General features: G+C 64.0%; 57 protein-coding genes and 2 pseudogenes (2 of these 59 cut by a window edge). 27 read left to right on the forward strand and 32 right to left on the reverse strand.

Translation table 11 applies throughout. The annotated features are described in order from the left end of the window. Nucleotides 1-185 carry the beginning of a hypothetical protein gene (locus ACSFC5_RS17395; RefSeq protein ID WP_440766509.1) on the reverse strand. Its footprint begins 496 nt before the window's first position, so only the first 185 of its 681 coding nucleotides appear in the window; the start codon lies at nt 183-185; its stop codon lies off the left edge, out of view. A gap of 222 nt (nt 186-407) precedes the next feature. Between ACSFC5_RS17395 and alaS the strand changes: the two genes are divergently transcribed. Further along, nucleotides 408-3,185: an alanine--tRNA ligase gene (gene alaS, locus ACSFC5_RS17400; RefSeq protein ID WP_440766510.1), complete on the forward strand. Its 2,778-nt coding sequence runs from the start codon at nt 408-410 to the stop codon at nt 3,183-3,185. 85 nt (nt 3,186-3,270) lie between these two features. Here alaS and ACSFC5_RS17405 read toward each other — a convergent pair whose 3' ends face one another. Further along, complete coding sequence (locus ACSFC5_RS17405) at nt 3,271-4,575, reverse strand: ArgE/DapE family deacylase (RefSeq protein WP_440766511.1); 1,305 nt, start codon at nt 4,573-4,575, stop codon at nt 3,271-3,273. A 104-nt stretch (nt 4,576-4,679) separates the two neighbouring features. Here ACSFC5_RS17405 and ACSFC5_RS17410 point away from each other — a divergent pair, with 104 nt between their 5' ends. The 8 genes from ACSFC5_RS17410 (at nt 4,680) to ACSFC5_RS17445 (ending at nt 11,956) form a co-directional block, all read left to right on the forward strand. Next, on the forward strand, nt 4,680-5,462 hold the full coding sequence (locus tag ACSFC5_RS17410; RefSeq protein WP_440766512.1) for an alpha/beta fold hydrolase: 783 nt from the start codon (nt 4,680-4,682) through the stop codon (nt 5,460-5,462). A 141-nt stretch (nt 5,463-5,603) separates the two neighbouring features. Further along, entirely contained in the window at nt 5,604-6,269 is a 666-nt protein-coding gene (locus ACSFC5_RS17415; RefSeq protein WP_440766513.1) for an SdpI family protein, read from the forward strand. 387 nt (nt 6,270-6,656) lie between these two features. Next, on the forward strand, nt 6,657-7,685 hold the full coding sequence (locus ACSFC5_RS17420; protein ID WP_440766514.1) for an ABC transporter substrate-binding protein: 1,029 nt from the start codon (nt 6,657-6,659) through the stop codon (nt 7,683-7,685). Nucleotide 7,686: 1 nt separating this feature from the next. Beyond that, the gene (locus ACSFC5_RS17425) at nt 7,687-8,538 is read left to right on the forward strand and encodes an ABC transporter permease (RefSeq protein WP_440766515.1); all 852 of its coding nucleotides are present in this window, start codon (nt 7,687-7,689) and stop codon (nt 8,536-8,538) included. Next, entirely contained in the window at nt 8,535-9,311 is a 777-nt protein-coding gene (locus tag ACSFC5_RS17430; RefSeq protein ID WP_440766516.1) for an ABC transporter ATP-binding protein, read from the forward strand. The genes ACSFC5_RS17425 and ACSFC5_RS17430 overlap by 4 nt, the downstream gene beginning before the upstream one ends. A 235-nt stretch (nt 9,312-9,546) precedes the next feature. Beyond that, entirely contained in the window at nt 9,547-10,818 is a 1,272-nt protein-coding gene (locus ACSFC5_RS17435; protein WP_440766517.1) for a class I adenylate-forming enzyme family protein, read from the forward strand. Nucleotides 10,819-10,948: 130 nt separating this feature from the next. Further along, nucleotides 10,949-11,686 carry a type 1 glutamine amidotransferase gene (locus tag ACSFC5_RS17440; protein WP_440766518.1) on the forward strand — a complete coding sequence of 246 codons (738 nt, stop codon included), beginning with the start codon at nt 10,949-10,951 and terminating at the stop codon, nt 11,684-11,686. An 87-nt stretch (nt 11,687-11,773) separates the two neighbouring features. Further along, nucleotides 11,774-11,956: a hypothetical protein gene (locus ACSFC5_RS17445; RefSeq protein ID WP_440766519.1), complete on the forward strand. Its 183-nt coding sequence runs from the start codon at nt 11,774-11,776 to the stop codon at nt 11,954-11,956. A 115-nt stretch (nt 11,957-12,071) separates the two neighbouring features. Here the strand turns inward: ACSFC5_RS17445 and ACSFC5_RS17450 are convergent, their stop codons facing one another. After that, nucleotides 12,072-14,270, reverse strand: a complete 2,199-nt coding sequence (locus ACSFC5_RS17450; protein ID WP_440766520.1) for a heterodisulfide reductase-related iron-sulfur binding cluster — start codon at nt 14,268-14,270, stop codon at nt 12,072-12,074. Between the two features lie 180 nt (nt 14,271-14,450). On the opposite strand from ACSFC5_RS17450, the gene ACSFC5_RS17455 reads away from it, so the two are divergent. After that, the gene (locus ACSFC5_RS17455) at nt 14,451-15,041 is read left to right on the forward strand and encodes a conditioned medium-induced protein 4 (RefSeq protein ID WP_440766521.1); all 591 of its coding nucleotides are present in this window, start codon (nt 14,451-14,453) and stop codon (nt 15,039-15,041) included. Between the two features lie 516 nt (nt 15,042-15,557). Further along, nucleotides 15,558-16,241, forward strand: a complete 684-nt coding sequence (locus tag ACSFC5_RS17460; protein WP_440766522.1) for a CRISPR-associated protein Cas4 — start codon at nt 15,558-15,560, stop codon at nt 16,239-16,241. A 66-nt stretch (nt 16,242-16,307) separates the two neighbouring features. On the opposite strand, the gene ACSFC5_RS17465 is transcribed toward ACSFC5_RS17460, so the two are convergent. The 3 genes from ACSFC5_RS17465 to ACSFC5_RS17475 form a co-directional block, all read right to left on the reverse strand. Next, nucleotides 16,308-16,916: an L-threonylcarbamoyladenylate synthase gene (locus ACSFC5_RS17465; RefSeq protein ID WP_440766523.1), complete on the reverse strand. Its 609-nt coding sequence runs from the start codon at nt 16,914-16,916 to the stop codon at nt 16,308-16,310. A 90-nt stretch (nt 16,917-17,006) separates the two neighbouring features. Further along, nucleotides 17,007-17,519 carry a redoxin domain-containing protein gene (locus ACSFC5_RS17470; RefSeq protein ID WP_440766524.1) on the reverse strand — a complete coding sequence of 171 codons (513 nt, stop codon included), beginning with the start codon at nt 17,517-17,519 and terminating at the stop codon, nt 17,007-17,009. Then, on the reverse strand, nt 17,519-17,797 hold the full coding sequence (locus tag ACSFC5_RS17475) for a glutaredoxin family protein (protein WP_440766525.1): 279 nt from the start codon (nt 17,795-17,797) through the stop codon (nt 17,519-17,521). The genes ACSFC5_RS17470 and ACSFC5_RS17475 overlap by 1 nt, the downstream gene beginning before the upstream one ends. A gap of 101 nt (nt 17,798-17,898) precedes the next feature. Between ACSFC5_RS17475 and ACSFC5_RS17480 the strand changes: the two genes are divergently transcribed. Beyond that, nucleotides 17,899-19,308, forward strand: a complete 1,410-nt coding sequence (locus ACSFC5_RS17480; protein WP_440766526.1) for a hemolysin family protein — start codon at nt 17,899-17,901, stop codon at nt 19,306-19,308. 23 nt (nt 19,309-19,331) lie between these two features. Here ACSFC5_RS17480 and ACSFC5_RS17485 read toward each other — a convergent pair whose 3' ends face one another. From ACSFC5_RS17485 to ACSFC5_RS17500, 4 genes are all read right to left on the reverse strand, one after another. Next, entirely contained in the window at nt 19,332-19,775 is a 444-nt protein-coding gene (locus ACSFC5_RS17485; protein ID WP_440766527.1) for an acyl-CoA thioesterase, read from the reverse strand. A gap of 197 nt (nt 19,776-19,972) precedes the next feature. Continuing rightward, complete coding sequence (locus tag ACSFC5_RS17490; protein WP_440766528.1) at nt 19,973-20,386, reverse strand: hypothetical protein; 414 nt, start codon at nt 20,384-20,386, stop codon at nt 19,973-19,975. A gap of 155 nt (nt 20,387-20,541) precedes the next feature. Then, nucleotides 20,542-21,546, reverse strand: a complete 1,005-nt coding sequence (locus ACSFC5_RS17495) for an AAA family ATPase (protein ID WP_440766529.1) — start codon at nt 21,544-21,546, stop codon at nt 20,542-20,544. Nucleotides 21,547-21,599: 53 nt separating this feature from the next. Next, the gene (locus ACSFC5_RS17500) at nt 21,600-22,718 is read right to left on the reverse strand and encodes a DUF7282 domain-containing protein (protein ID WP_440766530.1); all 1,119 of its coding nucleotides are present in this window, start codon (nt 22,716-22,718) and stop codon (nt 21,600-21,602) included. Nucleotides 22,719-22,918: 200 nt separating this feature from the next. Here ACSFC5_RS17500 and rnz point away from each other — a divergent pair, with 200 nt between their 5' ends. Next, nucleotides 22,919-23,845 (forward strand): ribonuclease Z, encoded by a 927-nt coding sequence (gene rnz, locus ACSFC5_RS17505; protein ID WP_440766531.1) that lies wholly within the window; start codon nt 22,919-22,921, stop codon nt 23,843-23,845. A 194-nt stretch (nt 23,846-24,039) separates the two neighbouring features. Here rnz and ACSFC5_RS17510 read toward each other — a convergent pair whose 3' ends face one another. Next, a complete protein-coding gene (locus tag ACSFC5_RS17510; RefSeq protein WP_440766532.1) occupies nt 24,040-24,855 on the reverse strand; it encodes a pentapeptide repeat-containing protein in 816 nt (271 codons plus the stop codon). Between the two features lie 183 nt (nt 24,856-25,038). Here ACSFC5_RS17510 and ACSFC5_RS17515 point away from each other — a divergent pair, with 183 nt between their 5' ends. Further along, nucleotides 25,039-27,012 carry a DUF460 domain-containing protein gene (locus ACSFC5_RS17515; protein WP_440766533.1) on the forward strand — a complete coding sequence of 658 codons (1,974 nt, stop codon included), beginning with the start codon at nt 25,039-25,041 and terminating at the stop codon, nt 27,010-27,012. Nucleotides 27,013-27,042: 30 nt separating this feature from the next. Here ACSFC5_RS17515 and ACSFC5_RS17520 read toward each other — a convergent pair whose 3' ends face one another. Both ACSFC5_RS17520 and ACSFC5_RS17525 read right to left on the reverse strand, forming a co-directional pair. After that, nucleotides 27,043-27,297: a DUF8015 family protein gene (locus ACSFC5_RS17520; RefSeq protein ID WP_440766534.1), complete on the reverse strand. Its 255-nt coding sequence runs from the start codon at nt 27,295-27,297 to the stop codon at nt 27,043-27,045. Nucleotides 27,298-27,363: 66 nt separating this feature from the next. Then, complete coding sequence (locus ACSFC5_RS17525) at nt 27,364-27,543, reverse strand: DUF7470 family protein (protein WP_440766535.1); 180 nt, start codon at nt 27,541-27,543, stop codon at nt 27,364-27,366. Nucleotides 27,544-27,669: 126 nt separating this feature from the next. Between ACSFC5_RS17525 and eif1A the strand changes: the two genes are divergently transcribed. Both eif1A and ACSFC5_RS17535 read left to right on the forward strand, forming a co-directional pair. Further along, nucleotides 27,670-27,960 carry a translation initiation factor eIF-1A gene (gene eif1A / locus ACSFC5_RS17530; protein WP_440766536.1) on the forward strand — a complete coding sequence of 97 codons (291 nt, stop codon included), beginning with the start codon at nt 27,670-27,672 and terminating at the stop codon, nt 27,958-27,960. A gap of 525 nt (nt 27,961-28,485) precedes the next feature. Further along, nucleotides 28,486-29,844: a S8 family peptidase gene (locus ACSFC5_RS17535; protein WP_440766537.1), complete on the forward strand. Its 1,359-nt coding sequence runs from the start codon at nt 28,486-28,488 to the stop codon at nt 29,842-29,844. Nucleotides 29,845-29,921: 77 nt separating this feature from the next. Here the strand turns inward: ACSFC5_RS17535 and ACSFC5_RS17540 are convergent, their stop codons facing one another. The 4 genes from ACSFC5_RS17540 to ACSFC5_RS17555 all read right to left on the reverse strand — a co-directional run bounded on the left by ACSFC5_RS17540 (nt 29,922) and on the right by ACSFC5_RS17555 (nt 34,230). Continuing rightward, nucleotides 29,922-31,034 (reverse strand): pyridoxal-phosphate-dependent aminotransferase family protein, encoded by a 1,113-nt coding sequence (locus tag ACSFC5_RS17540; protein WP_440766538.1) that lies wholly within the window; start codon nt 31,032-31,034, stop codon nt 29,922-29,924. A gap of 108 nt (nt 31,035-31,142) precedes the next feature. Then, the gene (locus tag ACSFC5_RS17545; RefSeq protein ID WP_440766539.1) at nt 31,143-32,108 is read right to left on the reverse strand and encodes a plastocyanin/azurin family copper-binding protein; all 966 of its coding nucleotides are present in this window, start codon (nt 32,106-32,108) and stop codon (nt 31,143-31,145) included. A 308-nt stretch (nt 32,109-32,416) separates the two neighbouring features. After that, nucleotides 32,417-32,878 carry a plastocyanin/azurin family copper-binding protein gene (locus ACSFC5_RS17550; RefSeq protein ID WP_440766540.1) on the reverse strand — a complete coding sequence of 154 codons (462 nt, stop codon included), beginning with the start codon at nt 32,876-32,878 and terminating at the stop codon, nt 32,417-32,419. A gap of 128 nt (nt 32,879-33,006) precedes the next feature. Further along, nucleotides 33,007-34,230 carry an MFS transporter gene (locus tag ACSFC5_RS17555; RefSeq protein ID WP_440766541.1) on the reverse strand — a complete coding sequence of 408 codons (1,224 nt, stop codon included), beginning with the start codon at nt 34,228-34,230 and terminating at the stop codon, nt 33,007-33,009. A gap of 185 nt (nt 34,231-34,415) precedes the next feature. Here ACSFC5_RS17555 and ACSFC5_RS17560 point away from each other — a divergent pair, with 185 nt between their 5' ends. After that, nucleotides 34,416-35,072 carry a DUF6517 family protein gene (locus tag ACSFC5_RS17560; RefSeq protein WP_440766542.1) on the forward strand — a complete coding sequence of 219 codons (657 nt, stop codon included), beginning with the start codon at nt 34,416-34,418 and terminating at the stop codon, nt 35,070-35,072. An 18-nt stretch (nt 35,073-35,090) separates the two neighbouring features. On the opposite strand, the gene ACSFC5_RS17565 is transcribed toward ACSFC5_RS17560, so the two are convergent. The 3 genes from ACSFC5_RS17565 to ACSFC5_RS17575 all read right to left on the reverse strand — a co-directional run bounded on the left by ACSFC5_RS17565 (nt 35,091) and on the right by ACSFC5_RS17575 (nt 37,565). Further along, nucleotides 35,091-35,429, reverse strand: coding sequence for a DsrE family protein (locus ACSFC5_RS17565; RefSeq protein WP_006092750.1), 339 nt, complete (start codon nt 35,427-35,429; stop codon nt 35,091-35,093). 106 nt (nt 35,430-35,535) lie between these two features. Then, the gene (locus ACSFC5_RS17570; protein WP_440766543.1) at nt 35,536-36,816 is read right to left on the reverse strand and encodes an RNA-guided endonuclease InsQ/TnpB family protein; all 1,281 of its coding nucleotides are present in this window, start codon (nt 36,814-36,816) and stop codon (nt 35,536-35,538) included. 248 nt (nt 36,817-37,064) lie between these two features. Further along, nucleotides 37,065-37,565 carry a methyltransferase family protein gene (locus ACSFC5_RS17575; RefSeq protein ID WP_440766544.1) on the reverse strand — a complete coding sequence of 167 codons (501 nt, stop codon included), beginning with the start codon at nt 37,563-37,565 and terminating at the stop codon, nt 37,065-37,067. Nucleotides 37,566-37,765: 200 nt separating this feature from the next. Between ACSFC5_RS17575 and ACSFC5_RS17580 the strand changes: the two genes are divergently transcribed. Then, on the forward strand, nt 37,766-39,103 hold the full coding sequence (locus ACSFC5_RS17580; protein WP_440766545.1) for an O-acetylhomoserine aminocarboxypropyltransferase/cysteine synthase family protein: 1,338 nt from the start codon (nt 37,766-37,768) through the stop codon (nt 39,101-39,103). 13 nt (nt 39,104-39,116) lie between these two features. Beyond that, complete coding sequence (gene metX, locus ACSFC5_RS17585; protein WP_440766546.1) at nt 39,117-40,322, forward strand: homoserine O-acetyltransferase MetX; 1,206 nt, start codon at nt 39,117-39,119, stop codon at nt 40,320-40,322. A 97-nt stretch (nt 40,323-40,419) separates the two neighbouring features. Here the strand turns inward: metX and ACSFC5_RS17590 are convergent, their stop codons facing one another. The 3 genes from ACSFC5_RS17590 to ACSFC5_RS17600 form a co-directional block, all read right to left on the reverse strand. Then, nucleotides 40,420-41,004 carry a hypothetical protein gene (locus tag ACSFC5_RS17590; protein WP_440766547.1) on the reverse strand — a complete coding sequence of 195 codons (585 nt, stop codon included), beginning with the start codon at nt 41,002-41,004 and terminating at the stop codon, nt 40,420-40,422. A gap of 153 nt (nt 41,005-41,157) precedes the next feature. After that, complete coding sequence (locus ACSFC5_RS17595) at nt 41,158-41,529, reverse strand: hypothetical protein (protein ID WP_440766548.1); 372 nt, start codon at nt 41,527-41,529, stop codon at nt 41,158-41,160. Nucleotides 41,530-41,686: 157 nt separating this feature from the next. Beyond that, entirely contained in the window at nt 41,687-43,198 is a 1,512-nt protein-coding gene (locus ACSFC5_RS17600) for an amidohydrolase family protein (RefSeq protein ID WP_440766549.1), read from the reverse strand. Between the two features lie 159 nt (nt 43,199-43,357). On the opposite strand from ACSFC5_RS17600, the gene ACSFC5_RS17605 reads away from it, so the two are divergent. Next, nucleotides 43,358-43,738 (forward strand): hypothetical protein, encoded by a 381-nt coding sequence (locus tag ACSFC5_RS17605; protein WP_440766550.1) that lies wholly within the window; start codon nt 43,358-43,360, stop codon nt 43,736-43,738. 34 nt (nt 43,739-43,772) lie between these two features. Here ACSFC5_RS17605 and ACSFC5_RS17610 read toward each other — a convergent pair whose 3' ends face one another. Both ACSFC5_RS17610 and serB read right to left on the reverse strand, forming a co-directional pair. Next, nucleotides 43,773-44,534 (reverse strand): helix-turn-helix domain-containing protein, encoded by a 762-nt coding sequence (locus ACSFC5_RS17610; RefSeq protein WP_440766551.1) that lies wholly within the window; start codon nt 44,532-44,534, stop codon nt 43,773-43,775. A 91-nt stretch (nt 44,535-44,625) separates the two neighbouring features. Then, nucleotides 44,626-45,276: a phosphoserine phosphatase SerB gene (serB, locus tag ACSFC5_RS17615; protein ID WP_440766552.1), complete on the reverse strand. Its 651-nt coding sequence runs from the start codon at nt 45,274-45,276 to the stop codon at nt 44,626-44,628. Between the two features lie 106 nt (nt 45,277-45,382). On the opposite strand from serB, the gene ACSFC5_RS17620 reads away from it, so the two are divergent. From ACSFC5_RS17620 to serA, 4 genes are all read left to right on the forward strand, one after another. Continuing rightward, nucleotides 45,383-45,997: a DUF6498-containing protein gene (locus ACSFC5_RS17620; RefSeq protein ID WP_440766553.1), complete on the forward strand. Its 615-nt coding sequence runs from the start codon at nt 45,383-45,385 to the stop codon at nt 45,995-45,997. A gap of 251 nt (nt 45,998-46,248) precedes the next feature. Further along, a complete protein-coding gene (locus tag ACSFC5_RS17625) occupies nt 46,249-46,827 on the forward strand; it encodes a hypothetical protein (protein ID WP_440766554.1) in 579 nt (192 codons plus the stop codon). A gap of 323 nt (nt 46,828-47,150) precedes the next feature. Next, nucleotides 47,151-48,146, forward strand: coding sequence for a DUF4397 domain-containing protein (locus tag ACSFC5_RS17630; RefSeq protein WP_440766555.1), 996 nt, complete (start codon nt 47,151-47,153; stop codon nt 48,144-48,146). Between the two features lie 95 nt (nt 48,147-48,241). Continuing rightward, a complete protein-coding gene (serA, locus tag ACSFC5_RS17635; RefSeq protein WP_440766556.1) occupies nt 48,242-49,828 on the forward strand; it encodes a phosphoglycerate dehydrogenase in 1,587 nt (528 codons plus the stop codon). Between the two features lie 79 nt (nt 49,829-49,907). On the opposite strand, the gene ACSFC5_RS17640 is transcribed toward serA, so the two are convergent. From ACSFC5_RS17640 to ACSFC5_RS17660, 5 genes and pseudogenes are all read right to left on the reverse strand, one after another. After that, nucleotides 49,908-50,420 (reverse strand): hypothetical protein, encoded by a 513-nt coding sequence (locus tag ACSFC5_RS17640; RefSeq protein ID WP_440766557.1) that lies wholly within the window; start codon nt 50,418-50,420, stop codon nt 49,908-49,910. Nucleotides 50,421-50,544: 124 nt separating this feature from the next. Further along, nucleotides 50,545-51,348, reverse strand: a pseudogene (locus ACSFC5_RS17645) (TSUP family transporter). 164 nt (nt 51,349-51,512) lie between these two features. Further along, nucleotides 51,513-51,881, reverse strand: coding sequence for a hypothetical protein (locus ACSFC5_RS17650; protein ID WP_440766558.1), 369 nt, complete (start codon nt 51,879-51,881; stop codon nt 51,513-51,515). 93 nt (nt 51,882-51,974) lie between these two features. After that, the gene (locus tag ACSFC5_RS17655; RefSeq protein WP_440766559.1) at nt 51,975-52,481 is read right to left on the reverse strand and encodes a GNAT family N-acetyltransferase; all 507 of its coding nucleotides are present in this window, start codon (nt 52,479-52,481) and stop codon (nt 51,975-51,977) included. A gap of 518 nt (nt 52,482-52,999) precedes the next feature. Continuing rightward, nucleotides 53,000-53,608, reverse strand: a complete 609-nt coding sequence (locus tag ACSFC5_RS17660; protein ID WP_440766560.1) for a class I SAM-dependent methyltransferase — start codon at nt 53,606-53,608, stop codon at nt 53,000-53,002. A gap of 96 nt (nt 53,609-53,704) precedes the next feature. Here ACSFC5_RS17660 and ACSFC5_RS17665 point away from each other — a divergent pair, with 96 nt between their 5' ends. Continuing rightward, the gene (locus ACSFC5_RS17665; protein WP_440766561.1) at nt 53,705-54,481 is read left to right on the forward strand and encodes a hypothetical protein; all 777 of its coding nucleotides are present in this window, start codon (nt 53,705-53,707) and stop codon (nt 54,479-54,481) included. A 93-nt stretch (nt 54,482-54,574) separates the two neighbouring features. On the opposite strand, the gene ACSFC5_RS17670 is transcribed toward ACSFC5_RS17665, so the two are convergent. After that, nucleotides 54,575-54,895, reverse strand: coding sequence for a cupin domain-containing protein (locus ACSFC5_RS17670; protein WP_440766562.1), 321 nt, complete (start codon nt 54,893-54,895; stop codon nt 54,575-54,577). Between the two features lie 76 nt (nt 54,896-54,971). On the opposite strand from ACSFC5_RS17670, the pseudogene ACSFC5_RS17675 reads away from it, so the two are divergent. Further along, nucleotides 54,972-55,142, forward strand: a pseudogene (locus ACSFC5_RS17675) (NAD(P)-dependent oxidoreductase); the annotation flags it as partial. 239 nt (nt 55,143-55,381) lie between these two features. After that, on the forward strand, nt 55,382-55,570 hold the full coding sequence (locus tag ACSFC5_RS17680) for a hypothetical protein (protein WP_440766563.1): 189 nt from the start codon (nt 55,382-55,384) through the stop codon (nt 55,568-55,570). 5 nt (nt 55,571-55,575) lie between these two features. Here the strand turns inward: ACSFC5_RS17680 and ACSFC5_RS17685 are convergent, their stop codons facing one another. Beyond that, nucleotides 55,576-55,589, reverse strand: the 3' portion of a protein-coding gene (locus ACSFC5_RS17685) for a DUF7577 domain-containing protein (protein ID WP_440766564.1). Its footprint extends 106 nt past the window's final position; 14 of the gene's 120 nt are visible here — the last part of the coding sequence; its start codon lies beyond the right edge, outside the window — the gene reads right to left on this strand; the stop codon is at nt 55,576-55,578.

Here is a 55,589-nt window from a genome sequence, read left to right on the forward strand (position 1 = left end):
GGCGTGTCGGTCTCGTCGGTAATCGACTCGTCGGTCCAGTCGTCGACCGCGGGCGGCGTCTCGGACCCTTCGACGGTTCGATCGATCGGCGTCGCGTCGGGCGGCGACGGCAACGCGGCGACCGCGAGGAGCGTGCCGGCACCCGCCGCCGCACTCGTTCGGAGCAGTGAGCGTCTCGTTCGCATCGTCTCACTCCCGGGGCTGCGGTCGTTCGATCCGTTCCGTACCTCTCATTCGAATAGCACTTATTATCCGAATATTCCGCGTCCAACATATGTCTTCCCATTCACATTATCGGCCGGCCGAAGGCATCGTCGCTTGAGGCCACATCACGCTCCCGTCCGTCGATATCCGGAAAATGAACGTTGCGGAACTGTTTTAGGCGCTGGCTCGCGAAGAGACGTGTAATGAGCGAACTGGCGGACGCGTACCGTCTCGAGTACTTCGAGGAGGAGGGATTCGAGCGCAAGGACTGTCCCTCCTGCGGTGCGCACTTCTGGACCCGCGATCACGACCGGGAAACCTGCGGTGAGCCGCCGTGTGAGGAGTACGGCTTCATCGAGAACCCCGGCTTCGACGAGGAGTACAGTCTCGAGGAGATGCGGGAGGCCTTTCTCTCGTACTTCGAGGGCCACGACCACGAGCGGATCGAGCCCTACCCCGTCGCGGCGAACCGCTGGCGGGACGACGTCCTGTTGACACAGGCGTCGATCTACGACTTCCAGCCGCTGGTCACGAGCGGCGAGACGCCGCCGCCGGCCAACCCGCTGACGGTCTCCCAACCCTGCATTCGGATGCAGGACATCGACAACGTCGGCAAGACGGGCCGACACACGATGGCCTTCGAGATGATGGCCCACCACGCGTTCAACACGCGCGAGGACGTCGACGAGGACGAGTACGCCTACTACGGCGAGGTCTACTGGAAGGACCGGACCGTCGAACTCTGCGACGGGTTCTTCGAGTCGTTCGGCGTCGACCTGGACGAGGTCATCTACATCGAGGACCCGTGGGTCGGCGGCGGCAACGCCGGGCCCGCCATCGAGGTCATCTACCGCGGCGTCGAACTCGCCACCCTCGTCTTCATGTCGATGGAGCAAGATCCCGACGGCGAGTACGAGATGAAAGACGGGAACCGCTACAGCCCGATGGACACCTACATCGTCGACACGGGCTACGGCCTCGAGCGCTGGACCTGGGTCTCCCAGGGTACGCCGACGGTCTACGAGGCGGTCTACCCCGACATGATCGCGTTCCTCAAGGACAACGCGGGCCTCGAGCACACAGAGGAGGAGGAAGCGCTCCTCCACCGCGCCGCGAAACTCGCGGGGCACATGGACATCGACGAGGCCGAGGACATGGAGACCGCCCGCGGCGAGATCGCGGACGAACTCGGCGTCGATGTCGACGAGTTGACGGCGCTGATGGAGCCGCTCGAGTCCATCTACGCCATCGCGGACCACTGCCGAACGCTGGCGTACATGCTCGGAGACGGCATCGTCCCCTCGAACGTCGGCACGGGCTACCTGGCGCGGATGGTCCTCCGCCGAACGAAGCGGCTCTGTGACACCGTCGGCGTCGACGCGCCGCTCGACGAACTCGTCGACATGCAGGCCGAACGCCTCGAGTACGAGAACCGCGACACCATCCGCGACATCGTCCGCACCGAAGTCGAGAAGTACCGCGAGACGCTCGAGCGCGGCGGTCGACGGGTCGAAGCGATGGCCGAGGAGTACGCGGAGAAGGGCGAGCCGATCCCGGTCGACGAACTGATCGAACTCTACGACTCCCACGGGATCCAGCCCGACATGGTCGCCGAGATCGCCGACGAAGCCGGCGCAGAAGTCGACGTTCCCGACGACTTCTACAGTCTCGTCGCGAAGCGCCACGACACGCCCGAGGCCGCCGAGGCGGCCGAGGAGGACGAGGACGAACGCTTCGAGGATCTCCCGGAGACGGAGAAGCTCTACTACGACGATCAACAGCGCACCCAGTTCGAGGCCGTCGTGCTGGACGTTTTCGAGCGCGAAGAGGGGTACGATGTCGTCCTCGATCAGACGATGTTCTACCCCGAAGGCGGTGGCCAGCCCGCGGACACGGGGACGCTCTCGACCGACGACGCGACCGCCGAGGTCGAGGACGTCCAGATCGAAGACGGCGTCATCCTCCACCGAACCGACGAGAGCCTTGGCAAGGGCGAGTTCGTCAAGGGACAGCTCGACGCGACCCGCCGCCGACAGCTGATGCGCCACCACACGGCGACTCACATCGTCATCCACGCGGCCCGGCAGATACTGGGCGACCACATCCGCCAGGCCGGCGCCCAGAAGGGCGTCGACAGCTCCCGGATCGACATGCGCCACTACGCGCGCATCTCGCGCGAGGACGTCAAGCGGATCGAGTCGCTGGCCAACGAGATCGTGATGGACAACACCTCGGTCACCCAGGAGTGGCCCGATCGCCACGACGCCGAGGCCGAACACGGCTTCGACCTCTACCAGGGCGGGATCCCGCCGGGCGAGCAGATCCGGCTGATCCACGTTGACGAGGACACGCAGGCCTGCGGCGGCACCCACGTCGCTCGCACCGGCGAGATCGGTACGATCAAAGTCCTGAGCACCGAACGCGTCCAGGACGGCGTCGAGCGCATCACCTTCGCCGCGGGCGAGGCCGCACTCGAGGCCACCCAGCGCACGGAGGACGCCCTCTACGGAGCCGCCGAGATACTCGACGTCTCCCCCGAAGACGTCCCCGAGACCGCCGAGCGGTTCTTCGAGGAGTGGAAGGGCCGCGGCAAGGAGATCGAGGACCTGAAAGAACAGCTCGCCGCGGCTCGAGCCGGCGGCGGAGGCGGCGGCGAGGAGGTCGACGTGGGCGAGACGACCGCGGTCGTCGACCGCATCGACGCCGACATGGGCGAACTGCGCGCGACCGCGAACGCCTTAGTCGAGGAGGGCAAGATCGCCGTCCTCGGCAGCGGCGAGAGCGGGGCCCAGTTCGTCGTCGCCGTTCCCGACGAGTCGGGCGTCAACGCCGGCGAGGTCGTCGGCGAACTCGCCTCGAGAGTCGGCGGCGGCGGCGGCGGCCCGCCGGACTTCGCGCAGGGCGGCGGGCCGAACGTCGAGGACTTGGACGCAGCGCTCGAGGACGCGCCGGACGTGTTGCGTCAGGTTCAGGACGCCTGAATCGGCACGGTTCGAGACGCCTTCCCGTCACAATCGACCTGCGAACGAGTATTTTGCCGACCCGTAAAAATCGACTCGAGAGCGCTTATTCCGCGACGCCGCAGTAGTCGATCGCCGACGTCGCGAGCGTCTGGGCGGTCTCGAGCAGCGACGTGACCGTCGTATACTCGTCGACGCCGTGGAGGTTCGGGCCGTAGGGGCCGGCCGTGACGACTGGCACGTCGTAGTAGCGCTGGTAGAACCGCTCGTCGAGTGCGGCGTTCCCGCCGACGAAGGTGCCCTCCTCGCCGATGATGGACTCGGCGTTGCCCTTGACGATCTCGACGATGTCGGCGTCGCGCGGCACTTCGTGTGGTGCGGCGTTCCAGCCGGTCCACTCGACGGTCGGCGGGTTCTCGGCGAGCCACTCGTCCTCCGCGGCCGCGGCCTCGATCGTCCCCTCGATCGCCTCGCGAACGTCGGCCCGGCTCTCGCCCGGCGGCCAGCCGACGCGCCCTTTCATGAGCATCTCGGCGGGCACCGAGGCCGGCCAGTCGCCGCCCTCGACGACGCCGATGTTGATGTTCGTGACGTGGCCCTCGAGCGACGGATCCGCGCCGTAGGCCGGCGGGAAGTCGATGCCGGCCTGGCGCTCGTCGTTCAACTCGTTCAGCGCCGCCGCGACGTGGCTCGCCTTGTCGAATGCGCTGACGCCCTGATGGCCCCACGCGGCGTGGGCCTTCTTGCCCGGCACGGTCACGTCGAAGAACATCACGCCGGCGCTGGCGATGCCGACGTTCGGGAGGCCGAAGGGTTCCGGGATGATCGCCGCATCGGGGACGTATCCCCGCTCTAAGACCGAGAGGAGACCGCCGACGCCGCCGGCTTCCTCCTCGATCGTACTCTGGACGTAGAGGTCGCCCGCGAGGTCGACGTCCTCGTCCGCGAGGGTCTCGACGGCGAGGAGGATGGCGGCGAGTCCGCCTTTCATGTCCGAGACGCCGCGGCCGTATATCTCGTCGCCCTCGCGGCGGAGCGTCCACGGGTCGGATTCCCACGCCGACTCCGGATCGGCGGGCACGACGTCGATGTGGCCCGAGAGCGCGAGCGTCGGCCCGTCGCCCGCGCCGTCGACCGTCGCCACCGCGTTCTCGCGGCCCTCGTAGCCGTGGTCGTCGTACGAGGACGTGTGGAAGAAGCCCGGATGGTCCGACAGCGCCTCGGCGTCCGGCTCCCACGTGTCGACTGCGAGGCCGAGTCGGTCGAACTCCTCGAGCATGACGGCCTGTCCGCGCGGCTCGTGGCCGGTCACTGATTTCGCGTCGACGAGGCGCTCGAGGATCGACAGCAGGTCGTCCTCCCGGTCGGCGATTCGATCCGTGACTCGCGCCTTCGCATCTCGTTCGTTCATACCGGACTATCGCCGGTCGGTGTGATATATGTGTACACCGAGACGCGTCGCTACACGGCGCGAGGATCGAAACCGTCGCCTTGCTCCACCCCTTCGAACCGGATATGTCCACTGCCTCGAGCGGCTCCGTCTCGATCCACTACGAACGCGAGGGCGACGGCGAATCGGTCGTCTTCGTTCCCGAAGCCGGCCTCGGCGGCTGGTCGTGGGGCTGGCAACACGCCGCCCTCGCCGGCCCACACGAGGTCGTCGTCTGGGACCTCCGCGGGACGGGACGTTCCGACGCGCCGTCGGGACCGTACGACCTCGAGACGCTCGTCGCCGACCTCGAGGCTGTCCTAGCCGACTGCGGGATCCGGAACGCCCACCTCGTCGGCTGCGGCCTCGGCGGCGCGATCGCCTTGCGCGCCGCGCGGGACACGACTCGCGTCGAGACGCTGACGCTCTTTGGAACCGCGGCGCGAGGCGAGGAATTCGACCTCGAGACGCTGTTCGCCCCGCCGGACGACCGCGCGGCGTTGCGGGACTCGCTCGAGACGGGGCTCTCCGACGAGTTCTGCGAGACGCAATCCGACGTTTGCGAGGGCATCGTCGACTGGCGGGCCGACGGCGATGCGACTCGAGCGGGCTGGGAAGCACAGGTGGCGGCCCTCGAGGGCTTCGACGCGAGCGACTGGCTGGTCGAGGTCACCCAGCCGACGCGAGTGATCCACGGCGGGGCCGACGAACTGGTTGCGCCCGCGGCCGGACGGTCGCTCGCTCGAGGGCTTCCGCGCGGGGAGTTCGAGGGACTCGAGGGGGCCGGACATCTCTGCTTCGTCGAGCGCTCGCGGACGGTCAACGATCGGCTCGCGGGGTTTCTCGAAACGCAGTCGGACGGCGCGTGAGGTGTTTGGCGGGGCGACTCGAGTCTCGAATGGGTTCTGGGGTGATCATCGTAACACGCGACGGTGAGCCTGCGTTCCTCGCTTCGACTCGAGACCGCGAGAGTCGGTACACTCATCAACTCGCCTGACAGTAATCCACTCATGAACAGCGTTCATCGGTTCGGAATCGCGGTCGCTATCGTCGTCCTCTCCGGCGCGGCGAGTCTCCTTGCGACACCCTCGCTCCCCGACCAGGTCGTCTCTCACTGGAACGCTGCCGGGGAGCCCGACGGCACGATGTCGAAGACGACGGCGCTCGTCCTCATTCCGGCACTTTCCGCCGGCCTTCTCGGGGTGTTCGCCCTGCTCCCGCGAATCGATCCGAATCGGGCGAACATCGAGGCGTTCCGCCCGTCGTACGACTGGTTCGTCGTCCTGTTCACCGGGTTTCTCTTCGTCATCCACGTCGGCATTATCGCGTTTAACCTCGGCTACCAGTTCGACTTCGTTGCACTGATCGTTGCGAGCCTTGTACCCCTGTTTTACTTCGTCGGTATCGTGCTCGAGAACGCGAAACAGAACTGGTTCGTCGGCATTCGAACACCGTGGACGCTCAGCAGCGAGACGGTCTGGAACCGGACCCACGAACTCGGGAGCAGACTGTTCAAACTCACCGCTCTCGTGATGCTCGGCGGGCTGGTGTTCGACGCGTACGCCATCTACTTCCTCCTCGTTCCGCTCTTGGTGACTACCGGTCTCTCGGTCGGGTATTCGTACGTTCTCTACGCCCGTCTCGAGGAAACTGCATCGACGTCTCCGGGCCACTGAGTTCGACGACGATTCTTCTCCAGTCGACTCATCGATAGTCGTTCGTATTCGGCGAATCGGCGGCACTCTTGATTCCCTCGGCGGCACGTACAGGGGACTTACGTGCCGATCGATTCGTTTACTTATTCGACACCTGTCGAAACACCGTGCGAGATACAGCGCGTGACTTCAGCAGACTACCAGTGTTCAATGCCGGAAATCGACTGAATAACGCCTCACTTCTCTCTGCTTGTATCATCCGAAATCGCTCACGCTGGTTGGAATCGAATTATTGACGTGTAAGTCAATTCCAACGTTGCCGAACACGACAGACGGTACTCAGCACCTATTAGCAATATCAAGAGGAGGGATAAGAACTCTTATTAATTCAGTATAGTACTATGTTATATGCCCCAAACCAGACGACAGTACCTCGCCAGCGCAGGAGCAACCACGGCTGCCCTTGGGCTTTCGGGATGTCTCAGTTCCTTTGAAGGAGATGATCGTGAGGATCTGACCCTCGCGTACGTCCCGATTTATCCAAACATGCAGCACTTCGTTATGGAAGATGCCGGATACTACAATGAAATACCGATCGAGGTCACTATCGAGCGATTCAATAGTGGCCCGGCCGTCGTACAGGCATTTGCTAGTGATGAGGTTGATGCAGCCATCTTCGGGATCACTCCTTCGATGGTACTGGTCGACCAAGGAAAAGACGCCAGTGTGCTGGCAGCAAACAGTCAAAACGGGTTCAAAATAGTCGGAACTACACAGTTAGCCTCGCTGTACGACGAACACGGCGGAGATGCATTTGTGCAGTTCGAAGACGAAACGGGCCGCCAGCCACAGATCGGCGCGCCACCGGATGGGAGCGTTCCAGACGTTGTATTGCGGTTCTGGATCGAAGAACGACTCGGGTTTGATGAGTTACTGGGGCCGATCAGGAAGTCACAACTGCCGCCCGCTCGCGTTCCACAGGCGATAGAGAGTGGTGAGTTGGATGGCGCGATTATCCAGGAACCGTTCGCAACAATTATCACCGAAACCGATGGGTTCGAAGCGTTGGCGTGGTCCGGAGAAATTATGACCGATCACCCTGTTACCGTGCTGTTCGTCCACGATAGGGTGACCGACGGGGAATCCGCCGTCGCGCGAGCGCTGGTTGAACAACACGCCCGTGCCACTGAGTTGGCTAACAATCAGCCGGATGTTGCTGCCGAACACGCGGCATCGGTTATCGGTGATGGCGTCGACGTGACACTCGCGCGGGAGGCAATAGAGTCAGCAGCGAGTGACTTTATCTCCGATCCGACTGTCATCGCCGACCAGTCTGATCAGATGGCCGAGTACGTTGCAAGTCTCGGCAATACCGACGAAGTTGTTGGGGCCGACCGGCTAATCAATCGAACTGTCTACGAAAACGTCGTTGAGTGAGATGGCAGTCGACACAGACGTTGATCGGCACCGAGATCGGGTACTTGAGCGGATCGGTAAACTCTGGGACCGCCGTGAGAATCTCCTGCTTGCAGCCACCGGCTTGACGGGATTCCTGCTGTTGTGGTCGCTCGGTGCACGAACGGTCTCACCGGATTTCATGCTCCCGAGTCCGCTGGCATCGGGGCGTGCGTTCGTCGGCCTCTTCACCGAAACAATTCCGTACACGCTGCCGGTTGTAGGTCAGACGACAGTACCGGTTGGGCTTGTCAAACTGCTTCAGAGCCTCACACATTACGTGCCGGGAGTAATCGCCGGCACGATTGTCGGGATCTGTTTGGGTATCGTGACGGCATTGTTCCCCAGAGTGAAGACGTTGTTATCGCCGATCATCGGGCTGCTCCGGCCGATCCCGCCGCTGGCTTGGATGGCGTTTGCGATCATCTGGTTCGGCATCCAACACGCGGGCGCTGCATTCATCGTATTTATCGGGGCAATCTGGATCAACTTTTATGGCGCGTACAGTGGGGTCGAGGACGTTCCGGAACGGTTGCCAGAGGTTGCTGAAAGTCTTGGCGTGGATAGCACTATCGGGATGGTTCGACAAGTGATTCTGCCGGCTGCCGCGCCAGCGATCATCACCAGTTTCCGGACGAGCGTCGGTCGGTGCTGGATGATTCTCGTCGGCGCGGAACTGTTCGGCGCGCCAGGTGCTGGCTACGAGATTATCAACGCCGCCAACAATCTCGCAATGGATGTCAGTGTCGCGTACATGATACTCGTGAGCGGCACGTTTGTGCTGATGGATGCTGGTGTTGGCACTCTTGAACGGAGGGTGTTAGCGTGGCGATGACCGACGCTCCGGCTGACGACGTTGGGGACGTGAAGATCGTCGTTGACGATGTCTCGAAGCGCTACGAGACAGAGCGCCGCACGGTGACCGCGTTGGAGGATATCTCTTTTACCGTTCGTGAGGGTGAGTTTCTCTGTGTTGTCGGCCCTTCGGGCTGTGGGAAGACGACGCTGTTCCGGATCGTAGCTGGTCTAGAGGCGGCAACAAGCGGTGTCGTGCTGGTCGATGATGACCGCGTTACGGAGCCCGATACAGACCGTGGAATGGTGTTCCAAGACTACGGACTATTCCCGTGGCGGACCGTCTTCGAGAATGTTCGGTTCGGGCTTGAACAGCAACATGACAACTGTGACCGCTGTGATCGGCGCACTCGAGAGATGATTGATCTCGTGGGACTCTCCGACGTTGCGGATGCCTACCCGAAAGAGCTGTCCGGCGGAATGAAACAGCGGGTCGGAATAGCCCGTGCGCTGGCTGTTGATCCCGAACTGCTGCTTATGGACGAACCGTTTGGAAGTCTTGATGCACAGACGCGGGAGCGACTTCAGGCCGAACTCGTTTCGATTTGGCGTCAAACCGACAAAACGATTCTCTTTATCACTCACGAAATAGCGGAAGCGGTCGCGCTAGCCGACCGTGTACTCGTTATGACTGCCGAACCAGGTCAGATCCGTAATATCATCTCGGTTGATGAAAATACCGATCGTCCGCGGCGAGCAACCGATCCTGGCTTCCGCGAAAAAGTGCTCGAAATTCACAAACTGCTTGATTGATTCGGAGCAGCTACTTTCGCGACCCTCGGGTGCGAGATATGCGCGCTGTATCCCGCACGGCTGTCGAAACATCTCTATGCACTGATGGATATCTCGGTGATCAATACGCAACAGTATCGTACGGCTGTCTCGCGCAGACCGATATATCCGAGATCGTTCCAGAGTGAGCTAACAGAGTGACATGCTTGCGCTTGACCCCCTATCTACTACGGGCTTCTGAATCCAACTCGGAGTCGTGACGCTCTCGCTGGCACGACGGGCCGAACGCTTCCCGGACCGGACGGCGGTCGTCGATATCTCCGAAGAACGGCTGTACGCGCCCACGGAGACCATCCACGAGCACCGGATCTCGTACGGCGAACTCTCCGCGATGGCGACGCGGACGGCCGAACACCTCTCGGCGCTCGGCGTCGAAGCCGGCGACGTCGTCTGTCTCGTCACGCGAAACCGTGTCGTCTCGCTCGCGTGTTTCTTCGCCTGCCGGCGACTCGGTGCGACGTTCTTTCCGATCTCTCACTGGCTGACGCCCGCCTCCGTCGAGCGCCCGTTCGACGTCGTCGATCCCGCCCTCGTGGTCTCGGAAGCCGCTCAACGCGACCTCGTGCGCTCGATCCCGTTCGATCGCTCGGTGACGCTCGAGGAACTGGCCGACGCCGATCGCGATTCGTTCTCGGACCCGGCGAGCGCGGAGTACAAACACGACGACTCCGACATCACCGAGACTCCACTGTTGCTCCTCCACGGCAACGATGGTCGGCCAGTCGTCGGCTATTCGGAACGCGCTCTCGAGTGGAACTGCATTTCGACCCTCGTCGCGTGGGGGCTGTCGGGCGACGACGTCGTCCCGCTTGTGACGCCGCTCTCGGCAGCTGACGGGCTCGTTCGCGCCGCATTATCGACGCTCTACGTCGGCGGCAGGCTCTTGCTCGATCGGGCGTTCGACCCCGGCGATACCCTGGCTACCATCGAGGCGGAAGGTGCGACGTTCCTCGCTGGTCGGAACCAGTCGCTGTCGGATCTGACGGCCGAGTCGCGATTCACTGACCGCGCCGGTTCCCTCGAGCGGGTCGTCGTCGAGGGATCGATGGAGGACGAGGTTCGCGAACAATATCGCGACGCCGGCGTCTCGGTCGCTCGAGCGTACGGCCGACTCGAATGTCCGACTGCCTTCAGCCAGTCGTTCGCGACGGACACCGACGCGGACGAGACGACTGACGACGAACCCAGCGTCGGCCGACCGGTCCCGGACTGTCGTGCTCGACTGGTCAGTGAGGACGGCTCCGTCCTCGAGGGCGAGGCGGACGGTCAACTCGAGTTGTCGGGAGCCGTCCTCGCCGACGGCTACGTAAGTGCTGCCGGAACTGACGACGGAAACTGGGATGACTCCGCTGCAATTCAGAGCGACGAACAGGACGACACGGGCGACCGCGGTCAGTTTGGTGACGACTGGTTCGATACCGGTGACCAATTTAGCCGCACCGCCGACGGGACGTACCAGCCCCGGTAATCAGTCATTATCAGCGTAACCGAATGTCGTCCACAGGGCTCGAGAGCAGCAAATACCTAGCCGTCCGTGGTTGCGGCAACCCCGGTGGCGGACGGAAAGCATATGCCCACGGAGTAGCGAATACGGGACGATGGATCAGCTTCGTATTGCCGTCCTGAACGCGGCTCATCGGGACGAGAACACGACACGAAACTTCCGGCGCGAACTCGACGGCTCACTGTCCGAGTTCGATGCCACGAGTGGGGAGATACCCGAAGACTTCGACTACGACGCGGCCGTCGTTACGGGTTCGCGATCGTCGGTGTACTGGGACGAAGCGTGGATGCAAGCGACCAAAGCGTGGGTCAGAGAGGCGATCGACCGCGAGATTCCGTTTCTGGGAATCTGTTGGGGCCACCAACTGCTCGCGGACGTCCTCGGCGGTACCGTCGATGATATGGGGGCCTACGAGGTCGGCTACAGCGAGATCGAACGACTCGAGGAGTCACGGCTGCTCGAGGGTATCGACGACGAATTTACGGCCTTCACCAGCCACTCCGACGAGGTGACGGAACTGCCAGCCGGTGCGACGCCGCTCGCCGAAAATCACTACTCGAACCACGGCTTCCGCAAGGATCGAGTCTTCGGCGTCCAGTTCCACCCCGAGTACGACACCAAGACCGCACGCGAACTCGTCCACCGAAAGGATCTCTCGGACGAGCGACGCCAGTCGGTCCTCGAGGAGATCACCGACGAGAACTACCAACGAGCCTGCGAGGCGAAGTTGGTGTTCGACAACTTCCTCGAGTTCGTCCGCGAGGTGAACGCGGTCGACGTTTCGGCCGAAGCGACACAAGATGCATCGGCGTCGCTGGGCTGTTCTGACTGACTGCTCGACGCGAACAATTTTCCGATCCTCTCGGACCGAGTATTCGGATCCGGAACCGTTTATTGGTTGGATATCCAATAGGAACTCGTGTGTCCGTTAGTCAAGATCACCGAAGCGACGAACGACCGGCTCGAAGAGTTACAGGCGGCGATTCGTCGCGAAACGGGCCGGGACGTGCCCAAACGAGAATTGCTCGAGCGAATCGTCGAAGACGTATACGAGTCGAAAGAGACCGTCATTGAACTGTTCAGCGACGGTCACGACCCATAGCCGAGTCTGAGTGACTTCCGACGTCGTCTCTGTAGGCTTCTCCAGCGAACCGAAAACGGAGGCGGAACGCGATCGGAACGGACGATTCAACGCGGCCAAACCGAGTACGGGTCGATCAGTCGGCCGCGGCTTCGATCTTCGCTTCCTCCGCCGCGCCGATCGCTTCGACGACGAGCTCAGCGATATCGACGATCTCGATCTCGTCCTCGTAACCGCCGGTCTTGCGGCCGTCTTCGTACATCGTCATGCACATCGGACAGGCGACGACGAACTTCTCGACGTCGGGTCCGTTGTCGGTGTCCTCGAGCGCTTCCCGAATCCGCTCCTCGCTCGGTTTGGGCTCCTCTTCGAAGTCCATCCAGAGACCGCCGCCGCCGCCGCCACAACAGAAGGAGTTGTCGCGGTTGCGGGGCATCTCGTCGAGTTCACAGCCCGTGGCACGGATGAGTTCCCGCGGGGCCTCGTACTCGTCGTTGTACCGGCCGAGGTGACACGGATCGTGGTAGGTGACCGTGTAGTCGAGTTCGGTGCCGGTGAGATCGAGCGCGCCGGTCTCGACGAGTTCTTCGACGGCCTGAGTCCAGTGATAGACCTCGATCTCGCCGTCTTCGTTCCAGAACTCCTCGTAGTCGAACGGCATCATCGGGTCGTCAGCGAACTCCTCGAAATCGACCTCCGGGTACTCGTTTTTGAACGTGTTGTAGGAGTGCGGATCGGTACAGATGATCGTGTCGAACTCGCAGTCCTCCCACGTCTCGACGTGGTGGCCGGCCAGTTCGACGTAGAGGAACTCTTCGCCGACGCGGCGGATGTCGTTGCCGTCGTACTTCTCGTCGTCGAAGAGGATGCCGAAGCTCACGTCGGCTTCCTTCAGAATCGTCGCCAGCGAGCGAGCGACCTGCTTGTTGCGCTCGTCGTAGCTCGGGAAGTCGCCGACGTACCAGAGGTAGTCGACTTCCTCCTCGCGGGCGTCGGGGACGTTGAACTCGAGTTCCTCGCTCCAGTCACCACGGTTTCGCGGCGAGTCGCCGAACGTGTTGCCGTTCTGCATGACGTTCTGGAAGACGTCCTGCATGCTCGGGGCGATGTCGCCCTGGTCGGTCATCTGGCGCTGGAGTCGGGTGAAGGACTGGAGGTGCTCGATTTCGACGGGACAGGCGTCCATGCAGGCCATACAGGCCATACAGGATTCCATCGTCTCCGTGTTGATGACGCTCGTCCCGCCGTCGGCGATCATCGGCTTTTCCTCGCCGCCGGCGTCGAGCTGTTCGCGGTACTTCTTCAGGTCGAGGATGACGTCACGCGGGTCGAGCGGTCGATCGGACGCCTTCGCCGGACAGACCGAGGAACAGCGGCCGCACTTGGTACAGGCGTCCTGGTCGAGGATCTCCTTCCAGGTGAAGTCGTCGATAGATTCGGCGTTGGTCGCGTCGAGGTCCGCCGGCACGTTCGGAAGCCGCTTGCCGGCCTTCTCGTCTCGCGTGACAACGTTCGCGAACGAGGAGATCATGTGGAACGGCTTGGCGTAGGGGATCCACGCGATGAAAAACAGCGCGAGCAGCGAGTGGGACCACCAGGTCAGCCAGTGGAGCGTCTCGGCGTTGAAGCCGAGATTCGCGATGGCGGAGTACTCCGCGCTTAGCGCCGCTTCGGTCGTCGGAATACCAATGGCACCAAACAGCAACGCCAGCCCGTAGCCGACGAAACTGACGACCTCGTGGTCGGGCATCCCGGTGATGTAGATCCGAAAGCCCTCGAGCAGGAAGCCGCCGACGCCGAGGCCGAACAGCGTCCAGATGAAGATGTCGTCCTCGTTCGAGGTGTGGCGGCCCCAGAGACGGTGGTTCTGAACCCAGTAGCGTCGGTAGAGAGCCATCCCGATCCCGACGACGAACAGCAGCCCCATCGCGTCGACCATGAACTGGTAGCCGAGGTAGAAGTCGCCCTCCCAGAAGACGATCCCGAAGAGCATAGCCGTCCCGTACTGCTCGACGGCGATGATCGTCGTCGCGATCAGTAGCGTCAGGAATCCCCAGAGGATAAACGAGTGCATCAGGCCGCCGTAGAGGTCCCTGTTGAACTGCTTCTCGTTCGAGAGGACGATCTTGGCCGAACTGACGATTCGGTTCGGGAGGTCGTCGAGTCGGGCGAACGGGTCGTCGTCGCCCTGCGTGTACCGGCTGAACCGCTGGTAGAGGCCGTAAGCGAAGACGGCGAGCGTAATCGCCACGAGGAGATAGAACAGCGCGTAACCGACGCTGCCGATCCCCAGGTAGGTCTCCCGTCCCACCTCCGATTGTGCTATGACGTTCATGTACAATGACGTGGGGGGCGGAGACTTAATTCTTGCCACACTCACCGGAAGACAACCGCTACGCCCTCTTGCGAAAATTTTGCCACGATTCCGAGTTTATAATAGTCGTCCGTGTTGGTCTCCGTTCCCAATCCTAGCTGGCAACAGCCTTAAATAGCCACCCGTCGGGAGTGTCCACTCATGAACGAAAAAACCGAAGAACTCCGAGATATCTTCACCGACGTCACCGACGGCGAGGAAACCGTCACCGAATCCCAGGAGAACACGCGCGGCTCGCTCGAGCGAGACGAGCGAACGACCGAGGAGCGCCTCGAGAGCGTCGTCCAGCAGATGCGCGAACGCTACGCGTTCGACACGCCGCTGTCGAACGAGGACCTCATCGCCGTCGCGAAGGCCTTCTACGAGGGCGACAGCGACGACGATATCGCGGCCGACTTCGACGTTGATCCGGCGGACGTGTTCGAGGCGCGGCTGTCGTTACACCTCGTAGGCGAGGACGACGCCGACGAAGTCGACCTCGCCGCCATCCGCGATCGCGAGGAAGACGACGCCACGCTCGCCGACGAGTACGACGTCAGTCCCGCCCAGATCCGACGCTACCGCCGCGTCGCCGCGGCCGAAGACGAGTCGCGGGCGGCGAACGACCGCTACCGCGACGAGTTCGACAGTCTCCTCGCCGATGCGGACCTCTCCGAGCAAATGACGTCCGACGTTCGCGAGGACGGTCTCGAGGACGCGACCGAGGGGATGGAGACGGACGTCGAGTTCTAACGACCGAACTTTTTACTCTCGGGTCGGCCAAAGGCCGACCTCTCGAGCAAAAAACTTCGATGAAAAAATGCCGAGCGCGCCGAAGGCGCACTCGGTACGACTGCTTGTACCGCATACCAACACGGTCGTCTACGCACCGTTTCTCGTCGAGGTAGCTATTAAATAACCAGTCACAAATTTGCCACTTTCTGCGGTCAGTACAGGTGACGTACATACCACTGAAACTGACGACCCACGTGCGGTGGCGCACGCTGAGCCGCGGCGAACGGACAGTGAGACGCGGCTCGTAGCCGTGCGAGGGATGAGCGAATGAAATGAGCGAATCGGTTGGGGAGGACGTGGCAATCACCGCTGCCAGCGACAGCAGAACGCTCATTTTCATCGCATTCACGGCGAACACGTCACCGGCAAGTACACCCAGCGAGTGAGCGTACGTTACACGACACCTCATCTACCGGCCAGCGAATCGATAGCGTCGTCCGGAAATTTATATACAAATGGGCGGCCAGACGGCTCGTGTCTCGAGCCCACGTCTCGTTCAGCGACCTGCGAACGGCCGCTTACTGCCCCCGGAAGTGTTACTACCAGCGGACGAACGACAACGTCGATCGGGAGCCGCCATCGAAAGTCGAGTCGATTCGCGCCCTCGAGACACGGTACGAGGACCTGCTCGACGCTCTCACCGACACGCTCGAGTCGGAACCGATCGCCGTCTCCCCCGTACGATACCGCGACCGACTCGACGCGACGCGGGAGCGACTCGTCGACGCCGGCCACTGGAGCCGACTCCGCGATCCGGGCGCTCGAGACGTCTACGCCAGCGGTCGCGACTGCCACGGGATCGTCCACAAGGTCCTCGAGGAGCCCCTCGAGCCGGTGCTCGTGTCGACCGGCGAGCCGCCCGATCAGGGTATCTGGGAGCCCCAATCGGTTCACGCCGTTGCGGCCGCGAAGGCGCTGGCCTGGGAACACCAGCAGCGTGTCGATCGGGCCTGGCTCGAGTACCCCGCCCACGGCGTGATCCGGTCGGTCGACCTGACGACGCGACGGAAGGCCCGATACCGCCGCGCGCTCCGAACGGTCCGCGAACTCGACGGGCCGCCGGCCCGGACGACCAATCGGTCGAAGTGCGAGTCCTGCGAGTTCGCGACGCAGTGTGGCGTTCGGACGCGAACGCTGCGCTCGCTGCTCGGATTCTGAACCGCAGCTCGGTTCGGGTTGCAGCGGCTCGGGTACCTGGCGGCCGACCAGCGACTCAATGGTCAGTCAGTAGTCCTCGAGCCACGCCTCGATCGCTTCGGCCAGCGCACCGCGACGGTGAATCGTTCCCGTCGAGACGTCCACGACGGTACTTTCACTCGTCGCGTCGAACTCGCTCGGATCGGCCTCGAGAACGACCGCTTCCTCGAGTACTCGATCGCCAATTTCGTCGACTCGTTTGGCACTCGGTTCCCCGCTGACGTTGGCGCTCGTGGCCGTGATCGGTCGCTCGGCGAGCTCGAGGAGCGCGAGTGCGGGCTCGCAGTCGGGGACTCTGATCCCGACGCGATCCCGGCCCGCTGTGAGGACGTCGGGAACGGACTCCGTGCGCTCACAGAGCAGCGTTACGGGTCCGGGGAGAAATTCCGCGCCAAACGCCCGTTCGCGCTCGCTCGCTCGAACGTACCCGTCCTCGACGGCCGTCTCGAACGTCGGGACGGCGAACGAGATCGGTTTCGACCGGTCTCTCCCCTTCACCTCGAAGACGCGCTCGACGGCGTCGGCATCGAGCGCGTCGGCGCCGAGTCCGTAGACGGTTTCGGTCGGATACACCACTAGCTCGCCCGCACGGATCGCCGTCGCCGCGCGCTCGAGTGCGTCTGCGTCCGCGGTCATGCGTCAGTATCGCCGCGTCCGCGGCAAAAGCGTACCGCCCTGTCCGCTGGCGGCGTGCAGCCGGTGGGTTTCGGGTCGAGAGTCGACCGACTACTCGAGCCCTAACCGCTCCTCGAGGTCGTCGTACTCGGGGAACTCGGGCCACTCGGTGGCGACCCAGGCGGCGTCGACGGTTAGATCCGGCTCGAGGGCGAAGAACGCGAGCCGCGGCTCGCTGATTCCGTCCATCCCGTCGAGCTCGTGGGCGATGCCGTAGGCGTCGGCGATATCGTTGGCCGGATCGGCGAAGATGCCGACCGGCAGCCCGTTCTCGTCGAGGAACTGCGAGATGCCGTACGGCGTCGAGGCGGTGACGCCGACGACGCGGTCCGCGCGGTCGGCCCAGTCGCGCTCGTCGAGTTCGTCCCAGACGTACTTGGCGACGAACGACCCGATCATGGGCGTGAAGACGACGATCGTTCGGCCGCCCTCGCCGGCGAGCGAGGAGAGTCTCCGGTCCTCCCAGAACTCGTCGGTCACGAGCGGACGGGAGATATCGGGCGCTTCGTCACCCGGCTCGAGGTGATCCGTTGGTCCGAGATCGACGACCTCGAAGTCGGGCATTAGTTCTCGCCTCCGTAGGTCGACTCGAGGTAGTTCACGATGTTCGCGCTCTCGGCCATCGTCACGCCGGTGGTCTCGTCGACGACGACGGGGACGGTGCGGACGCCGGCGACGCGCTTGACGACGTCTCGCCGCGAGTGGAGCGGTTCGACGAACCGCGAGCGGTAGTCGAGATCGTACGCCTCGAGCAGTCGTGCGACGCGTTCGCAGTACGGACACGCCTGCAGGCGGTAGAACGTGATCGGCGCCTCGCCGTCTGCACTGGTGGCTGCTCCCATAGCCGTTCGTTGGGGAAACGGGTGGGTAAACGTGTCGTCGCCGGCGAACCAGGGGATAAATGGTAAACGGTTAACCGATCCAGCTATTATGAACGACATCAATGGCGTTGTCTCCGCTGCTCGAGGTCGTGTTTGCTGCGTACGACGTGCCCATCCTGGATCTCGCGTTCGAACAGTCGACGGTGACGATCGTCGGGGCCCTCGCTGTGGTGGTCCTCATCCTGCTTTCGGGATTCTTCTCCTCCTCGGAGATCGCGATGTTCAACCTGCCCAAACACCGCATCGAGGGGATGGTCGAGGACGAGGTTCCGGGGGCGGCGCTCGTCAAGTCCCTCAAGGACGATCCACACCGACTTCTCGTGACGATTCTCGTCGGCAACAACATCGTCAACATCGCGATGTCCTCGATCGCCACGGCGATTCTCTCCATCTACTTCGGCGGACTGGTCGGCGTGTTGCTGGCCACCTTCGGGATCACCGCCCTCGTCCTCCTGTTCGGTGAGAGCGTTCCCAAGTCCTACGCGGTCGAGAACACCGAATCGTGGGCGCTTCGCATCTCGAAGCCGCTCAAGACGACGGAGTACCTGCTGTTCCCGCTCATCATCCTCTTCGATTACCTCACGCGCCAGGTGAACAGGCTTACGGGGTCGACCGGCGCGATCGAATCGCCCTACGTCACTCGCGACGAGATCCAGGAGATGATCGAGTCGGGCGAGCGCGAGGGGGTCTTAGAGGAGGAAGAACACGAGATGCTCACGCGGATATTCCGCTTTAACAACACTATCGTCAAGGAGGTCATGACGCCGCGACTCGATATGACGGCAGTTCCGAAAGACGCGAGCATCGACGAAGCTATCGAGACCTGTATTCAGAGCGGCCACGCGCGGATCCCCGTCTACGAGGGCAGTCTCGACAACGTCCAGGGCGTCGTTCACATCCGCGACCTCGTACGGGACCTTAATTACGGCGAGACCGAGGTCGAGGATCTGGAACTCGACGATCTCATTCAGCCGACGCTCCACGTCCCCGAATCGAAGAACGTCGACGAACTGCTGACCGAGATGCGCGAAAACCGGATGCACATGGCGATCGTCATCGACGAGTTCGGCACCACCGAGGGGCTGGTGACCGTCGAGGACATGATCGAGGAGATCGTCGGCGAGATCCTCAAGTCGGGGGAAGACGAGCCGATCGAGGAGGTCGACGAGCGGACCGTCATCGTCCGCGGCGAGGTCAACATCGAGGACGTCAACGAGGCCCTCGACATCGATCTGCCGGAGGGCGAGGAGTTCGAGACGATTGCCGGCTTCATCTTCAACCGCGCGGGCCGACTCGTCGAGGAGGGCGAGGAGATCACCTACGACGGCGTCCGCATCACCGTCGAGGACGTCGAGAACACTCGCATCATGATGGCGCGGCTGCGGAAACTCGAGCAGCCGCCCGACCCGGACGACGAGGACGGAGACGTGGAAGCGGCGGAAACGGACGAGGAGTCGATGGTGCGGGACTGATCGTCGTCCGGCTGTCTCGCCGACTACGTGCCGTCTTCGACGTCGAGCATCCGTTCGCGAAGCGCTCTGCCTCGATCGGAACCGACCGTCAGTTCCGGAACGGGAACGGTGGATCCGTCCTCGTCGATCGCGACGAACGTAAACGAGGATTCGGTCGTCCGTTCGGTCTCGCCGCTTCTCGGCTCTTCGCGCCACGCCCGCAAACCGACGTGGACGCTCGTCCGACCCACGTCGTAGACGAAGGCCTCGACCAACGCGGTGTCGCCGATCCCGATCGGTCGCTCGAAGTCGAGTTCGTTGACGCGGGCGGTGACGCAGGTCTCGCCGGCGAAGCGCATCGCCGACATGGCACCGACCTCGTCCAACCACTTCATCAGGTTGCCGCCGTGGAGCGTGTCGTTGTTGTTCGCGTGATTCGGCTGGACGCGAAATCGGTTCTGAATGTGCGTCTCGAGAATGGTCGGCATACGACCTTCTTCGCAGGAGGGGGTGAAGAAAACACGGACTGAACCGCACGTCTCACGCGGCGATTCCTGGGAACTCCCGTCTCTCGCTCGACTCCCTTCGCTGACTCGCGTCTTTCGTTCGACTTTGCCCGCCGACTCGCGTCTCTCGCTCGAATATCTCCGCCGACTCGTGCATCGGCGTGGTCACGAACGGTCCGTCAGCGTTCGTTCGTCGTCTCGGTGGTCGTCTCCTCGAGTTTCTCGTCGATGACGTGTACGGTCCGCTCGAGGACCGCGGCGCTGACCACGTAACCGCGGTCGCGAAGTCGTTCGCGGTACCGGCGGAGCGCGACCGATAGTCGGAGCGCATCGGAGCGTCGAACCTCCACGGTTTCTCCCCGTTGCCGTGCGTCCGCCATCTCGAGTCGGAGTGTTCGATGCCGGTGTGCTTCGCCGAGGGCGTCCGCTTCCATGGCCGATTCGGCCATCTTGTCCAGTGCGTACAGACACGCGTCGAAGTGTTCCTCCTCCTCCTCGTCGAGGTAGATCGGATCGGTTACCTCGTCGAGTCGGTTCAGCGCCCCGTATAGCGTGTCGAACGAGTCGTTCATCCGTATTCGATCTGAACACACTGTTGCTGATTACTATACGATGGATAAAACGTTGTAGAGTACGGATTCCGGCCGATTTGCGTGGATTCACCCCTGCTGATTTTCCGCTGTAATCTCACACGCCGTCGAGCTTCGGTTTCCGATCTCGCACCCGTTACGCCGAGGGGACGGGGTGCTCAGGCGTTCCGTCCCAGCTCAGCCAACAGATGCGAGACGTGAATTCGATCGCTCGAGCCCTCGTGCATCTCGAATTCGATGTCGGCGGCCAGTCGGTGCATCCGGGCCAGTTTCTCGCCCTGGTATCGTTTGCGGGCGACGCCGAGAATCGAGTCGACGACTTCCTCGCCGTCGAGTCCCTCGTCGACGAGCAGGTCGTCCAGCGCTTTGCGAGCGTCCGTGAACCGTCCCGCTTCGGCGTCGTCGAGCATCGCCTCGATCTCGTCCTCGAGCCCGACCTCCCCGATCGTCTCGTAGGCCGCCTGCATCGTCAGCTCGCCCTCATCCTCGACGGTCGTCTGGGCGGCCAGAATGGCCTGTCGGAGGTTCCCGTTCGCGTAGCCCGCGACGAACTCGAGGCCGTCGTCCTCGTAGTCGACCCCCTCAGCTGCGACGATTCGCTCGAGAACGGTCACGATTTCGCGACTCGAGGGCGCCCGGAAGGAGACGGGGAAACACCGCGAGCGGATCGGCGGGATGAGCTTGGTGGGCTGGCGGGTGGCGATGATAAACTGCGTCGTCCGGTGGTGTTGCTCCATGATCCGACGCAGCGCCTGCTGGAAGTCCTCGCGGACGTCCTCGGCGTTGTCCAGCAGGATCGTCTTGTACTCGCCGGAGACGGAGGCGTAGCTCGCCGACTCCTTTAAGACGTGGTTGATCATGTCCCGTTTGGACATCGAGGAGCGGCCGACGAGGAACTGCTCGAAGCGCGGATCGTTCTTGATCTCGGTCTTCGTCCGGCCGAAGAAGTCGGCGACGTTGATCTCGATCAGGTCGTTATCCGGGTCCGTATGCGCTTGCCGGGCGAGTGCGCGCGCCGCGGCCGTCTTCCCGCTGCCGGGTGGCCCCTGCAGGAGGAGGTTGATCGGCTCGTCGACGGCACGCTCTAAGTACTCTCGAGCGTCGTCCTGTGGCAACTCGGCCAGCTCGGGGGCGTGGGTGTCGGTCCACAGCGGCGCGTCCATCGCCAGTCGGTAGGAACGGGGCGGGTAAGAATCGGTCGGTTGCTCGTCGTGTGCTACGTTTCGGTTTCGCTCGCTTCGCCCTCGGTGTCCTCCTCTTGTGCGGCATCCGCGATCGTGAACGTCGTTTCGACGCGCTCGCCGTCATCGTCCTCGAACGGGGTCGGCTCGTCGTCATCCGACTCGCCCTCGTAGAGGGCTGCGGTGAGTTCCTCGTCGTCGACCTCGACATCCTCGTCGAACTCGGCCGTGACGTTGCTGTGTTCGCCGGGATCGAGGTCGTCGCTCGTTCCGACGAGGCTGCCGTTCTCGGCTTCGATCCCGACGAAGCCGTCGACGGGGATCGCGACGTCGGTCGTAACGTTTGCCTCGCTCGCGTCGACCACCTCGACCGCGGGATCGGTGTGGAACTCGAGGGCGATGGTCGTGACGGCGCCGTCGGCGTCGGTGTAGACGCCGATCGGCTGCTCGCCCGGCGGCGCGCCGACCGTGTCGATCTGGAAGGTTACCTCGCGGGTCTCGTCGCCGTCCAGTTCGAGCACCTGTTGCTCGAGAACGGTGCCGCCGAGGCGGAACTCGACGTTCTGTTGGGTCTGGAGCTCCGTCGGGTTGGTGATCTCGGCGGTGATCTCGATCGTCTCGTTCGTGGTCGCCGCGGCGGGGGCGTCGATCGAGTCGACGGTGAACGAGTCCGAGAGCGCGTCGTCGTCCACGGTCGTCGTCACCGACGCCGTGTCCGAGACGGGGAACCCGTTCTCGAGGTAGGGTCGATCCTCCTCGCCTTCGGTCTCCTCGTAGGCGTAGCCGTCGCCGGTCGTATCCTGGTGGACCGTCGCGGTGAGCTGTCCGACGAGCTCCGCCTCGGCGTCTTCCCCGCGCTCGATTGTCACGTTCTCGTGGGTGCCCGACTCGAGATAGTCGGAGACGGCGAGCGGCTCGTCACCGCCGTCGGTGATGACGACGAAGCCGCCGTCCGAGAGGGTAACTTCGCCGATCTCGACGCTCTCGCCGTCGCCTTGCTGATCCTCGAACTCGATTGATGCTTCGGGGTCGTTCTCGACGCCGAAGATGGCGGGGGCCTGTCCGACGACGATTCCCGCGGCGAGTACGATCGCGATCGCGATCAGGATCGCGCCGACGCGTTTGATGGTTCCCAGTGTCGATTTGGCGCTCATGGAGGCTACCTGTGGTGGCTGTCGCGGAACGATTCCCGGTCGATCGCGGACGCCATTACGAGTCGTTTCACGGTCCATCGATGTAAAACGTCGAGGTGATTCGCCCCCTCCGGTAATTGCAGTTCGTTGAAAACAGTCTCACAGTTCGATATCGACGCGATCCGAAGGCCGTATACTCCTCCCGGACCGAACAGCAATCGATGCCACTGCGCGTGACGTTTCTGGGGACGGCCGGGGCGATTCCGACGACGGAGCGAAACCCGAGCAGTATCTTCGTCGCTCGAGAGGGCGAGCAGTTGCTGTTCGACGCCGGCGAGGGAACCCAGCGCCAACTGATGCGATTCGGCACCGGATTCTCGATCTCGCACCTGTTCGTCACGCACCTCCACGGCGACCACGTCCTCGGCATTCCCGGACTGCTCCAGACGATGGCCTTCAACGACCGCGAGGAACGGCTGGCGATTCACGCGCCCCAGGGCACGCGCCGCCAGCTGAAGTCGCTGGTGAACGCGCTCAGCAACCGCCCCTCGTTTCCGGTGCGGATCGACGAAGTCGGCGACGGCGACGTCGCCTATCGCGCCGACGAGTACGAGATTCGCGTCTTCGAGACGGACCACGACGCTCGGTCGGTGGGCTACGCCCTCGTCGAGGACGACCGCAAGGGTCGCTTCGACCGCGACCGCGCCGAGGAGCTCGGCGTTCCGGTCGGCCCGAAGTTCTCGAAACTCCACGCCGGCGAGTCCGTCGAACTCGAGGACGGCACCGTCGTCGACCCCGACCAGGTCGTCGGCGAGCCCCGCCCCGGCCGGTCGGTCGTCTACACCGGCGACACGCGACCGATGACGGCGACGATCGAAGTCGCGGACGAACCCGATCTGTTGATCCACGACGCGACGTTCGCCGACGACCGGATCGACCGGGCCGCGAAGACGGCCCACTCGACGGCCCGGCAGGCCGCAGAAATAGCGAATCGCGCGGGAGCGGACCGCCTCGCTCTGGTGCACCTCTCCTCTCGGTACGCGGGCCACGTCGGGGACCACCTCGAGCAGGCCCGCGAGGTGTTCGAGGGCGAGGTGTTCCTCCCGGACGACGGGGACGAACTCGAGATTTCGTACCCCGACGCGTGATACGGTTTACTGTAAGTCATTTCCGGCGCAACCGCGATCCGGACGACGGTTGCGCCGGTAAATCGTTACGGTAATCCGTATGAGCCAATCGGCGCGCGACTCGATGGTGGGCCCGCGCCACAGTTTCGACCGGTACTCATCCCTGGCGTGTCGTTTCCGACCCGTAAAACTCTCGCTGTTTCCATTAGAATCAGTCAGAGCCGGTCGACATAGCCTCCACAGTCCGCCGTCTCGCACTCGGTGCCGTCGAGCCACGTCGCACCGGTGAGGTCGGCGTCGGTGAGATCCGCACCGACCGGATACGAACTCGTTAGATCGGCTCCCGTGAGGTCCGCGCCCGAGAGGTCGACGGTCGGAAAGATGGCGTCGGTCAGATCGGCATCCGCGAGATTCGCATCGGAGAGGTCGGCGTTCGGGAGGGTTGCGTCGGTCAGATCCGCACCGGACAGGTTGGCCTCGGAGAGGGTGGCGTCCTCGAGGTTCGCATCGACTACTTCCGCACCCGAGAGATCTGCCCTCGAGAGATCCGTCTCCGAGAGGTCGACCCCCGTGAGATCGGCGTCGGCGAGGCTCACGTCGGCGAGTTCCTCGCCGGAGAGCGTCACGCTCGAGAGATCGATACCGGAGAGGTTCACACCGGTGATGTTCGCGTTCGTGAGCGCGCCGATCAGGACCGTCGCGTCCCTGAGGTCCGCGTCCCTGAGATCCGCACCCTCGAACGTCGCGAGAAAGAGATCCGCCTCGCTGAGGTTTCCTCCGCGGAGGTCCGCGTTCGTCAGCGTCGCCTTCGAGAGGTCGGCACCCGACAGATCACAGCCCGACAGGTCCGCGCCCTCGAGATCGGCTTCGGACTCGATCGTGTGGCCGTTGCACTCCTCTCCGCCGATGCCGTGTCCCGCGAGACAGCCCGACAGCCCGACGGCGACGCTGCTGGCGGCGGCACCGACGCCCCGGAGGAGTCGGCGTCTGGACGGCCTCGAGTCAGCGCGCGTGGGGTCGCTGTCTGACATACGTACGTCACCCGGTTGCTTCGTTCATCGAAGAAGGATAATGTGTTGTCAAATCTTTTGTGGTCCGGCGGTCTCGAGCGAGCGTCCCCGCTCGAGTCGGAACAGTCGCTATCAGCGCTCGTCTCGCGACGGCTGGCACGAACCCGCGCCGGATTTATCACCGACTCGCCCCTAGAGCCGGCCGTGAGTACGCGAACGAGTGCCCTCGATGCGGTCGTCTTCGGCGTCGATATTCAGAGCGGTGACGTGCGGGGTGACGCTCCGTCGTACGCGCTCGTCGTCTACGACGGCGAGGACGTGAGTCGGGATGTCGTCTCCCACCGCAAACTCCGACGACTGATCGAGGACGAGGAGCCGGCGATCATCGCGACGGACAACATGTACGAGTTGGCTGCCGACAAGGACCAGCTCATCCACTTTTTGGGCTCGCTTCCCTCCGGAACGAAACTCGTCCAGGTGACGGGAGCGGAACAGCCCGAACCGCTCTCCCGCGTCGCGAAACGCCACGGCATTCCCTACGGGAAAGATCCGATGCAGGAAGCCGAGGCCGCGGCCCGACTGGCCGCCCACAACGTCGGCCACGAGGTGTCGGCCTTTACGGATACCACGGAAGTCAAGGTCTCGAGGGGGCGTTCGACCGGCAGCGGGGGCTGGAGCGAAGACCGCTTTACCCGCCGCATTCACGGCTCGGTCAGGAAACGAGCCCGCGAAGTCGAATCCGAACTCGAGGACGAAAACCTCGAGTACGAAACGGACGTCCGCGAGGCCTACGGCGGCTTCGCGAACGCCGTCTTCACCGTTCAGGCCCGGCCGCAGGACATCCCCGTCTCGCGCAACCGCGCGGGCGACGTCCGCGTCGAAATCGAACGCGAACGGCGGGACGGCATCGAGTTCCGGCCGCTCGTCAAACGCCGGGACCACGTCGTCGTCGGGATCGATCCGGGGACGACGACCGCCGTCGCGATCGTCTCGCTCGAGGGCGAGGTGCTCGACGTCTGGAGTTCGCGTACCAGCGACACCGCCGACGTGATCGAGTGGATCGTCGAGCGCGGTCGGCCGATCATCGTCGCGGCGGACGTGACGCCGATCCCCGAAACCGTCGAGAAGTTCCGCCGGAGCTTCGACGCCGCGCGCTGGACGCCGACGAGCGATCTGCCGATCGACGAGAAACAGCACCGGACGCGCGAGGAGCCCTACGACGACGACCACCAACGGGACGCAATGGCCGCTGCCCTCTACGCCGTCGACGACCACGAGGATCAGTTCGAGCGCATCGCCGACAAACTCCCGCCGGGACTCGATCGCGGCGAGGTGACCGCTCGCGTCGTCGCAGGCGAGGAGAGCGTCGAGGCTGTCCTCCGGGATCTGGACGACGACGAGGAGCCCGAAGCGGAGTCGACGGAACACGAACCCCGCGAACTCACCGAGGAGGAACAACGGATCAAGGATCTCGAGCGACAGGTCGACCGCCTCCAGTCACACGTCGGGACGCTCGAGGGCCGCATCGAGGACCGCGACGATCGGATCGACGAACTCGAGTCGAAACTCAGTCTCGCACGCCGAGAGGAACGCACGCAGGTTCGCACGGACCGAGAGGTGAATCGGCTCGAGCGGAAGGCGAACCGCCTCGAGCGCGAGCGCGACGAGGCTCGCGAGGCGGTCAAAGATCTCGAGGGTAAAGTCGAACGGATGAAGGCGCTCTGGAAGCTCGATCACTCGAACTTCAGCGACGTCTCGGCGAAAAAGGAGGGGCTGGTCCCCGTCAAGGTGATCGAGAAGTTCACGAAGGGGGCGATCCGCGAGGCCGACGAACAGTACGGCATCGCCGCCGGCGACGTCGTCTTCGTTCGGGACGCGAGCGGGGCCGGGAAATCGACGGCGGACCTCCTCGCGGGCTTCGAGCCGAGAGTCGTCCTGAAGCAAGGCGGGCTCTCGGAGATCGCCGACGAGATCCTCTTCGACGAGGAGATCCCGGTCGGGCCGGCCGACGACGTCGCCATGCAGGAGGTCGACGAACTGGCCGTCGCCCGCGAGGACGACGTCGAGGCCGTTATCGACGACTGGCACGAGCGAGCCGAAGAGCGCGAGCGAAACCGCAAGGCGTCGATGGTCGACCAACTCATCAGCGAACACCGAGCCGGCGACAACGAAGTCTGATATCGCAGCCGCGGTCTCTCAGCTCACCGCTCAGTCCGCCGTGTTGACCGGTGAGAGCACCTGCGGCACCGCTTCGACCGCGACCTCCTCGGTCAGATCCTCCGGTTCGTCGACCGGCCCGTTGACGAACAGCGCGTGCGCGATGAAGCCGATCGCCACGATTCCCAGCGCGGCGATCGAGAGCTCGATCGCGACCGGCGTCGCGTAGCCGATTCCCGCTCCGAGACCGAGGCTCGCGGCGATACAGACCAACACCAGGTCGTAGTAGTGGAGCGCGTATCCCATGCCACTATAGAGTCGCCGAAGTGACAAAATAGTTCGGAGCGCAATCGCAGCGTCGGCTCTCGTTCGTCAGAACATCCCGAAGCTCTGGAGCAGTCCCGAGATCAGCGCCTTGACGACCAGTCCGAGCCCGGCGAGGACCATCGCCATCCCGGCGGCGATCAGGAGACTCTCGTAGGCGATGAGTCCGATTCCGGCGAGCACGATAACGAGACCGACGATTCCCAGCGGTCCGAGATTCTGCAACATACGCAGGAGTGCCGAGCGGAGGAAAATAAACGGCGTGGTTTCCCGGCCTCGAGAGTCACTGCCGGCGCGTGAACGCGCTCGCAAAATCGATAAAACATTAAACCGCTCGGCTCCGAACCACGACGTATGAGCGACGACGGCTCGGGCGGTCGGAAGAACCTCCGGATGCCGGAGGACGACGAGGTGTTCGCGACCGTCACCAACATGCTCGGGGCGAATCGGGTGAAAGTACGGTGTGCCGACGGTCAGGAGCGCACTGCGCGGATCCCCGGCAAGATGCAAAAGCGCATCTGGATCCGCGAGGACGACGTCGTCCTCGTCGAGCCGTGGGACTGGCAGGACGAGAAGGCCGACATCACCTGGCGCTACGAGAAGAGCGAGGCCGACCAGCTTCGGCAGGAAGGCCATATCCAGTAAAACGAAATTTTACGCTGCGTTCTTGCGGGCTGACGACAGCGTAGCTGTCGCACAGCCCGCTGTCACTCGGTAAAATCCTCAAAAGAGCGCTTCGCGCTCTTTTGGACCTCGCGGGATCGAAGATCCCGCTCAGTTTCGATCAAAAGCACTCCTCCTTCCGTTCCGGCCACTCCGTGGCCTCCACATCAGTCGTCGGCCCGCTCGCAGCCTAACGGCTGCTCGCGGTGAACAGCATCGCTCGGGTTCTTCGAACCGCTCGCTCGCTGATAGAACACTGGTGGATGTTTCACCGGCTGTACCGCAAATTCTCTGCGCAGCGGCCTGCCCTTCCCCGGTTCGTCCGCTCCTCGCAACGCTCGGAGCGGACTCACGGCCGTCGTTTTGTCTATACGATCTTTGCAGATCAGCCGATGAGAACCGAGAGCGAGCGCATTCACGCCCACGCGAACGCGGGCGTACGTGACTACTACCCGAATACGAGCATCGTACAGAAAGCTTATCTCTTAGATTTACATTCACGTACGCATGACTCTCAGTCGACGCCAGCTCCTGCAGGGTGTCGGAGTCGGCGTCTCCGCGGGACTGATCGGACTCTCGGGATCTGCGTCGGCGTCTGCGTCTTCGTCAGCAACTGCTACCCGCAGGGTGTTCGTCCACCCGCGCGACGGACTGCTGGGTGAGGTACTCGGTGTCGTCGATGGTCTCGGCGGGACGACACTCCACAGGTTCGACAACTTCGAGTTCGTGGTCGCGGAAGTGCCGTCGAACAGCCTGGACGAGTTGCGCGGCGACCGTCGCGTGTCGTTCGTCGAAGAGGACGACGAGACGAGGATCCCCTCGGACTGGTCGCCGTCCCTCTCGGATATTCTGAACCCGCCGGATCGCTCCGACTGTTCGACCCACCCCGACCAGCGACCGTCCTGGGGCGTCGAACGTATCGGTGCCGACGACGTCGCCCCGTCCGGGTCGGGCGTCGACGTGGGGATTCTCGACACGGGTATCGAGTCGGACCACTGCAGCCTGTCGGTCGCCGGCGGACGGAACTTCACCAGCGACGGGGGACCGACCGACTACGAGGATCGCCACGGTCACGGGACGCACGTCGCCGGCATCGCGGGTGCGTCGGACAACGGCCGCGGCGTCGTCGGCGTCGCTCCCGAAGCGAACCTGTACGCGGTGAAGGTGCTCGGCGACGACGGCTCCGGTCGGTACAGCGAACTGATCGCCGGAATCGACTGGTGCATGTCGAACGACGTGGAACTGATCTCGATGAGCCTCGGCGGCGAGGAATCGAGCTCCACGCTGGACGACGCGATCGAGGCCGCACACTCCGCGGGGCACCTCCTGCTCTGTGCGGCCGGCAACGAAGGGAACGACGGCGGTGACGCCTGCGACGAGGAGACGATGACCCACCCGGCGATGCACGACGACGTCGTCGCGGTCACCGCGATGGACGAGGACGATCGGTTGGCGTCCTACAGCAGCGTCGGCTCGGCCGTCGACCTGCTGGCGCCGGGAACGGAGATCAACTCGACCACAATCGACAACCAGTACGCGCAGGCGAGCGGGACGAGCATGGCCTGCCCGTTCGTCACCGGCGTCGCGGCGCTGGTCTGGGAAACCCGCGAGGAGTCCGGACCGGGACCGAACGACGCGGTCAGGGAGATCCTCGGCGAGACGGCGGAGGACGTGCTCGGTACGTGTGCGGAGGGCGACGGACTCGTCGACGCCCGCGCCGCGGTCGGCGACGAGCGCGCGACCGACGGTGGCAGTCACGAGACGGATCGAGCCGGCGGATTCTTCGACGGACTCCGGTCCGTGGTCGAACGGCTCGCGGACCTGCTCGCGAGCTTCTTCGAGTGGCTCCGGCGGCTGTTCTCGTAGCTGCCGTTGCGGTACGACCGGAGTGATCGGCGAAAAGTGGTCTTCTGACCGACTGCGCTACACGCTTCGACCGACGATTACAGTCCGGCGACGTCTTCGATGGCGTCGGTCAGTTCCTTGATCGACTCGAGGTCGTGTTCGCCCATGTGACCGATTCGGAACGTTTTCTCGCCGAGCTGCGAGCCGTAGCCGTTCGAAAAGACCATCCCGTACTCCTCGTCGACGGTCTCGATGGTGTCGGCGACGTCGATCCCCTGGGTGTTCTCGATACAGGCTACCGTCTGGGATTCGTAGCCCGCCTCGGGGAACATCGCGAAGTGCTCGTCGGCCCACTCGCGGGTGTATTCGGCCATCTCCCGGTGGCGCTCGTGGCGGGCGTCGTGGCCCTCTTCGAGCATGTATTTCATCTGCTTGCGGTAGGCCAGCATGATCGGTATCGCGGGCGTGGAGTGGGTCTGGCCCTTCCGGTCGTAGTAGTCGAGCGTGCGCTGGAAGCCGCCGTACCACGAGGCCGAGTCGGACTCGAGTTCGCGCTCGTAGGCCGCGTCGCTGACGACACAGACCGCGAGTCCGGGTGGCATGGCGAAGGCCTTCTGGGTGGAAGCGAAGATGACGTCGATGTTGTGTTCGTCGATATCGACGTAGTCGCCGCCAAGTGCGGAAACCGCGTCGACAACGAAGCACGTGTCCGGGTAGTCGGCGACGACATCGCCGATCTCCTCGATCGGGTTGCGGACGCCGGTCGAACTCTCGTTCATGACGGTCGCGACGACGTCGTACTGTTTGTCGCTCGTCTCGAGAGTCTCACGGATGTCGTCGGGTTTAATCGCTTCGCCCCACTCGTACTCGAGGCGGTCGACGTCCTTCCCGAGTCGCTCGGCGACGTTCGCGTGGCGCTCGCTGAAACTCCCGCAGGTTGGGACGAGGATACTCTCGTCGACGAGGTTGAGCGTCGAGGCTTCCCAGAACTCCGTTCCCGACGCGGTCAGGATCACGAGTTCGTTCTCGGTGCCGAGGAACGCCTTCGTATCCTCGACGATGGTCGTATAGAGGTCCGTCATTCGGTCCATGCGATGGCCGAACATCGGCTCGCACATCGCCTCGAGAACGTCCTCGCGGACCTCGGTCGGTCCCGGAATATACAGCGTTTTGTCGGGGTACTCGTCTTTGTACTCGCGTTTTTCGGTCACGAAAACCACCTGATACGCGCTACTGGGTCGCGAGACGGTATGGTACTTTTGATGCCGCACCCGTTGGCAGTTCTCGCCGCATCTTGCTTTCGCGCCCGTCGCCACCGATCACTCGAGCAGCAGTTCGCCGCGCATCATGGCCTCGTGGGGCGCACAGACGTAGTATGCCAACTCCTCGCTCGCCTCGAACTCGAGGAACTGGTCGTCGCCCGACTCGTCCGTAATATCTGTCTCGTAGTCGTCGACGAGTTCGTCGTCCTGGTCCCAAAGCTCGATGTTGTGGGGGACGCCGTCGCCCCCCTCCCAGCCGATCCGGTACGTTTCGCCTTCCTCGAGGGCGAGCGTCGGATTCGTTACGCCCTCGATCGCCGTCGGCTCGAGTCCCTCCCAGCCTTGCACCTGTCCCTCGAAGACGATGGTCGTCCCGGGATCGATGCTGACGGCGTCGCCAGTTTCGGTCCCGCTATCGTCGTCGTGCTGATCCCCGTCGTCCGCCGGGGGTTCGGCCCCGTCGGTCCGGATCTCACCGCGCATTGTGCCGCTGTGCGGCTCACACACGTAGTACGCCAGTTCCTCGCTCGCCTCGAACTCGAGTCGCTGATCGGCGGGTTCGCCGTCGTCGGTTAGGTCGGTTTCGTAGTTGTCGACGACTTCGTCGTCCCGATTCCAGAGCTCGATATTGTGGCCCTGTCCGTCGCCGCTGACCCAACCGATGTCGTACGTCTCGCCCGCCTCGAGGTGGAGCGTCGGATTCTCCTCGCCGTCGATCGTCGGTGGCTCGAGACCGACCCACCCACTGGTTCGGGCGTCGAAGCGAATGGCGGTCCCGGGACCGATTCCGGAGTCGGCCGATCCGCCGTCAGCGTCGCTTTCGTCGGCGTCGGATTCCGCGCCGGGGTCGCCGTTATCGGGAGACCCGTCGTCGGCGTCGTCGTCCGTCCCGTCCTCGGTCGCGTCACCGCGCTCGTCGTCGGTCCCGGCCTGATCGACACAGCCCGCGAGCGTTCCGGCTCCGACCCCAGCACCGACGGCGTACAGCAGTGTTCGACGTGTGAACGGATCTGCAGTTGGCATGCGTAGTCGTTCCCGACACAGTTCATAAAACCAACTGGTCTCTCGAGGGGGCGTCGGAGAGACCGGCCAGCGGGTCGTCCGTCGGTCGAACCGCTGTAGCCGCAGCCCCGCCGCGTTGTCACCTCTCAGTCGACGCGGTATCAGGCATTCGCGGACTGCGGTCTCGCTGTGGGTTGTGCCAAAAAAGTGACCCGCAGAGCCGAAAAAAGCCGAGACAAATACCCGATGATGCTATCGGTTCAACGCCGTCGACACGCGGCGCGAGTTACGACGAGGTTGTGACGTCGTTACTCGTCTTCGTCGTCACCCTACTCGACTTCGATCTCGCCGCGCATCGAGCCGGAGTGTGGCTCACAGACGTAGTAGGCCATCTCGTCGGTGACTTCGATCTCGAGCATCTCGTCCTCTGGTTCTTCCGTGATCTCCGTCTCGTAGTCCTCGATGAGTTCGTCGTCCGAGTCCCAGATCTCGATGTTGTGGCCCGACCCGTCGCCTTCGTCCCAGCCGATGTTGTAGGTCTCGCCCGACTGCAGGGCGAGCGTCGGGTTCTCGACGCCCTCGATATCGCTCGGCTCTTTGCCTTCCCAGTAGCTCGCGTTCCCGAAGAAGACGATGTCCGTTCCGGGGTCGATCGAGAAGGTTTCATCGTCGCCGTTCCCGTTGCCGCCGTTGTCGTCGTCGTCACCACAGCCGGCGACCAGTGCGGTCGCTGCGGCCGCACCGGTGAGCTTCAGCGCGGTTCGCCGTGAAATTGCGTTGTCTCGCGTCATCAACCGAGGGTTAGGGTTGAGCACATAAAAATTGATACCCTCTATCGTGACGCTGTCATGCGGTTACATACCAGTGATCTCGCTGGTAGTTCTCGGACAGCGACTGATCGGAAAGAACGTGAAGGCGATTAGATACGACCGTGGCCGAGGCGATCGTTTCGACCGACCGACCAGCGCAAGAATATTGGAACGGCGATCAGCGCGATCACGATCTCGAGGCTTCCGACGACGAGGAAGGCGAGATCGTAGCCGTACGCGCTCGCGACGGTGCCGCCGATGAGAAAGCCGCCGAGAAAGCCCAGGCTGCCGGCGATATTGAAACCGGCCATCGCGACCCCGCGTTCGCTCTCGGCGGCGATATCGGTGACGAGCGCCATCGTGGCCGGCGAGACCAGCGCGCCGAGGACGCCGACGGCGACCATCGCGGTCGCCGCGGTCGCGACCGATGGGGCGGCGCCGACGGCGAGGATCCCGATGCCGTAACACAGCGAGCCGACGACGATCGGGATCGTCCGTCCGATTCGATCGGACAGCGCGCCCATCGGGTACTGCAACAGGGCGAACGGCGCGAAAAAGCAGGCCAGCAAGAGCCCGGTCGTCGCTGGACCGATGCCGAACGCCTCCTGAAAGTAGAGCGTCCCGACGAGCGCGAAAAAGCCCGCCGTCAACCGATCGACGAAGCCGAACGCGTAGGGGATCGAAAGCGTCGGCCGCTTTCGCACGCCCTCGAGGAGCGCGCGTGCGGTTCGCCGACTATCCGGCGTGCGGTCGTCGACGCGGGTGACCAGCGCGCCGACGCAGACGAGCAGGACGGTGGCGCCCAGCAGCGGCGCGATCGGATCGAGTTCGGTGAGTCCGCCGCCGATCGGCGCGCCCAGAGCCGCGCCGAGTCCGATGGCGATGCCCGCCGCACCCATATTTCGGCCGTGGCCGCCCTCGAGATCCATCAGCATGGTCATCGTCAGCGAGAACGCCCCGATCGTCATCGCGCCCTGGAAGACTCGCAGGGCGAGAACGCCCTCGAACGGGATCGATCCGATCGCGGGAACGGCGGCCAGCGCGGCGTAGCCGGCGGCCCCGGCCAGCGCCCCGGCGACGATGAAGGGCGTTCGTCGTCCGGTCACGTCGCTTGCGAGACCCCAGACCCCGACGAAGGCGACGTATGCCGCGAACTCGGCGACGAGAAACCACATGCTCGCGTCGAGTTCGGTCGCCGCGAACGCCGACCTCGTCTCGTCGGCCCCCAGCGTCTCGACGAGCGTTCCGACGCCCGGATAGAGCAGTAACTGGGAGAACAGCACGGCGAAGACGACGGTAGCGAGGACGACCCGATCGCGGTCACTCGAGTGCACGCCTCACCCTTGATACTACGTGATTATCAAGTCGTTCGTCCCGGATGGAGCGAAGACGTTGCCGTTTGCGGGTTCGAGCACGTCACCCCCACGACTTTCGCGACAGCGACGCAGCCGAGTCGCTTCCCTGATAGCGTTCGCCGAGAACCGATACGCTTTCGTTCGTCGCTGACCTGAATGAGTCGATGACAGTCACACGCCGGGATGTGCTTGCTGCGGGAGCGACCGCCGGTGCGGGAGCGATCGCCGGCTGTTCCGGTGCGCTCGAGGACTCCCTCTCGTCGATGCCAGCGGTCGTCTCCCCGTCGGTACTCGAGGAGACGGGCTACAGCGAACACACCGTCGAGGAGGTCGTCGTCGAGCGAACGGTCGGTCGATTCGGCCTCGAGCGCTCGATCTCGGTGACCAACTGGTACGCCGAGTACGACCGCGCGGTTTCGCTCGACGCGATCGGGTTGACGCGCCTGCAGGCGTCGGTCTGCTCCGTTCTCACGACGCCGCAGGTGTCCTTTCTCGGGCGGACGTTCAACCCCGTCGGCGAGTACTCGACGGACGAACTCGTCGCGCTGATTCAGGATCGGTACGACCAACTCGAGGACGTCGAACGCGTCGGCGAGGAGTCCCTCTCGATACTGGGTACCGAGACGACGGTCACCCGCTACACCGCCCGCGCACGGCTGGTCCCCGCTGGAACGACGCTGGACGTCTACGTACAGGTGAGCGAACCCGTCGCCCACGGCGACGACTTCGTGATCGCCGTCGCGGTCTATCCGCAGTTTCGGGGCTACGAGGCCGAATCGGGGGCCGTGCGGACGCTGCTCGGGTCGCTCGAGCACGAATGAGTTCGTCGGTCGGTTCGATCAGGGGCGGATGTAGGCGTAGCCGTCGTCCTGTAAGCGCGTGAGTTCGCCGCCGCCGGAGGAGACGGTCTCGACGCCGTCGACGAGGTCCGATTCTGTGAGATCCTTCAGATCGAGCGTGTTGCTACAGGCCTTGAACGAGATGCCGCGCTCGAGCATCGACTCGACCGTCTCGCTGCCCTCGCCGCCCGCCGTCAGCGGTTCGATGCCGTCGGCCTGTGCGACGACGGCGACGTCGTCCACGTCGACGGAGTCGTCCTTCGTGAGGTTCTCGGCGATGGTGAGCGCCGTCCGTTGCTGGTCCGGCTCGGCCGCGATGAGGTGGAAGACTGTCTGCACGGTCGTGGCTCCGCCCCGCGCCGCAGTAGTGGTTGGGCTTGCAACGTTGACATCCTCCACACGACTGAAGTTGTGGGATTCCCGACCGCCGTTGGGATATTGTGGTTTACGACGTGACCTGTTCTCGAGGTGCGAACGCACCAGTTTCCTTGTCAAACAAGAACGTCGATGGCTGTGCCAACCAGCCGTTACTCCTATCAACGCCATCCGTGGCGAGACTCGGAGATACTTTCTGTCGAATGTTCTCAGCACCGTTCACATCCGCGTTCGCCACCGTACCGCACTCATCACAGGCGTATAACCCACGTTCAACGCGGTTCGTATCGCGCTTGCGACCACAGCACGAACACAACTTCGACGTATCCCGTTCCGACACTTGCTCGACCGTGATGCCTTCCATCCCGGCTTTGTAGGCCAACAGGTCGGTGAAGCGGTCGAACGCCCACGAATGCAAGTCCAAGTTCCCGTGTTTACCCCAGTTCTTCGCCTCATCGTGCTCCTCGTCCTCACGAATACCAGAGAGATCGCCCACCACGATCGTTCCAACACCTTCGTCCGCACACCGTTGGACGATGTGTTTGGAGAGCGTGTGGAAGTAGTGGGTGCGGCGAGCCGACTTGTTCTGATTCAACCGAGTGGCTTGCTCGGAGTCCGTGTCGTCACACCGAGCAATGCGTTTGCTGAAGTAGTAGTCGTCTTGCTTCAGGCAGTTAAGCGGATACAACTCGGCGTGGCCGTCCTCGTAGGCGAGGGCGGCGAAGTTGTTGATACCGAGGTCGAGACCCACGGTCTTCTCACCGGGTGTGTCGGACACTTCAATTTCGACTTTGCACACGAAGTGGAGTTCCCACTCGTCACCCGTCCAGACGCCCCTGACTTGTTGGACGTTCTCCACGGTGGAGAGGTCAACGTCGGGTCGAGTTTCGTATTCGCAGAGGATGAAGTCCGACCAATATTCTTTGAGGTTCGACCCTTTGGATAGTCGGACGCGGTTGTATTTGGTGTCGAGTTTGAAGCCTTTGTTCTTGAACGTGACCGTCGAACGTGGATGATCGTCGCCGTGTTTGCGGTAGCCGGGCGGGTTCGCTCTCGTGTCTCCGTTGCGTCGTTTGCCGTACCAGCCGTTGAACGCCTCAGCGAGTTCTTGAAGGACTCGCTGGCTTGACTGAGAATGCAGGTCATCATAGCGTTTGTGCGACTTCAGGTACGCGGTGAGTTCGTCGTGTTCTGGGATGTAGCCGATTTCATCCCAGACGCGACTGATTGTCCACCGTCCGACGTTCCAGAGTTTTGAGGCGGCGAATCCAAGCGAATCAAGATCATCGGACACCTGCTTATGATTCCTGACGGAAGCAGTGTAGGTGCGAGTGACGACTTGTTTCGCCATACGTAACCTATGTAGATAAACCTACTTGAAGGCATGGATTACGCAGCGTGGAATATCCTGCTATGCCATCGAACGATGGACTGTGTAGTGGGTTGTCGGATTCATCCCACGACTGAAGTCGCGGGCTTTCTCCTCGATGTTCTGTAACGCTCGACTCTGTGGCCGAGGGTCGCCGTTCGAGCGTCGCGCGACTCGCTCGAGAGCGGCGGTACACGCGGATCGCGGCGAGGTCGACCGGAGTGGGGCCGCTACGTCTCTGCCGGCCGTCCGGTCGGCAGCCAGCGGGGAACCCGGTCACAGTACGCTTCGTAGGCCTCGCCGTGTTTCTCCCGCAGGTGTGGCTCTTCGAACTCGATGATCCGTCGGTGAAAACCGAGCCAGCAGACGACTCCCCACCAGAGCACGTGAACCGACCTGTACCGGACGGCCTGTCCGACGACGAGCAACAACACGCCGACGTACATCGGATTTCGCGAGTAGCGGTAGACGCCGCCGGTGACGAGTTCGTCCGGTTCGTCCCTCGGGGCGGGCGTTCCGTTGCCCTCGCTCGAGAACCGCAAGGCGGTGTGGAGATACAGCAGCGCGCCGGCGACGAACGAAACGGCTCCGACGACCCTGGCTCCGCGGGTGTCGAGCGTCGACGACTCGCGATCGTACCGGGCGAGCACGCGGGGAATGCCCTCAACGACGGTTCCCGGAACGACGACGGTGAACACCGCCGTTTTCAGTAACACGGGTAGCGACGACATTTGAACTCCTCCCGCCGACGTACTCCACGAGCGGTGATATAACCGATCGGCGACCGACGAATCGAGCGACTCGCTCGCGTGGCAGACGGACGGACGGCCGTCGAATACGGCCCCGCTCCGCGTGCCAATCCCACCGAATCGGCTGCGGTTTTTGCCGTTACTGAGACGCATAAGAACGTGCAGTAGTATGCATACTAAACATGAGCGACGACGCGAGCGACGGGACCGAGCGCCCCTGTCCCGAGCGCGGTCTCGGGACACGTAGCGTACACGCCGGCCAATCGCCCGACCCCGAGACGGGCGCGATGGCCCCGCCGATCTACCAGACGACCTCCTACGTCTTCGACGACGCCGACACCGCCGCCGACCGCTACGCCCTCGAGGACGACGGCTACATCTACTCTCGAATCGCCAATCCGACCGTCACGACCCTCGAGGATCGCCTCGCCTCCCTCGAGGGCGGCGCGGGCGCGGTCGCGACGGCGAGCGGGATGGCCGCGCTGGACTCGGCCGTGCTGATCCTCGCCGAGGCGGGCGACAACGTGGTCTGTTCGACCGACACCTACGGCGGGACGACGGCCTACTTCTCGAAGACGGCCTCCCGGCGAAACATCGAGCCGACGTTCGTTCCGACCCTCGAGTACGACGCCTACGAGGAAGCGATCGACGAGGACACCGCGTTCGTCCACGTCGAGACGATCGGCAACCCCTCGCTCGTGACGCCCGACTTCGAGCGCGTCGCCGAGATCGCCCACGACAACGGCGTCCCCCTCATCGTGGACAACACGTTCGCGACGCCGGCGCTCTGTCGTCCCCTCGAGCACGGCGCTGACATCGTCTGGGAGTCGACGACCAAGTGGCTCCACGGCTCCGGGACGACCGTCGGCGGCATCCTCGTCGACGGCGGCACGTTCCCGTGGGGCGAGCACGGCTACGACGAAATCGCCGGCCCGAACCACGCCTACCACGACGTCGACTTCTCGCGGGACTTTTCGGACGCCCCGTTCGCTGCAACGGCCCGATTCCGCTCGTTGCGGAGTCTGGGCAACCAGCAGTCCCCTTTCGACGCCTGGCAGACGCTACAGGGACTCGAGTCGCTGCCCTTGCGCGTCGAAAAACACTGCGAGAACGCCTCCATCGTTGCCGATTACCTGGTGGACCACGAGGACGTCGCCTGGGTCACCCAGCCGGGTCTCGAGGACCACCCGACGCACGAGAACGCCTCGCGCTACCTGAGCGACTTCGGCGGGATGGTCGCCTTCGGGCTCGAGGGCGGGTTCGAGGCGGGCAAGGCCTTCTGCGAGAACGTCGAGGTCGCCCAGTTCCTCGCGAACATCGGCGACGCGAAGACGCTCGTGATCCATCCGGCGAGCACGACGCACGGCCAGCTAACGCCCGCAGAACGGACGGAAGCGGGCGTGACGGACGATCTAATTCGAATGTCGGTCGGCATCGAGGACCCTGAGGACATCCTGGCCGACCTCGAGCAGGCCATCGTCGCGGCGAACCGAGCGGCGAGCGACGCGGGTGCGGATTGAGAGTCAGATACCGATGACGACCAAGAACACTACCGATCTCGGCGAGTTCCAGTTCTGCTCGGGGGAGACGATTCCGTCACTCGAGGTAGCCTACGAAACCTACGGCGACTTTACGGGCGACAACGCGGTGCTCGTCTGTCACGCGCTGACCGGCAGTTCCCACGTCGCCCGTCGGCCGGACGCCGGCGGCGACACGGCGGGACAGGCCCGCGCTTGGTGGGGTGACGTCGTCGGTCCCGGGAAAGCGATCGACACGAGCGAGTACTACGTCGTCTGTGCGAACGCGCCGGGTTCGTGTTACGGCACGACGGGACCCTCGAGCGAGAACCCCGAAACCGGCGAGCCCTACGGAACCGACTTCCCGCCCGTCACGGTGGGTGACTGGAGCCGCGCCCAACGGCAACTGCTGGACGAACTCGGCGTCGGTCGCCTCCACGCGGTCGTCGGCGGCAGCGTCGGCGGCATGAACGTCCTCGACTGGCTGCGACGGTTCCCCGACGATGTCGAGCGCGCCGCCGGCGTCGCCACGGCGGCCAGACTCGACCCGCAGTGTCTCGCGCTCGACACGGTCGCCCGCCGGGCGATCACCAGCGATCCGAACTGGAACGGCGGCCACTACTACGACGGGCCGGGACCCGACGACGGCCTGGCTCGAGCGCGCCAGATCGGCCACATCATGTACCTCTCGAAGGCCTCGATGTCCCGGAAATTCGGCCGGCGCTCGGCGGGCCGGGAGGCCGTTCGAGAAGAGCCGCCGGACCCCGCGGCCGCCTTCTTCCCGTATCGGGAGGTCGAGTCCTATCTGGATTATCAGGCGGACAAGTTCACCGACCGATTCGACGCGAACAGCTACCTCTACATGACGCGGGCGATGGACGACTTCGACCTCTCGGCGGGGTACGAGTCCGACGCCGACGCGCTGGCCGCTTTCGAGGGCGAACTCCTCTTGCTCTCGTTTACCGGCGACTGGCACTTCACCGTCGAGCAGGCCGAAGCGTTGGCCGAGGCCTGCCGAACCGCGGACGTCGACGTCGCCCACCACGTCGTCGAGTCCGACCACGGCCACGACGCCTTTCTCGTCGAACCCGAGAAGGTCGGCCCGCCGCTCTCGGAGCTGCTCGAGGCCGGGCTCGCCGGACGGACGATCACCGACACCGAGTCGGAGCCCGAGGAGCCGGAATCGTTCGCGCCGGTTCACACGAGCCTCTTCTCGGAGTGAGCCTGACGCGGCCTCGAAAATAGCACCGGATGGACGGTACCGATCGACCGGCCCGTTCGTCGTTCGATCTCGTCTCCGGTACTCGGTAGTCAGCGGATCAGACGGCCGGTGAGTCGACGTCCGGAACGAGGTTGCGCACGATGTAGACGGTTCCCGCGGCGATCGCGCCGACGAAGAGACCGAGGACGATACTGTTGACGAGCAGTCCGCCGATCTCGAGACTCTGGTCGACCTGTGATACGGCGAGGATCGAAGCAAGGAGCCAGAGCACGATCGTTCCGACAACGACGCCTGCGGCGGCCGTGATCATCGTCTGTCGGTCGTCCGCGAGCATTCGGACCGCGAGGTAGCCACCGACGAACAGGGCGAGGACCGCGGCGATGAACGGCGCCCCGACGGCCGGGAGGAATTCGAACCCGTTCTCGAGGAGGACCCCACGATCGCCGGGGTAATCGAAAACCTCCTGATCGACGATGCCGGCGACGATAACCAGCATCCCCATTCCGGCACCCAGCAGCGTGTAGAGCGCGACGATCGCCTTGACGTACGCCTGCGTGAGCGGCTTCGTGAGCAGGTCGGTGATCGACTCCTCGTCGACAGCAGGCTGTGTCGGCTGTCCCTGGCCCGATACGTCCGCATCGCGCGTCGCGTTCCTCTCAGCTTCAATGTTCGAATCTGACATAGTGTGTGTAGCTCCCATGTCGATCACTTATCCCTTCTGGTAAGACAGTCACGCGGAATGATTGTATTCGAAGCCGCGGCTCGGTTGGACCCGTTGTGTCTCAGTAGTAGCCGATGAGCCGGCGTCGGAACTGCCTGTCCCAGTGAGTCGCAGTTAGTAGCCGTGGTCGGACGAGACGAACTGTTCGGCTCGTGAGTGCTCGGCGCGCTGCTGGTTGATCCAGCGCCGAAGATCGGCCGCGAGCAAGGCGGGACTCTCGAGGCGGAAAAGCCGCGCCGAGATGCCCATCCCGGTCGGCGACCGAATCATCGCGATTAGGGCCCACATCGTCCCGGCCGCGAGCGAGCCGGCGGCGGAGAAGGTCATGCCGAGGGTGAAAAACGTCGCCCCGTAGACGAAGCCGATCCCCATCGACGGGAGGCTCGTGCCGAGCGGGACGCGGGCCGTCGCGTCGCGCAGCGTCGGCGCGAGAAAGACGATCGAAAGGCCGCTGCCGATCATGAAGATTAGGTCTTGCCACATCATAGAACCAGTTACTCGATGACGAGTTAATAACGTTCTCGGTCTCGAAATCGGCAATTGAACCGGTTATTCGCGGTTTAGAGACGTTCTCGGAATCGTGACTCGCGGAACGAACGGAGGGAAACCGACGGGACCGATCACGGCCGCTCGAAACGGCGGCTTACCACTCTCTCGTACCACTCCGTTCGAGGATCCGCCGTCCGGATCGGACGAGCTGCTTTCGTCGTTTTCTGGCGGTCGGGTTGACCAATTTTCCGCCCCGCTTGACGACGTCGCCGTCTACGAGCACCGTATCGACGTTCGCGACGCCCGCCTGGAAGACGAGCGTTTCGACCGGATCGTGGACCGGCGTCGTGTTGATATCGTCCGTCCGGATCAGGGTGACGTCCGCTCGCTTCCCCGGCGTCAGCGAGCCGACCTCGGCTTCGAGGCCGAGTGCGCGCGCGCCCTCGATCGTCGCGAACTCGAGGGCGTCGCGGGCGGTCAGCGAGAGCTCCATGACCTGTTCGCCGGCCTCGACGGTCGGCTGGTTGTCCAGCGCCCGCTGGGTCTGTAGGGCAAAGCGCGTCTGTGTGAACATGTCGCCGCTGACGTTCGAGACGATGTCGACGCCGACCGACGGAATCGCGCCGCCGTCGACGGTCTCGCGGAGCGCCGGCATCCCCATCCCCATCTGCATCTCGACTTCGGGCGTGATCGACACCGAGCCGCCCGACTCGCCGATCAGGTCGAACTCTTCGTCGGTGAGCCGGTTGGCGTGGACGTAATTCAGGTCGTCCCCGAGGAGGCCGAGTTCCGCGAGCGTCTCGACGCCGCCGGGGCCGAGCGAGCCGATGTGCATCGACGCCGGAATCCCGAGTTCCCGGGCGAGTTCGATATCCTGGGTGACGACCTCGTCCGTCGAGTAGTCGGGACCGCGAATGCCCATCGCCAGCGTGAGGAGGCCGTCGTCGTCGGGGAACCGTTCGTCGTGCAGTCGGCGGATGTCGTCCGGGTGTGGCTCCGTGCTCTCTTCCCACCACGTGTCGCTGTCGTCCCCGGGCGGTCCGTGCGCAAAGACGGCTCGAATCCCGGCGTCCTCGAGGCCGTCGATCGCGCGGTTCGTGTGCCCCGGCGAGTTGGCGATGTGGAACCAGTCCAAAATCGTCGTGGTCCCGGCGTTCAGTTGCTCGAGGGCGCCAAAGAGGTTGCCGAGGTAGGCGTCGTTGGGGGTGTAGTGACTGCTGATTTCGCCGAGCATCGTCTCGAGATACTCCATGAACGACCAGTCGCCGGCGACGCCGCGGACGCCCGCCTGCCACGCGTGCAGGTGCGAGTTGACGAACCCGGGGAAGACGATGGCGTCGCTGGCGTCGATAGTCTCCGCGTTCGGCGCGTCGATATCGTGGCCGATCTCCTCGATTCGGCCGTCCTCGACCAACAGGTTCGCGTTCTCGAGGACGCCGTACTCTTCGTCGACGGTAACGATCGTGCCGTTTTCGATCAGCAGGCACCCGCTCTCGAGTCCGTTCCCGCGGCCCGGTCCCTTTCCACGACTGCGTCCGCGACCGGGATTGCCTTCGTGTGCGCTGCCGATACCGGCAAAGGAAAGCGCCGCCAGTGCGCCGCCGCTGAGTCCGAGGTAGTTCCGTCGCGAGACGCTCGAGTCGGGTTCGGTGTCGTCTGCGTGCATAGTTGTTCTCACCCGACAGTACCGCCCGACCGGAGTTGGAATTTCGTTCGGTATATTCCAACTCGTCGGTGGTGCGTGACAGATGCCTCGAGTAGTCGGATTCTGCGCGGTCCGACGACCGACACGACTATGAGAAAGACGATAAGAAATTCACATATATTGGCGCTGACCGTTTACGCTGCCCGCTCGTCTCCCGTTCGATTCGCGCTCGAGGCGCTCGCCCTCGCTGTCCTCTCCGCCGTGTTGCTGTTCGGCGGGACGCAGTCCGGGATCGTCGTGCCGACGCTCACGTGGGTGACGCCAGTCCTCGTGACCGCGGGCATCGGCTCGGGCGTGCTGTTCTGGCGGTATTCGACCAACAGTGGACAGGGTCTCGCTCACCCCCGGCTGTGGGGATATCCGCTCGTGGCAGAACTACTCGGCGTCGTCGCCGCCGGCGCGCTCTGGATCGCGTTCGTCCCGCCCGTGTACGGCCGGGATCTAGTCTACGGCGTGCTGGCGCTCGCTTGGACGGCGTTCGTACTCTCCTGTACTGATTGATTTGGGGCCGACCATCGTTCGAGTCTCTCGGCACTCAATCGTCGGCCGTCAACTGCATCGCCTGGACAACCGGATCGCCCGTCTCGCTCGAGACGAACGTCGTCGCGAGCCAGGATTCGGCCTGGGTCAGGCGGTACTGCAGCGTCGAGGTCGGAATCGCCTCGATTTCGGCGATCTCCTGTATCGAGTGGCGTCGCGGACTGTCGTAGTAGCCGTACTCGACGGCCAACTCGAGGGCTTCGCGCTGTTTGTAGGGTAGCTCCGCCTGCGTTGCGTTCTCGTCCGGCCACTCGCGTGCGCCGCTGACGCGTTCGAACTCGAGGCTGAGTCCCTCGCGCAGGTGCTCGTTGAGTTCGTCGTAGATGGGACGCACGGCGGCGTCGTCTTCGGCGAGAATGCGCCACTTGTACTCGTGGCCGTGCTGTTCGGCCCGACAGAGGACGCCGTCCTCGAGATGTGTCGCGGCGAGGTAGGGGACCGATCGGCAGCCGTCGCCCTCCGATTGCCGGGAGTAGATGAGTCGACGCGTGGGCCGCTCGGAGAGGGTTTCGTAGGTCCAGTCGATCGGACAGCCGCCCATCCCGCGCACGCTCGAGCACCGAGAGAGGTTTGCCAACCGATCGTCGTAGACGGAAAGCGCTTCGCGTGGCCCCGTCACCTCGTCGAGTCGCCACATCGTCTCCGACGTGGCGTGACACGAAACGGTCCGCGCGTAAAGTCCCGGATGATCGATAAAGGCGTCCATCAGGTGGTCCGCGCCCCGCTCGTAGGTGATCGTAAAGGCGAATTCGCGCATACGAACCCCAACGCGGGACGGCGGTATCAACGTCCTGTTGGCATATCCCAACTACCCGCTCGCACGCTCGTCGTCGAGAGGCTAGACGGAGTCAGTGCTCCTCGAACACGCCGTCTGCGAGCAGTTCCTCGCGGGCTTCGGCCATCGAGGTGACGACGACGTCGCAGTGGGGTTCGACGGCCGGTTTCGGCTCGAAGCCGATCGCGAGGCCCGCAACCTTCAGCATCGGCAGGTCGTTCGCACCGTCACCGATCGCGACGCAGTCCTCGAGGACGGCCCCGACGTCGCTCGCGAGGTTCTCGAGGGCAGTGTCTTTGGTCCCCTCGATGAGCGAGCCCGTTACGTCGCCCGTCAGTTCGGTTTCGTCCTCGTTCATCGGCAGGCGGTTCGAGACGATGTGGTCGACCGAGACGCCCTCGCGCTCGAGTGCGGTCGCGACGCCGCGTTCGAACCCGCCGGTCAGAATCGCGGTCGTGACGCCGGCCTCGTTCAATTCGGCGATCAGGTCCGCCGCGCCCTCGCGGAGTTCGACCTCGTCGAAGGCGGCCTGGGCGTCTTCGGCCGGGAGACCCTCGAGCAGCGCGGCCCGTTTGCGCAGGCTCTCGGCGTAGTCGATCTCGTCGTTCATCGAGGCCTCGGTGATCTCGGCCATGTCGTCGGCGACCCCACACCGGTCGCCGAGCAGCACGGTCATCTCGGAGTCGGAAAGCGTTCCGTCGAAGTCGAAAGCGACGACTGTCATCGTCAGCGGGTTGTGCGGCCCCAGATAAACCAGTTCAGGTTTCGTCGTGAACGACCAGATCCTTTATTGTCACCTGACCAGAACGAGTCGACAGCACTGAGTATCGATGCGCTCCCTGCGACCCCCGGATCGACGCAGCGATTCGGACGACTTCAGTCCGATCCTTCTGGCGAACCTCCTGCCGCTGGCCGGCGTCCTCTGGCTCGGCTGGGAGCCGGCGACGCTCGTGTTCGTCTACGGCCTCGAGATTCTGCTGTCGCTGGTGCTCGCCGGCGGGAAGGCGCTGTTCGCCCAGCAGCCGCCGCCGACGGACCGCGACGGCGTCGTCTCCGTCTCTGAGGCGAGCCTGACGGCCAAGCGCGGCAGCGTTCGCGTGACCGACTCCCTGCCGCCGATCTATCCACGCAACGTTCCGTTCGCGCTCGGCGTGACCGGCGGACTCGTGCTGTACGGCGTCTTCCTCGTCGTCGTCCTGTCGCTGACTTTCGAGAGCGGTTCCGGACTGACGCGGCCGGACGTCCTGTTCGGGCTCGTCGCGCTCGTCGTCGGCCAACTCGTGGAGACGAGACGACAGTACTTCGGTCGCCGGGAGTACGAACGCGTCTCGCCGTACGCCGTCGTCGAGACGCCCGCTCGACAGCTCTTCGTGCTGGTGTTCGTCCTGATCCCTCTCGCTCCCGCGCTCGGGTCGACCGGCGTCCTCGCCTCGTCATCTGTCTGAAGCTGCTCGTCGAGTGGTCGTCGTTCCGAGCGAGCCACGACACCGACACCGAGAGTGCCACCAACCGCTTCGTCGCTCGGTTCGTCGGATGGTTCTCCGGTCCGGCGGCATCGGCCGACGCACGGGACCCGGTTCGCGCCCCGGAGGCCCCGCCGGACGAACGGATTCGCCCCGCGCGGAACGCCCTCCTGCTCGAGGGTGCCCTGCTCTCCATTTGGACCGTCGCCTTCTTCGTCCCCTTCTTCGGGACCATGTGGCTCTTCATCGTGCTCGCGGTCACGGCGTGGTCGGGCTCGGTATTGCTGTTCTGGCTCGGCGTCGTCGCGTCAGCCCACCTGTTGGTCGTCGTGCTCGGGATTCGGGTTGCCACCCACTACCTCGAGTACGGCACGCTCGAGTACCAGCGCCGCGGGGACTACATCGTCGCCTACGACCGCGTTCTGGAGGCGCCCCAGTGGGCGTCGTCGATCTACCGGCTTCGGGACGTGACGGTCGTCGGCGACCGGATAACCGATCGACTGCTCGGGACGCGGACGGTCCGGGTGACCACCGGAATTCGATCGACGGAGACCGAGCGCCGCCTCGGCCCGGTCGCCGATCCCGAACGGCTGGTCCACGTCTTCGAACTCCCGGTCGCGACGACCGATCTCGAGCCGGTCAACCGTCCGCTCGCGGCCGGTGCCGTCCTCCTCGCCGTCGGTATCGTTCTCTCGGCTGCCGCGTTTCTCGTTGCCCCCGGCGTCTCCGTGGACGCTCGTCTCGACGCGCTGGTGTACGCGCCGTTTCTCATGCTCGTGCCGGCGGGGCTGTGGAAGCTGGCCTGTCGCTAGTCGGGTCGGGTGACCGCCTGCTAGACGGTCGTACGAACGATTCAGCGGGCGGTGCCGGGAGTCGCGACCGAAGAGACCCTTCGAGACGGAGCGTCCCGATCCACAGCTAATTACTCGGTGGTATCGACCGATTTCTCACACCCCCGTGAGACGAAATCGCACGGGTCTCCCGGTAGGAGACCTCCCACGAGACCGGCAGTTGCTCGTCGAGCGAGGGGGGTTGACTCTCTCGAGCAACAGCCGATGACGCTCGAGTAATCTCGACCCGGGGGTGAAACGATCGAGCTGGATTTTCTCCTGTCGGATCGTCCCGAGCAGCGGCTATGACACACACACGACGAGCGATACTCAAGTCGGTCGGTACGATGGGCGCGATCAGTGTCGTGAGCGGATCTGCGTTCGGACAGCAGCAGGGACAGGAGCCGTCGACGGGCAGTGTGCTCGCCAGTGTCGCCCACTTCTCGCCGGACGCGCCGCCCGTGGATTTCTACCTCAACGACTACCCCGTCGCGGCGGGTATCGGGTACGACGAGGTGACCAACTACGTCGAACTCGGAGCCGGTACGTACTCCGTTTCGATCGCCGAGGCCGGCGGGACGGAGCGGTTCGGCCACCTCCAGTTCGATCTCGAGCCCGGCTACTACACGATCGTGCTCTACGGACTCAATCAGACGAGTTCGCTACAACTGGGTAGCCGATTCGAGGCCACGTCGGAGTATCAACTCCCGGAGCAGGGACAATCGAACGTGGGACTGGTCCACTTGTCGCCGGATGCGCCGGCCGTCGACGTCGTCGTCAACGGCGAGACGGTCCTCTTTGAGTCCATCCAGTACGGTGACGGAACGCCGTATATCGACCTTTCCGCGGGGACCTACACGGTGGATCTCGTCCCCTCGAGCGAGAGTCCCGCCGAGACCGATGATGCTGTCACCGATACCGATTCGACGACCGAGGGTGAACCGATCGACGAGGTGTACCCGGTCCCTGAGGACGATTCGGCACCGGAATCAGACGGTGATACCGACGACGGCTATCCATCCGAACCACCGACTGGACCCGACCCCTATCCGCCGGAGTCAGACGACGGCTATCCGGACGACGAGTATCCGATCGAAGCGCCGACCGAACCGGAGGACGTGCAACCGACCGATCCGGAGACGTCGGACCTGCTCTTGTCGTTCGAGTTCGAGTTCGACTCGCGAGCCGTCTACACGTGCTGGATCATCGGCTATGCGGACGATGACGCACCCGAGGATCGACAGCTGTCGGTTAGCATCTTTCGAGACGGTCCGACGGTGCAAGGCACCAGCAACTACTGATCGCTCCCGCGCCGGCCGTGAGCCCATTTCGGACAATTTTTGCCACGCCTCCCAACAACGGAAGGGTTTACCTGCTCCACACGATTGTCTCGCGCATGAAGGTACTCGTCACGGATCCGATCGCTGATGCGGGTCTGGACGTTCTCAGAGATGCCGGCCACGAGGTCGAGACAGGCTACGAACTCGAGGGCGCGGCCCTCCTCGAGGCGGTGTCGGACGCCCACGGATTGATCGTCCGCTCGGGTACCGAAGTCACCGACGAGGTCCTCGAGGCGGCCGAAGAACTCGTCATCGTCGGCCGCGCCGGCATCGGCGTCGACAACATCGATATCGACGCTGCCACGGACGAGGGTGTGATCGTCGCCAACGCTCCCGAAGGAAACGTTCGCGCGGCCTCCGAACACACCGTCGCGATGACGTTCGCGGCCGCGCGTTCGATCCCGCAGGCGCACATCCGCCTGAAGAACGGCGAGTGGGCCAAAAGCGAGTATCTCGGTGCCGAACTCGACGACAAGACGCTGGGCGTCGTCGGCCTCGGCCGCGTCGGCCAGGAGGTCGCCAAGAAACTCGACTCGCTGGGGATGGACATCGTCGCCTTCGACCCCTACATCTCCGAGGAGCGCGCCGACCGCCTCGGCGCCGAACTCGTCGACTTCGAGCCGTGTCTCGAGCGCGCGGATTTTCTGACGATCCACACGCCGCTGACCCCCGAGACGGAGGGGATGATCGGCGAGGACGAACTCGACCTGCTCGAGGGCGGCTACATCATCAACGTCGGCCGCGGCGGCATCATTCAGGAGGACGCCCTCGCCGCCAAGGTCGAAGACGGCACGCTCGCCGGCGCGGCGCTGGACGTCTTCGCCGAGGAACCGCTCTCGGCGGACTCGCCGCTGCTCGAGCACGAGGACATCATCGTGACGCCCCACCTCGGCGCGTCGACCGAGGCCGCCCAGGAGAACGTCGCGACCTCGACGGCCGAGCAGGTCAGCGCCGCACTCGTCGGAGACCCCGTCGCGAACGCCCTGAACGCCCCGTCGATCGACGAGGCCGCGTTCCCCCGCCTCGAGCCCTACATCGACATCGCCGAGACGGCCGGCAAGGTCGCCGCCCAGCTCCTCGAGGGGCGTATCGAGGACATCGAGATCACCTACGAAGGGGAGATCGCCGACGAGGACGTCGAGTTCGTCACCGCCAGCGCGCTGAAGGGCGTCTTCGAACCGCTCGAGTGGCAGGTCAACGCCGTCAACGCACCGCAGATCGCGGAGGACCGCGGCGTCGACGTGACGGAATCGAAAACGCGGCAGGCCGCGGACTTCCAGAGCCTGATCTCGGTGACCGTCGGCAACGACGACGATTCGGTGACGGTCGACGGCACCCTCTTCGCGGGCGACGACCCGCGGATCGTCCGCGTCGACGGCTACCGCGTCGACGCCATCCCCCACGGGAAGATGGTCGTCACGCGCAACACCGACGAACCCGGCGTCATCGGCCTCATCGGCTCCGTGATGGGCACACACGACGTTAACATCGCCGGCATGTTCAACGCCCGCGAGACCATCGGCGGCGAGGCGCTGACGGTGTACAACGTCGACAGCCAGGTCCCTGACGAGGCGAAGGCGGAACTCGAGGAAGACGACCGGATCATCGGCATCAACTACATCACGCTGAACGGGCAGAACTGAGCGGCCCGTTCGGCTCGTTTTTGCGGTCTTTTTTCAAACTGGCCGTGTGTGCGCTCGCGGGATGCCGTAGCGAGTGTGCTCAGTACCGGAAGACCGCGGTCGCGATGCCAATCGTCTGCCCGACGTTTACGAGACTGAGTCCCGCGACTAGCACGCCGGTATCGCTCCCGGCTAGCGAGGAACTGGCGTAGACGAGCAAGCCGAGGACGCTAAGGACGGCCCCGAGGAGGTAGCGCCGCGGTGTCTCGGCGACGTGTTGACTCGTGTAGGCAAGCCCCGCAGCCGGGATGAGCATCCAGCCAGCGAGACTGAGCGCAAAGAGTGGCGTCGCCACGACCGGGATCAAAAAGCCGATACCCCCGGCCAGGGTGACGACGAGGCCGGCGAGCAGCACGCGCCGCCACGCACGCAAGACGCCGCGATCCATCGCCGTCCACGAGAGGCCGGTAAAGCCGACGATGATCACTGCCATCACCAGGTGGGCGACGAACAGGGCGTGCTCGCTCGCGAACTCGAGGTGGACGGCGGTGACGAACGTCCACGCGAGCGGAACGAGCACGATGGGGCCGTTTTCCCGAAGCCGACGGAGCATGTGTCTCTCTACGGACTGGCCCGGCACAGCCGTTGTGCCGATCGTACCCCGCTCCAGCACCCGGCCAGCGGACGCCAACGGAACTGCACCACGGTCGTCGGATCGTCGCCGACCGCCGGGTCGTTCAGGCGATTCCGAACCCGCCGAGGACGAGTCGACCGCCGATGAGTGCGAGGAGTACGAGCACGCCTCGCTGCCGGATTCGTTCCGAGAGCTGCGGCCGGACGCGTCGGGCAGCGCGGACTCCAGCGAGAGCCGGGATCGCAAGCGCCACCGAGAGCACGCCGATCGCCAGGGACGGATACAGGCCGAAAGCCACCGCCGCACCCACCCGAACGACGTTGATACCGACGAACACGAGTGCGAGGACGCCGACGAACAGCCCGGCCTCGAGGTCGCGACTCCGGACGTAGGCGACGACCTGTACGCCGACGTTCGTCGCGCCGAAGACGATCCCCGAGACGGCGCCGAGGCCGACCATCATCCCTGGCCGTTCGACGAAACAGCGATCTTCGAGCGCGGCGCGTCCGGGGATCGGAATCGCCCGCTGTGTCGCCCCGACGTACGCAAGCGTGACGAACCCGAACGCGATCGTTAGCGGGTCGGCCGGGATCGACTCGAGTGCGGCCATACCGACGAGCGTGCCGACGAGGGTCGCCAGCACGTAGGGCTAGAAGCGCCGGCTGCACGAGCGGACAGCGTCGGCGTCGAGTTCACCCAGTAGTGAGACGTTCGTCGCGAGAATCGGGACGACCATGAGCACGACCGCGACCGAGGGCTCGACGACGGTCGCCAGTGCCATCGTCCCGACGAGGGCAAAGCCGAAGCCGGCGATACCGGTGACGACGCCGGCCAGGAGAAGTGCTGCGAGGACGAATGCGGCGGTCGTTGGATCGACGGCTCCGATAACCGCGTGCTGTGAGAACACGCTCGTCCGTCTCGTTCGCTCACTTGGAACATAACCCTGCCCGTCCCCGTCGAAATCCTCACTACCAGATCGGTGTCGACTGCCGAATACGGAGGATGAGGTCAGCATACCGACTGGCCTACTCACCCGATCCTGTATTCGGGTGTGGCGGTGACTGAAGCTGCTTATCGAGCGTTGGATTTCATCTCCTCAGCAAACAGATATAGTGCAATCGCGGCAAGCCCGGCGCTGAGAATCCCGGTACCAATCCCGAACGCGAGGAACCGCATGCCACCAAGAAGCCAGAGAACGCCTAAGGCCCCGACGTGGAGAACACCAAGGAGGTACAGAACCGGATCCCAAAATCGAGTCAGAAATAACGCACCGCCGAGAAGAAAACTGACACCGATGACAAAAAACGCCGATTGACTCTCTATCTGGCCAATATAGAGGTTTATCGCTGCAATACAGATCGACAGCAACAGGCCCGTCCAGTGGAGCCAGTTCCACGAGGAAATGTCCGCCATCACTCCACTGGGCTCGATATCGCGCATGCGTCGAAATCTCTGTTCACCGGGTTAGTTAGTTTCCCTTCGATTGTCCAGAACATTTCGACGTATGGTGAACAGAACGCTATCCGAGTCGGATCAGAGTGAATTCTCGTAGACGTACTCCTCGACCTCCTGTTTCAGGTCGCTATCCTGGGTTCCGACCCGTTCGAAGCCGGCCGATTCGTAGAACGAGACGGCCACCTCGTTGTCCACGAGGACGGCAAGGTACAACTGATCGTACTCCCCGCGGAGCGAGTCTTGGATGCGCGTGAGGAGCGACGTGCCGGTCCCCTCGCCCCATCGGTCAGGACGGACATAAATCCGGTTCAGCGACGCGACCGATGGGAGCTCGCGGTGGGGACCGGCATGCGCGAAACCGACGGGTTCGTTCGCTTCCTCGGCGACCAGGAAGACGGCGTCCTCACGGGCACACGCCTCGGTAATCGACGCCCTGAGGTCCTCGAGTGCGTACCACTGGTCGATCGTCTCCGTAACGATCTCGGCTCCGAGGATCGAGTCGTAGGCGGCGTGCCAGCTCTCGCGGGCGATTTCCCGGATTGCCGTCGCGTCGTCTGGGATTGCACATCGAACGTCCGGAGACACGTCCCTCTGTTTGAGACCGCGGTCATAAACTATTTTTCTGCGTCACTGATTGGTCATCGAAATCATCAAAAAATCCCCATCGCTGAGTGGGTGATCACTGGTCTAGTAACAACTGGAACCGTTTACACACTGATCGCACAGCTCACGGGCGCTGTGCGCCCGTTCGCATGGTCCGTGAGATCGTTGATCCCGCGTTATTCGCTTTGCCGCGGTTCTCGCTCACTCCGTTTGCTCACGGGTTGCTTGCGCTCCCCGTTCGCTTTGCCGCGGTTCTCGCTCACTCCGTTCGCTCCGAACCGCGCACGCTCCGAACCGCGCACGCTCCGAACCGCGCACGCTCCGAACCGCGTTGCCCTCGTGCGATCAGGTGTGCACTGACTTCCAGCGGCTACTATAGCTATCCGGAGTGGCGCAGTCCTTGGTAGCCGCCCCTCTATTTGTGTCACACTCGCGCCCTGTATTCAGCACGACTCCTGAAACTCATCTGCTTCCGAGGAATTCGACAGAGCCCCAGTCCGTCATCCCTGATACTCGGCCAGCACGAACGGCACCGAACTCCCCAGCGGATCGTCGACGACCTGCTCCCAGACGATCGCAAAGCCCGCCGTCTCGAGCCCGCTCCGAGTCCGACGCCGGCCGGGTGTGCTGAAGAACATCGACTGGCCGCTTCCGAGCCAGTCGCGTCGGACCGTCTCGTAGCGGCTCGAGCCGACCGTCGCGAGGAGTCGCCCACCTGGTCGGAGGACGCGGGCGAACTCGTCGTAGACGGCCGGATGCTCGTTTCGGGGGACGTGGAAGACGGCGTGATACGCCGTGATCGCGTCGACGGAGTTCGCAGCCAGCGGGACCCTCGTCATCTCACCCTGGAGCAGGTGGGCTTCGGAGACGTTTCCGGCAGCCAACTCGAGTTGGCGACGCGAGAGGTCGAGCCCGATCCGATCGACGCCCGCCAGGTTCGCAAGCGTTCGCATCCCGTCGCCACAGCCGACGTCGAGGACGGTCGCGGCTTCAGGGAGGTCCTCGAGTAGCTCGTTTATCAGGGCGGCATCTTCTCCGTCGGCGCGGCGGGTTCTGGCGTAGTCGTCGGCGACGGCGTCCCATGCCCGTCGGAGTTCCTGTCGATCCATGGGTGGGAGACGGGGGGAGACGGTATGCTGTTGGTGCCAAACGGGTGTGGCCTGTGGTGGCGAGACGCTTTCTCGCTCGGCGTCGTAGCGGTATCGATGACATCCCACGAACCCTCGCGGCTCGCGGTCGCCGTCGAGGCACTCCGTGACCGGGGCTACCGCTGTCCAAATTCACTCGAGACCGATGGGCCGGTCGTGGCGACTGGTGGCGACCACCCAGCAGACGGTCCCGACGCGCCGCTGTCGGTCGAGCGTCTCCGAGATGTCACACCGTTGACCGTCGCCAGCAGCGTCGCGGATGCCGCCCACGCCGGTCGGGCACCGGTGCTCGTCGTCGACGAGTGGGGACTCGAGGCGGCACACGAGATCTTCGGCGACCCGTTCTTGCTCCGTGGCCGTGTCGATGGCTGCCGTCAGTTCTACTCGATTCCGGATCGGATCGCGCTGACCGACGGGCAGTACGCCTGCGTCCGAACCGACGCGGAGCCACGGTGGCGAGAACAGTCGTCGACGACGTCCGCAGTCGATGGCGACCGCGATAGGGCAGGGACCGACGAGCCACGGCTGTTGCTCGAGGCCGACGGTTCGGTCCTGGCCGTCCTCGAGTCGGCCGACGAACTGACCTGCTCCGATCCCGAACCGAACGTGTTCCCCTACCGGTACGGCCGGGGTTCGGACAAGCGTATCCACGTGTTCGATCGGGATCGGGAAGTCGGTCGCTACGCCGGTGTCGCTGCGATGCGGGAGAACGCGTACCGTCCCGTAGCGATGCCGTTGCTCCCCGAACACCACGTCAGAACGGGTGGCCGTCTGGCCCGAGGCGTACTGCTCGCGGTCGCGACGGCCGACGGCCTCGAGTTCCGCCGGCCCTGAAACGAGCTGCTGGCCCGAGCTTTCGGTGGGAACGAAAGCGTCGCGAGTGCGCTGACGCTGACTGCAGGAGTCCGTCTGCGACGGCGAGCGTTCCTACGGTGCCCCCATCAGGACGAACCGGCTCTCGGTGTCGCCGTTGTGGATCTGGTGCGTCGCGTCCGGCGGAATGCGGATCGCGTCACCTTCGGCCATGTCGATCGACTCGTCGTCGACGGTGACCGTCGCTTCGCCTTCCATCAGCAGGTATACTTCTTCGTGACCTTCCTCCTCGTGGTCGTGTTCTTTGCCTTCCCAGCCGGGCGCACACTCCACGACGGTCACGCCCATCTGCTCGCAGTTCAGTTCGTCGCGCAGGAAGTGCATCCCGTTCTGGTGGTCGACGTCGTGATAGTTGGTTTTCGTGTAGTCGGCCATCACAGTTCCCTGCCCACTCCATGCATGATAATTGTTGGCGTTACAGATGACCGGTCAGATTGCAGTCGACTTCGGCGAGGACGGTACGCTCGCCGGCGCGGCGCTGGACGTCTTCGCCGAGGAACCGCTCTCGGCGGACTCGCCGCTGCTCGAGCACGAGGATATCATCGTCACGCCCCACCTCGGTACGTCGACCGAGGCCGCCCGGGAGAACGTCGTCACATCGACGGCCGAACTGTTCGACGCTCCAGAGGCCATCGTGGCGGGGCGCTGACGGTGTACAACATAGACAGTCAGTTCACCGATGAAATGAAGGTGGAACTCGAGGAAGACGACCGGATCATCGGCAGCAACCACGTCACGCTGAACGGAGAGGCCTGAGTCGGTCTCGAGTGCGGCGAGGGCGGTACGGTAGTGACGAATCAGCTGATTGAGACCGTTCGGCGTTCCGCTTCGACTACCGGAATTCCGCAGCCCTCATTACAGATGGCTGTCATCAACCGCGTCGATGACCGAGTTGATTCCGCTGCTCGGTCGCGAAACGGTGGAGATGTCGTCGGGTTCGCGCTGGTAACGGCCGTCTGGTCGCTCCTCTTTCCGTTCGGGACCACGCTGGGGCTCCTGTTCGCCGGCGTCACGGTCGTCTACTGCTTTCGACGGTTGGCCGATCGGTAGTAGGCCTACGGCTTCGCGG

Origin of the sequence: Natronorubrum marinum (assembly GCF_052040125.1) — an archaeon.
GTDB lineage: Archaea > Halobacteriota > Halobacteria > Halobacteriales > Natrialbaceae > Natronorubrum.

Coding starts and splice junctions, on each gene's coding strand:
- alaS (WP_440766510.1), top strand. CDS start 408: ATGAGCGAACTGGCGGACGCGTACCGTCTCGAGTACTTCGAGGAGGAG.
- ACSFC5_RS17405 (WP_440766511.1), bottom strand. CDS start 4,575: ATGAACGAACGAGATGCGAAGGCGCGAGTCACGGATCGAATCGCCGAC.
- ACSFC5_RS17410 (WP_440766512.1), top strand. CDS start 4,680: ATGTCCACTGCCTCGAGCGGCTCCGTCTCGATCCACTACGAACGCGAG.
- ACSFC5_RS17415 (WP_440766513.1), top strand. CDS start 5,604: ATGAACAGCGTTCATCGGTTCGGAATCGCGGTCGCTATCGTCGTCCTC.
- ACSFC5_RS17420 (WP_440766514.1), top strand. CDS start 6,657: ATGCCCCAAACCAGACGACAGTACCTCGCCAGCGCAGGAGCAACCACG.
- ACSFC5_RS17425 (WP_440766515.1), top strand. CDS start 7,687: ATGGCAGTCGACACAGACGTTGATCGGCACCGAGATCGGGTACTTGAG.
- ACSFC5_RS17430 (WP_440766516.1), top strand. CDS start 8,535: ATGACCGACGCTCCGGCTGACGACGTTGGGGACGTGAAGATCGTCGTT.
- ACSFC5_RS17440 (WP_440766518.1), top strand. CDS start 10,949: ATGGATCAGCTTCGTATTGCCGTCCTGAACGCGGCTCATCGGGACGAG.
- ACSFC5_RS17450 (WP_440766520.1), bottom strand. CDS start 14,270: ATGAACGTCATAGCACAATCGGAGGTGGGACGGGAGACCTACCTGGGG.
- ACSFC5_RS17455 (WP_440766521.1), top strand. CDS start 14,451: ATGAACGAAAAAACCGAAGAACTCCGAGATATCTTCACCGACGTCACC.
- ACSFC5_RS17465 (WP_440766523.1), bottom strand. CDS start 16,916: ATGACCGCGGACGCAGACGCACTCGAGCGCGCGGCGACGGCGATCCGT.
- ACSFC5_RS17470 (WP_440766524.1), bottom strand. CDS start 17,519: ATGCCCGACTTCGAGGTCGTCGATCTCGGACCAACGGATCACCTCGAG.
- ACSFC5_RS17475 (WP_440766525.1), bottom strand. CDS start 17,797: ATGGGAGCAGCCACCAGTGCAGACGGCGAGGCGCCGATCACGTTCTAC.
- ACSFC5_RS17480 (WP_440766526.1), top strand. CDS start 17,899: ATGGCGTTGTCTCCGCTGCTCGAGGTCGTGTTTGCTGCGTACGACGTG.
- ACSFC5_RS17485 (WP_440766527.1), bottom strand. CDS start 19,775: ATGCCGACCATTCTCGAGACGCACATTCAGAACCGATTTCGCGTCCAG.
- ACSFC5_RS17495 (WP_440766529.1), bottom strand. CDS start 21,546: ATGGACGCGCCGCTGTGGACCGACACCCACGCCCCCGAGCTGGCCGAG.
- ACSFC5_RS17500 (WP_440766530.1), bottom strand. CDS start 22,718: ATGAGCGCCAAATCGACACTGGGAACCATCAAACGCGTCGGCGCGATC.
- rnz (WP_440766531.1), top strand. CDS start 22,919: ATGCCACTGCGCGTGACGTTTCTGGGGACGGCCGGGGCGATTCCGACG.
- ACSFC5_RS17510 (WP_440766532.1), bottom strand. CDS start 24,855: ATGTCAGACAGCGACCCCACGCGCGCTGACTCGAGGCCGTCCAGACGC.
- ACSFC5_RS17520 (WP_440766534.1), bottom strand. CDS start 27,297: ATGGGATACGCGCTCCACTACTACGACCTGGTGTTGGTCTGTATCGCC.
- ACSFC5_RS17525 (WP_440766535.1), bottom strand. CDS start 27,543: ATGTTGCAGAATCTCGGACCGCTGGGAATCGTCGGTCTCGTTATCGTG.
- eif1A (WP_440766536.1), top strand. CDS start 27,670: ATGAGCGACGACGGCTCGGGCGGTCGGAAGAACCTCCGGATGCCGGAG.
- ACSFC5_RS17535 (WP_440766537.1), top strand. CDS start 28,486: ATGACTCTCAGTCGACGCCAGCTCCTGCAGGGTGTCGGAGTCGGCGTC.
- ACSFC5_RS17545 (WP_440766539.1), bottom strand. CDS start 32,108: ATGCCAACTGCAGATCCGTTCACACGTCGAACACTGCTGTACGCCGTC.
- ACSFC5_RS17550 (WP_440766540.1), bottom strand. CDS start 32,878: ATGACGCGAGACAACGCAATTTCACGGCGAACCGCGCTGAAGCTCACC.
- ACSFC5_RS17560 (WP_440766542.1), top strand. CDS start 34,416: ATGACAGTCACACGCCGGGATGTGCTTGCTGCGGGAGCGACCGCCGGT.
- ACSFC5_RS17570 (WP_440766543.1), bottom strand. CDS start 36,816: ATGGCGAAACAAGTCGTCACTCGCACCTACACTGCTTCCGTCAGGAAT.
- ACSFC5_RS17575 (WP_440766544.1), bottom strand. CDS start 37,565: ATGTCGTCGCTACCCGTGTTACTGAAAACGGCGGTGTTCACCGTCGTC.
- ACSFC5_RS17580 (WP_440766545.1), top strand. CDS start 37,766: ATGAGCGACGACGCGAGCGACGGGACCGAGCGCCCCTGTCCCGAGCGC.
- metX (WP_440766546.1), top strand. CDS start 39,117: ATGACGACCAAGAACACTACCGATCTCGGCGAGTTCCAGTTCTGCTCG.
- ACSFC5_RS17590 (WP_440766547.1), bottom strand. CDS start 41,004: ATGTCAGATTCGAACATTGAAGCTGAGAGGAACGCGACGCGCGATGCG.
- ACSFC5_RS17595 (WP_440766548.1), bottom strand. CDS start 41,529: ATGATGTGGCAAGACCTAATCTTCATGATCGGCAGCGGCCTTTCGATC.
- ACSFC5_RS17600 (WP_440766549.1), bottom strand. CDS start 43,198: ATGCACGCAGACGACACCGAACCCGACTCGAGCGTCTCGCGACGGAAC.
- ACSFC5_RS17610 (WP_440766551.1), bottom strand. CDS start 44,534: ATGCGCGAATTCGCCTTTACGATCACCTACGAGCGGGGCGCGGACCAC.
- serB (WP_440766552.1), bottom strand. CDS start 45,276: ATGACAGTCGTCGCTTTCGACTTCGACGGAACGCTTTCCGACTCCGAG.
- ACSFC5_RS17620 (WP_440766553.1), top strand. CDS start 45,383: ATGCGCTCCCTGCGACCCCCGGATCGACGCAGCGATTCGGACGACTTC.
- ACSFC5_RS17625 (WP_440766554.1), top strand. CDS start 46,249: ATGTGGCTCTTCATCGTGCTCGCGGTCACGGCGTGGTCGGGCTCGGTA.
- ACSFC5_RS17630 (WP_440766555.1), top strand. CDS start 47,151: ATGACACACACACGACGAGCGATACTCAAGTCGGTCGGTACGATGGGC.
- serA (WP_440766556.1), top strand. CDS start 48,242: ATGAAGGTACTCGTCACGGATCCGATCGCTGATGCGGGTCTGGACGTT.
- ACSFC5_RS17640 (WP_440766557.1), bottom strand. CDS start 50,420: ATGCTCCGTCGGCTTCGGGAAAACGGCCCCATCGTGCTCGTTCCGCTC.
- ACSFC5_RS17650 (WP_440766558.1), bottom strand. CDS start 51,881: ATGCGCGATATCGAGCCCAGTGGAGTGATGGCGGACATTTCCTCGTGG.
- ACSFC5_RS17660 (WP_440766560.1), bottom strand. CDS start 53,608: ATGGATCGACAGGAACTCCGACGGGCATGGGACGCCGTCGCCGACGAC.
- ACSFC5_RS17665 (WP_440766561.1), top strand. CDS start 53,705: ATGACATCCCACGAACCCTCGCGGCTCGCGGTCGCCGTCGAGGCACTC.
- ACSFC5_RS17670 (WP_440766562.1), bottom strand. CDS start 54,895: ATGGCCGACTACACGAAAACCAACTATCACGACGTCGACCACCAGAAC.
- ACSFC5_RS17680 (WP_440766563.1), top strand. CDS start 55,382: ATGGCTGTCATCAACCGCGTCGATGACCGAGTTGATTCCGCTGCTCGG.